A 42824-nucleotide genomic window follows, 5' to 3' on the forward strand; every position below is an offset into this window, starting at 1 on the left:
GTTATTAAATTATAACCCTTTTCAAGATAAGATCTAACTCATGCTGAAATCATAGCAGGAGAATTAATATCATATTCTGAAGCAAGATCACTAATATTTTCGTGTTTAAGCAAAACTTTATTAATTACTTCTAGTTTGATTTCATTAGAATATTTTTTATTTTTTATTTTTTATTTTTTCAAAAGCTTTTAAACCGTTTTTATTTCCAAGTCTTATTGAGTTATAAATGACTTGTCTATCAACATTGTATTTTTTAGACAAATTTAATACTGATTGGTTTTTAGATTCATTATAAATTTTAATTTTTTGTTCTTTTGTTAGTTTTTACATAAAAAATGCGCTCCTTAATTGTTTTGTCCAACTTTTGGGGCGCATAGCAGCTAAGTGAATTTTGTTATATAAAATATTTCTTAAAGTTTCAATTCTAAATTAGGTTTTGGTTTTTTATCAAATCGTTTATTAGCAATTTGATTAATAAAAATTGTCTTATTATTAAATTGAATATGATCCTCATGCGAAGTATAAATGATGATGTTGTTTTTAAATTCATTTTTAATGATTTGAACAATTTTGTTTTTTTCTTCAAAATCAATTCCTACAAAAGCTTCATCTAAAATTAAAACTGAGGGTTTAGCAAATAACAAACGAGCAATTTCAATTCTTCGTAATTCTCCGCCTGATAAATTAGTTTGGTTTAAATTAATTTCATCATCTAGTCGTTTAGTTAAATATAAAAGTCCAACTTTGTTTAATAAATTTTCGACTTCAGTTTCAGTTGCTGTTTCACCTAATAAAATATTTTCGCGAATTGAAAGTGGAAAAATTGATGGTTGTTGCTTTATTAAACCGGCTTGAAAGGCAATTTCATGATTATTTTTATAAGTATTATTAAAAATAATTGAACCACTATAATTGCTATTTTCATTAAATAATAATGATAAAAAAGTTGTTTTTCCACTTCCTGAAGGTCCTTCAACTTTGACAAAATCACCTTTTTGAATTACTTGATTAATATTTTTAAATAAAAATAAATTTGGGTCGTCAAATCGTTTTAAGGAAACATTTTTAAATTCAATTTTTTCCAGTTCGATAAATTGACGTTGTGTTACCTTTAATTTTCAATCCTTGGTTTTAAGTTGCAAAGTTTTTAATGCGCTAGTCGCTGTAGTTAATTGAGTTAAAAAATCAGCAATTGCAAAAATTGGCCCCACTAACATTCCTGAAATAAAAATAATAGAAATAAAATCAGCTTGATTAATTGCTCCACTTTGACCTTGCATTTGTTCTTGACTTAAATAAAAAGCTAAAATAATCATTCCTAATTGAATTATCCCGATCATTAAACGAGCAAAAACGATCCAAGAAGCACGAATTAAAGCAAAACTATTTTTTGTAGTAATAAAATCAGCTTTAACATCATTAATTTTGTTTTTTAAAAATGTTTCTCGTTGCAATAATCTTGAAACGGAAATATTTTTAAATAAGCGTGAAAAGCTAATTGAATAACGTTCTTCTAAAACTTTTAATTCACGATTTTTTCTTTTTACTTTTGGAGTAAAAATATTAGTCGAAATTGCTCATAATAAAAATGCTAAAATTACAAAAGTAAATAAAATCCAAGATTGAATAGCAATAAAAATAAATGTATAACCCAATGATGTGATGATAATAGTGAAACTAATTACTGCATTCATTAAATTATCAACATAATTTTTAATATTCACTTCAGTTGAAAAAGCTAATGATTCAGAATTAGTTTTTTCAAAAATACTATAATTTTGCTTTAGAAAATTATTTACTAATCGAGTTTTTAAATCAGCTTTAATTCGCGCCTTAATTTTTTCAATAAAAAAAGTGTTTAAAAAAGCAAAAACACTTCGTGAAATAATAATTCCTATAAAAAATGACAAAATATATAGAAAAATTTGTACATCTTTTTGCGCAATAATTTGTTGCAAAATTAATGATGGTAAATAAGTAAGTAAAGATAAAATACAACTGATAATTCCTACTCCAATAATCATTCATTTATGACGTAGTGATAATCTAAAAATTTGACTCATAATGTCGCTTCCGATTCTTTATATGTTTTGAGATTTTAAAATTAATTATATCAATATTATAAAAATTAAAATTTTAGAAAAAAAATTTAGCTTACACTAAATTGCATTAATCATTTTAAATTTAAAACTGAAAATTATTTGTAATTCAAATAATTCCAATAAAAAATAACGTCACCCCTAAAATTGGAGGACCATATAATTGAACAACTTTTGAAAAAGGTAAAACTAGTCTTGCTCCTTTATAGCTAATATCTGACTTGATGTTATTTTCTTTTTTGTATTGTTCTAACTGACGTTTACGATAATTTTGCACTTTTTTATTGCTAAAAAACATAATAAGTAATAACAAAATTCCTAAGATGATGAAAATTGAACCAAAAAAATAACGAACCCAATCTGGGGTTTGACTAAAATCAAGGCTTGGTTTTGCACCTATAGTTGGAGCCTGTGCAACTAATTGAGTTAATGAAAACATAGTAAAAATTATAAACAAATTTACAATTTTAATGTTTATTTTTCTAATTTTTTCACTTCTTCAAGCCAAAAAATAAAAAAATAAATTTTTTTTTACAAAATTAATACTTTTAAGCTATATATAAATGAAGAAAAAACATGCTATTTTTATTTTTCATATTGTTTAAACAATTTATTTATAATTCGGAAAGATTCTATGTCTAAAAATAACAAAGTTAATGACTTAGAAAAACTTTCTAAAGTTCAAGCTAAAAAATATAATTGATCATTCTGAGACTGTTAAATTTACAGATTTTTAAAAAGAAATTGTTGATGGTAAAGAAAATGTTAAATTCTATGTTGAGTGTAAGGGGTATGATGATATAAAAACACCAACACCACCAGTTGATAATGATCAAATTTCTAAAATTTTAGAAATGCTTTATGAATTAAAATCTCAAAATAAAATTCGTGATCAAAAAATTGAACAGATTTTAATGGATCAACAACAAATTAAAGCTAGTCAGCAAGAAATTAAATCTAATCAAATAAAAAAAGTGAACGGCTAGATTTTCTTGAAAAAAGGAGACATTGATCATGACCAAAAGATTGATTTAATTTTTCAAAATCAACAAGAAATTAAAGCAAAATTAAAAGATTATGCTCAACGTCTAGATTCTGTTGAGCAAAAAATCGGTGTTTTAGAAATTTATCATCAAAATTACCAAGATAAATAAATATCTTTTTTAGCAAGCAACACAAATTATTGATTTTCCAAACATTTAAAATAATTAATTAATAAAATTTCATGTTTAGAGCTAGAAATTAACTTTTAAAATTTAAATAAAAAACAAACAATACTTCAAGATATAGTCGCCCAACTAATAAAATTGTTGGGATTTTTTTATTTTGAAAAAATGTTTTTAAAATAATTTCATATTTTTAAAATAAAAAAAGAAATTATTTCAGAAATTGCAATGGCTCCAAAATTGCTAATTATAATAGAAGTTCATTATTAATAATTTAAATTATAAGATTGGAGCAAAATGGATATTTTTCACAAAAATCAAATTTTTTTAAAACTTGATTTAAAACAAAAAGATTCCGTTTTTGAATTTGTTGCTCAGCAAGCAAAGGCTTTAGGTGTTACTAACGATCCTGAAGCATTAGTGCAAGCTTTGCATAAACGTGAAAACGAAGTCTCAACTGCGTTTGAAAATGAATTTGCAATTCCTCATGCTCAAAGCGTTGCAATCGAAAAACCAATGGTGTTTTTTATGAGTTTTAAGCACGGAATTGAATGACAATCATTAGATAACCAACTTACTAAATATGCTTTCTGCATTTTAGTACCACAAACTAATGCAAGCAATGATCATATGGAGGCGTTGAGTAAAATTGCTACTTTGTTATTAGATAGTAATAAAATGAGCGCTTTAAAAAATGCTACAACCTCTAGCCAAGTAGCTAATTTACTAAATAGTTATTTAGATGCTTCACAAGATGTTAAACTCAATCCAACAAACAGTCAAAAACCTTTAGTTGTTGGTGTTACAGCTTGCGCTGTTGGCGTGGCTCACACTTATTTAGCAGCTCAAAAGCTTGAAAAAGCATTAGCCGCTAGTGGGTATGATTATAAAATTGAAACTCGTGGTTCAGCAGGAACTAAAAATGAAATTAGTGATGCTGAAATTGCTAGAGCTGATTTTGTGATTGTTGCTTCGGATATTGAATTAGATTTAACTAAATTTGCTGGTAAAAAAGTTTACGAAACTTCAACTAAGCAAGCAATTCACAAAACTGAAACAACTATTACTCAAGCTGCCAAAGCTGCTAAAACTTTAGCAAAAGACAATAACTCACACAACACAAGTAATAAAACTACCAAAACCGGAATTATTAAACACATTTTATCAGGTGTGTCACACATGATTCCCTTTGTAATCGTGGGTGGGTTATTAATTGCCCTATCACTAGGTTTGGGGAAAGCATTATATGGTTCTGGAGTTGGACCAGATGATTATAAAAATGACTTTTTATACTATTTATTTAAAATAGGTGAAATTTCTTTTGGAGCCATGATCGGGATTTTGGGAGCTTATATTGCTTATTCCATTGGTGGTCGAGCTGCATTGATGCCAGCTTTTGTGGTCTCTATGATCGGAAACAGTGATGGATTATTTTACAAAATTGGTGGGATCGATGTCAAAACACCATTAGGATTTATTGGTGCTATATTGTTAGGAATTTTAGTGGGTTACACTGTTAAATGAATTAACACATGAAAAGTGCCGCAAAGTTTATCAGCTGTAATTCCAATTTTCTTCATTCCTTTAGGAGTGACATTATTTTATGGTTTAATTGTAATTTTCTTAATCGGAGCTCCAATTGGTTATACAATGGATCAAGTAATTGGCGGAATTAAGTGAATTTTTAGAAACGAAGATACTGGAGCATCAAATTACAAAACTATTATTTTCATTGCCATGGGTGCTTTAATCGGGGCAATGGCTGGATTTGATATGGGTGGACCAGTTAATAAAGTAGCTTTTTTAACTTCTACCGCTTTAATTACTGAACAAATTTTCCAACCAATGGGGATGATGGCAGCTGCAATTCCAGTTGCACCACTTGGAATGGGGCTAGCAACCCTGTTATTTAGAAAAAAATTCACAGGTGAAGAAAAAACAATGGGAGTTTCAGCTTTAATTATGGGAATGATAGGAATTTCTGAAGGAGCAATTCCTTTTGCTGTGGCAGACCCTAAAAAAGTAATTATCTCAAATGTTTTAGGTTCAGCTGTAGCTGGGGCAATTGCTGGAGGATTATCAGTAACTAATGCTGTAGCTCATGGTGGACCAATTGTTGCAATATTAGGAGCAGTGTCATCAGGATATGGTTTTGGTTTAGGAATTTTATACTTCTTTATTGCTATTATTGCTGGTGTGATTGTAACTGCCTTAACTTATGGATTTTGAAAAAAAGCCGATGCAAATGAAGGTGTAGTTTTAAATACTAATTTCTTAAAATCAATTTGAAAAAATAAATTTGCTAAACGAGGAGCTAAATAATGGAATTTAAAACTTTTGTCAAAATTCATAAGAATAAATTGATTTTCTTTAGTTTTATTATTTTTGTTTTATTGACTTTAATTTTAGGAAGCCTCTTTTTAGCTTTAGGCGAATCACAATATCAACTTTACAAACTTTGGGCTGTAGCCGATGTTAAAACTCGAGCTGTAGAAGCGCCATTATTTGCGATGTTTATTTACGGAATCTTTTTAATTACTTTAACAGTAATTAGCTTAATTTCATTATTATTGTGAGGTAATTCCAAATTTAAAACATTATTTAAATATGGTAAATAAAAAGTTTGTAATGCTCAACCCCTTTTTTAAAAAAGTTTTATGAGCTAATGATAATTTAAAAAGAATTTTTAATTTAGAACAAGATTTTTATGGTGAAGCGTGATTAATTTCTGCAATTACTAACATGGAATCTACTGTTATAATCGATGAAACTACAAAACAAAATTTAAGTGTTTTTTTTGCTAATAACCAAACCTTTTTTAACAATCCCCATTTTGTTAGTTATCCTAACTTAACAAAATTTATTGATGCCAAAGATGCTTTGAGCATTCAAGTTCATCCTGATGATGAATATGCCAAGCGTTATGATTCGCTTGGCAAAGATGAGTGTTGGTATGTATTAAAAAATTCTGGCGAAAAATTTATTATTGGTAGCAATACTACCGATAAAAATGTAATTGATTCTGCAATTGATAAAAATCAAACATCAACAATTTTAAATCATATGACTTTAATTCCTGATGATTTTATTTATATTCAAGCTGGTCTAATTCATGGTATTCCTAAAAATACGCTTGTTTATGAATTACAACAAGCTAGCGACATTACTTTTCGATTGTATGATTATAATCGAATTGATTTAAATGGTGAATTGCGACAAGTTCACAAACAAGAATCAAAAGATGTAATTAAACCAAATTTAGAACCACGAGTTGTTAAGAATAAACAAAATTTGGTTCACAATCATTATTTTAATTTACAGAAATTTGTCATTAACGATGGCCAAAATCAACAATTAAAATTTGATTTTAATTTTTATTGAGCTGAAATTGTCGTTATTAAAGGACAAGGGACACTTGAAAATCAGCAAGATTTAAAACTAGGTGATGCATTGTTATGAAGTGGGCATTTTTCTGAAATCAATATCAAAGGCAATTTAACAATTTTAATTAACTTTGTGCAGTAAAACAACCATTAATAAAGCCTTATTTCGATAAGGTTTTATTTTTCAAAAAATTCACTATGTTTTGCAAAAAATAATATTCTTTAATAAAAAACATTAATATAATGTTATTTTTTGCACTTTTATTTTTAAAAGTAAACTAAAACTGCATTAATTACCTTGATTTTTATAAAATTTTAAAATGAAAATTAAGAAAAAATTAAAACCGTTGGTTATCCTTTCAACCGGACTAACATCGAGTTTTTTTATAATTTCATGTATAGATAAAAATGAAAATATAAATATTAAACCAAATCAACCTCCAGTTTCGGACTCACCAACTAACCCAATTACCCCCACTCAAGGATCTATGCCAAGTGATAATCCAGGAGAAGCTAAAGATCCAAATGCGACACCAAAAGTAGAAACTCCAAAAAATCCAGTTTCACCGGTTAGCATTCCAATAAATCCAAAACCGGGAATTGATAATAAAAAACCTGAAATTACACCAAAACAAGAAGAACCAAAGACACAAGTTCCACCCAAAAATAAACCAGTACCAGAACCGAAATATCCAGATACTGCAAAAGATCCGGTTGTAAATAATGAACAGCCAAAAGAAACAAAACCTGAAGAAAAAAATCCGAATCCTTCAGAACCAAAAGTAGACAGTCCAGTTGAAGATGCGCCAACTCCACCAACAAATGATGAGACAATTACTCCAAAAGATACTCCCGTTGTTTTAACTCCAGCTCCAGAAAAACCAATAGAGGAACCTGATGATGATGATGATGACATCAAATCAACAGGCGAAACTGAAACAAATCCTATTGTGCCAATTTCAAAACAGCCAGTTGACAACACACCAACTAATTCATCTCCTGATGTTGCTCAGCCAAATCAACCAGTAGCGCCAAAAAACCCGGTAGTTGATGTGCCATCAAAACCAATTGATGAAGAAGAAAATGCCTCCTCTGTAGATTCAAAACCCACTACACCGCCTCCTACAAGCCCAACTGTAGATGCACCAATTGATAATACACCAACTACTGCAGCACCAACACAACCTAGTGTACCAAAAGATGAGTCTCCAGTTAATACCCCAACCAGACCTACTTCACAACCAACACCAATAGAGCCTGTAGAAGAAAGGTTTGATGCAAGAGATATCATAAAAGAAATTAGACAATTTCTTGCTGATTATCATGTTTTTACAAAAACCGGGTTATATGGTTTTGCCGATGAAACAAAAAGAAAAGCTTTTGATAATGCTTATGAAGAATTAGAAAAAGAATTACCAAAAATTAATAATGGGACTTGAACTAAAAAAGAAATAACAGAATCAGTTCCTAAACGTGATAATTTTTGAAATGCAAGAGTTTCTTTAAATGGCAATTTAAATTTAAAAAAAGCAGCAGAAAAAGTCAATGAAATCAAACATTTTTCAAACAATAAAAAAAATAAATATAAAGAAATTATTAAAGGTATGAAAAATCATGCCGAGGTAGAAGAATTATTAAAAAAAGCTAATGAAATTAACGAAGCTTTTGAAAATTTTTTGCCAGTTTTTCAAAGTTATTTAAATGCCATAAAAACTACAAAATATCAATATGATAAAAATGTACATTTAAAAGATTATGTTTTTAAAGGATTGATTAATTCAATTTATGATGAACCAGTTTGATACTGAATTCCTGATCCTGATGAAGTTGATGGTGAAGAATATAAAGATTTAGAAGGTGATTATTATAGTGATTTTAGTCATCCTAAAAAAATTGGCGTTAATGTTGATGCTAATACAATTTTAGAAGTAACTGCTAAAATAAAAGCCTTAGTCAATTCATTCGATGGTCAAGTCACTGAAGGAGCAAAATCTAATCTAGAAAAAAGAAGGGAATTTGAATTCCATTCAGAAGTTTCTGATGATACATACAAAATTTACCCAAATAGCCATTATATTCAGCGTGGTATGACGCTTTTAGATCGAAGAAATAAATCTTTTTTAACAAATAAATTAGAAATAGTTAATTCCCCAGTTCCAGATGATGATTTAGTCACAAAATACTGAAGAGTGAACCAAACTGCTAGTAAAGAAGTTTGATCATATAATTCAAAAACAAAGCAATATACATGAAGTATAGATCGTGAATTAATTGATGATGTGTTCAAAACTGATCGCAATACTCAAAATGAATTTATAAATATCTTTTTAGGCATTTATAAAAAGCAATCAAAACAAATGCCTGGTAATGACTTTGATCTAGGTTGATATACTGAAAATAGTATTAAAGGACTTAAAAATACACTTATAAACCAAACTCTTAGATTAGATGTTCCAATTGGTGTTGGAATTAAAATTAGCTACAACAAATTAAAATCTGTTAAAACAATGTCAATTAATTTAACTGATGAAAATGTTAAATTAATAATTAGCTTAAATGAAGAAAATAATAAAATTGATTTTGTTATCGAAAATATCGACAAAGATGAAAACTTATTATTTACTAGTTACCAAGATTTTGAAAATCCTAAAAATCAATATTTATTTGACACATTAGGAAGTTTTATTAATCTTGAATTTCAATCAAGAATTCACAGTAACAATTCATTAAATGGTTTTGCTTGAGGTGAAAAATATAAAAATTTTAATAGTTCACAGTTCCCAGAATTTGATCCAACTAAAAAGGCGAATGATCCCAAAACAGATTTAGTTTCACTTTTTGAAAATGTTGACCCAACTAATAAATTACCAGAAAATCATTATATAAATGCTTTTGATGCAAATTTAGCAAATCGTAGTAATTTTGATGAATATGAAAAAAATAAAACTGGTGTATTTAAATACCAAAATGGTTTTGTAGAACCAACTGAGCGGCTATATAAATATAATCGCAATCAAAAAGCACAACAACTAAATAGTCGAACATTTTTATATTGTGGAACTTGAACAATGTTGTCTCAAGTTAATCCAAACAAAGATGATGGGTTGTATTATGTAATAACTAGCAAAGAAGTCTTTAATAAAAAAGATGCAGAAAATCAAAAGTTTTGAATTAATGGTGAAAACGATAACACAATTGAAATTAGTGCACATTTTAAATTACCGCAAAAAGCTAAAGGGCAAACTGGTGAATTTTACTGAAGCAGCAATGATTCCAATCATGGTGTAGTAATTGCAATTTTAGATACCAAAGCAATGTTAAAAGCTTTGAAAGCTAATACAACAGAACATACACAATTAAATAATTATTTTGCTAGCTGAAAAACTTTAGATTCATTGAAATTTAATTCTGTGTTAAACAACTTAGTTTATGCAAATGAAAACTCAAATCTTGTTGATTTATACATTAGTAGTTTTAATGATGATAAAAATGTTACTTATCATATTAATAAAATTATTGATACAAAATATGCCAAAGCTCCAAATCAACCAGCAATGTTAAAATTAGGAATTTATAGCAATACCAAAGATGACATAATGATACGTTATAATAACTGACATCTAAATAATGATCAAGCTCAAGGTTCGCTATTAATTGATGGTGAAAACAACATTGTTGGAATTTACACTGGAGTCGAAAATAGTCAAACAATTAGTTGATTTAACAGTATTATTTCATGAATTAATAACAGTTTAGAACCAACTAATAAAGCAAATCCAACACAAGATAATAGTTTTTATAATTGAATAAAAACATTGAATACTCAAAACTCTACTACTGTTGGTTTAAGCAACATCTACAAAAAATAACAAAATTAAAACTTGCATTTGCAAGTTTTTTTGTGCCCTTTTTCATAAGGGGATAATTTAGTGAGTGTGCTTTGTTAAGTTAGTAATTAATAGCTTTGCTACTTTTTTAGGTGAAGCGGGATTTTGTCCAGTAATAATGCGTCCATCTTGAATTGCATAAGCTAAAAAAGGTAATGTTTTTTTAAATATAGCTTGACGTTTTTTGAATTCATCCTCAGTAAAAAACGGAACTTTATTATGTTTATTAATTAAATATTCTTCGATATTACTAAACCCGGTAATTGACTTATTTGCAACTAAATAATTACCTGCTTGATCTTGAAGATTTAACAAGCCAACAACTCCATGACAAACAGCTGTAATATAGCCACCATTTGCATAGATTTGCAAAGCGATGTTTTGCAAATCTTTATTATCAGGAAAATCTCACATTACTCCATGACCACCAGTGTAATAAATGGCGGCATAATCATCGGGATTGATTTCATTTGGAGCTTTGGTATTTTTTAAAGCTAAATTAATAAATGATTGATCTTGTAAGTATTTATTATATTTACCTTTCAATTTTAAACTGATGGGATCCAGTGGTATCTCACCACCAAGCGGACTTAAGAAGTCAACTTGATAGCCATGTTTGACAACAACATTATAAAAATGTGTTAATTCACCTAATCATAAACCGGTATTGACATTGTGTTTATCATATTTTGGAGTATTAGTTAAAACAATCAAAATTTTTTTATTATTTACATTCATATTTATATTTTAATTTATTTAATAATTAAGTTGTAAATAAAAGCAAAATTAGGGCTTTTAATTTTCATTATTGAACCTCAATTTTAAAAATAAATATGCTAATTAGCCAATAATTTTTAAATTATTTCTTTAAAAATTTCTTTTAGTACTATTTTGCAAAAAAAATATTTTAATTTTCATTAAAATAATTAAATTTTTACATAAATATTGTTTAAATTTTACCTTAAAAAGTTCAATAATGAAAAATATTAAACTAAGAATATTTGAAACTTTTGCAGGAATTGGAGCTCAAGAAAAAGCCTTGCATAATGTTTGTAAAAATAACAAAAATTACCAATATGAAATTGCATATATTTCTGAATGAGATGTTTATTCTTTAATTTCTAAAGATGCGATTCATAATAAAAATTTGAGTTATGAAGAAACTTTAAAATATTTATCTGCAAATAATATTGGTGATATTTGAAAATATTTAAGTAAAAAAACTTATTCAACAGATGGAAAAGAACCGAATCTAAAGTTGAAATCTAAAAATGAAGCATTTCTAAAAAGATTGGTAGTAGCTGACCACCGAACTAAAAATTTAGGAAGTATTTTAGATATTAAAGCTAATGATATTGAAAAAGAATTTGATTTATTAACTTATTCTTTTCCTTGTCAAGATTTATCCGTTGCTAGCATGGGTAGAGGTAAGGGAATGAAGGAAGAGGATAATACAAGATCTGGGCTTTTATGAGAAATTAAGAGAATTTTAACTGAACTAAAGCATAAACCTAATTATCAAATGCCAAAATATCTACTTTTAGAAAATGTTGAGAATATGTTGAGCTCAAATCATATTGAACAGTATAAATTATGAATTAATTATTTAGACCAAAAATTAGATTACACAACTTTTACAGTTAAATTAAATGCAAGAAAATTTAAAAATCCCCAAAATCGTACACGCATTTTTGCAATAAGCATTAATAAAAAATATAAAAAGACAATTGAATATATTAATAAGCTAATTAATAATTTTGAAGGTGTAGATCAAAATCAAAAATTGCAAAATTATATTATTAAAACATATGGTCAAAATAGAGACAAATGAGATTTTGAAAAGTGAGATCAAGAAATTAAAAAAAATTTTTTAAGAGCCAATAACGAAGAAAATACACTTCTATATATCGAAGAATGAGATGCTTTACTTAAAAATACACCTTCAAGAGTAAAAATGATTCAAGAGTGTAAATTATTAAATGAAACAATAATTGATAAGGTTCCAACGGTAACCACCAAACAAGATCGCATCCCGAATTCTGGATTGATAAAATTTTTTAACAAAAAAGAAGGTTATTTAGATTACCGATTATTAACACCTCGAGAAACCTTATTGTTAATGGGATTTGAAGAAAATGATTATTTACGAATTAAAAATAGTTGACTAGTTACGAATGAAAAAATATATAAACAAGCAGGAAATTCAATTGTAGTTACAGTTTTAGAAGCTATTTTTAAATTTATGTATAAGTTAGAAGAGGAAGCTAATTATGAATAAAAAATATTGAGCTATTGGAACCGATATAAAGACATACATAAAACGCTTTGAAAAAATTATTGACAAAAATAATTTAAAAGAAAAAAAATTAGATGATTTAATTTTCTATTTTTCATCTAATTATGAAATGGAAAAAAAATTATGTAAAAAAGATAGTCATTATTATGTGATCGTAAACGAATTAGAAAATATAAATCAAAGTATAATAGAAACAAAAAATGGTTGTACAAGTTCTGCAACATTAGGACAAATGATCAAAACATGAATTTCACTAGGTTTTATTTATTTTGAAAATCAAAATTATAAAAATTTAACTGTTGATGAAATCTTAAAAGCTAATTACAAAATTAACAATAATGTAAAAAAATATTCAACTATTGGTGAATTTATTGTTAATCATTTTGAAGAAAAAAGCGCAATAATTCTAGATGATTATTTTAATCACGAAAATAATAGCAATAATGAAGAAGAGAAAGAATTATTTTCTTGAAGATACAATGAAGAAGATAAATTTTTTTATAGTTTTTTAAAGGCTTTTTATGATAAAAGACATTTTCCCCATAATTACAATAAAAATTATTGAGATCTAGATTTACCTAACAGTGATAAAATTTCGAGATATGCCTTAAAATTTTGTTATGGGAATTCTAAAAAATCTTTTTTAGAAAATTGAAGTTCCAAAGATGATCAAAAAGGTTTGCAATTTTTAACTAATTTTAAAATACAAAAAGAAGTAATGAAAAATAACTTCCCTAAATTAGGGGTAGTTGTTTACAATTTTTCTAATTTCATATATGAATATATCAATGGAGCTAATTTTCTAAAAATACCTATTTATCAAAGAAATTATGTATGAAATGAAGAAATTTTTTTAAATTTATTAAAAGATATTAATAGTTTTAATGATGAAGAAAAATATCACTTCATAGGTAATATTACCTCTATTTTCAAAGAAGATGCAAATTCTTCTTCTGGTGGAGGAGAAACTATATTAATAGACGGACAACAAAGACTAGTTACTATAATGTTAATTCTTAAAGCTGCTCAGATATATTCATTAGCAAGTGACATTAAATTAAATGATTATTTAGGTTATATTTTTTACTATGGAGAAAATAAAAATTCCGAAAAAATAGCAAATTCTATTAAATATAATAAAGGAAATGAAGATTATAGCATTTTTAAAAATATATTACTAGGAAAAATTAATGAAATAAAAAAAGATAATACCAAAAATGATTCTCAAATATTCAAAAATTTTTGTTTAGCTTTTGATTATTTTATAGAAAATAATTTTACACAATTAGAGATGAATAAATTCATAAATAGATTATTAACTAAATTTACTTTTATTTTAAATAAACATAGTGATGAAACAAAAGAATTTGTTTTATTTCAAAATTTAAATACTAATAAACAAGAATTAAGTAATTTAGATTTAATAAAAAATTATATTTTTATGAAAATAGATTATTCAAACGATGATGTAAAAGAAAAAAATATAATTGAATATTTTAATAAAAAAATTAAATTTGAAAACAAGAAAAAAATTGATGATTTTTTTAAAATTTATATTAAATTATTTTATTTAAAAAATGATTCAAAAATAGAAAAATTTAAAAAAGGAATTAATAGTAATTTAAATATTTTTAATAATTTAAAAAATGTTATAGAAATAAAAATTAAAAAAAATTTTTTAAAAAATAGTAATGAAAAATTAAATTATGAAGAATACAAAAAAATTATTAATGACATAGGGAAATATTTAAATTTATATAATAATATTTCTAAATTAATTACTTTAAAAGATAATAGCGAAGCACCTATATTGTCAAAAATAGCTGATATAATATTAATAACAAAAAGGGATGTTTATTTTTTACCTATAATTTATTTAATAGATAAATATTTAGTTTATGATTTTAATGAAAATAAATGAAAAATTGATTCAAATAAAATAAATGAATTAAGAGAATGTCTTTTTGCTTTTGAAAGATTTGAAATAATACTTAAAATAACACAAAATAAAGGACAATCATTAACTGAATTTTTAGATGAAATAACAATAAAAATAAATAACCGTTATTTAAATAATGAATCAATTTCATATGCTGAAATTACTAAAATATTGGAAAATCCATCTGCAGAAAATAAATTTAACAAAGACTATTTTGAAGAATTTATTTCTAACATTGAAACTAAATCTATTGAAGAAAATGATATTGTAACTAGATTATGTTCTAGAATTGAATTTTATCTTGAAAATGGAAAAACATTAGAATGAAATAATAAGGACACTTCAAAAGATGCAATAATAAAAAAACCAAGTAGAGAGCATATTTTACCTTCTAAGTACCAAGAATATTGAAAAGAGAATTTAAAAAGTTGAAATAAAAATGGTGAAAAAGAAATGTCTGATTCAGATCTTGAAAAAAAAGTTGGGTTATATTTAAATAGAATTGGTAATTCAATCGTTATTAATCAAGCATCTAATTCAGGAATTCAAAATTTTTCTTTTTATGATAAAAAAATTGCATACCAAAAACGTAATGAAATACAAAAACTAAAACAGTACCAAGGTATTGAAATTGAAAAAAAATTAACTGAAATTAAAAATAGCATTAATTATAATTTAGAATTGTTATCTATTCATAAACAAGAAAAATGAACCTTTAAAACCATTGAAAAAAGAAGTAAACAAATAGCACTGATATTAAAACAAATTTACAAAGAATTTAATTAAATTAAAATAAAGTTACTAAGCATAAATATTAGCTTAGTAACTTTTTAAATGCACTTTTTTACTTTTTGATAGCTTTTAAATAATTTCTTTTGTTATATGTTTCTGATAAATTTAAATATCTAAAAGTGGTTTCGATTTTGCTATGACCCATTTGTAGCATTAAGCTTTTAGGATTTACACCATTGTTTAACATATGTGTTGCAAATGATCTTCTCAATGTATGCGGAGTAATCTTTTTGCCTAAAATTTTTTTAACATAAACTCTTAATGTCTTAGAAGTTTCTTGATGATTTAAATCGGGTAAAAAATTTTTTAATTCATTGAGTGTTTCTTCAACAAAAAAGATTTGGCGTTTTTTATTTCCTTTGCCTAAAACAAATAATTTATTATTAACAAAAGTTAAGTTATTTAGTTCAATTGCTCTAATGCCTGTTTCGAATAAAAACTTAATGATTATTTTTCATTTTTGAATTAAATGTTTGTCATTAAGCTTTAATTCTGTTTTTTTATAAATTAAATTTTTAGAAATTACTTGATAATATTTGATTTCATGTTGTGGCAACTTGATCAATTCTAATTTTTGAATCCAAGCTTTTTTCTTTTTAAATTTTAAATAACTCATTAAAACATTTTTGTGTAAATGAATTGTATTGGCCGAAAAATTGGGGTTAAATAAATTTTTAATAATTAACTTTCAATTATCTTTATTGATTTCTAAAATCTTTAACGAGCTTTGATAAGTTTTAATTGTGTTTTCAGATAGTTTTTTATTTTGGATATATTTTATAAAATTTTCCATATGTAGTTCTCCTTAGAATGGTAGCTATTTTATAGCTCTAAACTAAATATAAGCTACCAAATTAAAAATTTATCAAATAAAATAAAAAAAATATTTCATTGATTGCTCAATAAAATATTTAAATTATGTTTTATAGCAAATTATTCATATTTACTATACATATGTTTAATTATTTCGACAAGTTGATTAGTTCTTTCTTGAATTGATTCAAAATCTCATTTATTAAATTTTTCAATTGATTTTAACTTTGGATATCCTTCTTCATCATTATCATATTCATATAACTTTATGCTAATCATTTCTTTATAAGATTGTTTTTTATCTTGAAAACTTTTTGCATTTAATGATGAATTTTTTTCATTATTAACTAGTAAAAAATTACCTATTAAATTAATAAATTTTTTAGCTTCATGAATTACATCTTTTTCATTTTGATGTTCTTCTTTTTTTAATTCATTAATTCACTTAATATTTTTTTTAACATTAGAATCTTCTCTTGCAATTGATTGTGGTAATATGTGTTCTAAACTTGCTTTATCAATTAATTGTGGTTCGTGAATTTGACGTTTTTTATTTAGTTTTCAAGTGAATTTTGAATTTAAGTAAAATTCTATTCTTGTACATAAATTTTTAGCAATAGGATCTTTTAAATTTATCTTTTTTAAATTATCAATTGCATCAAAAAATTCATTTTCTTTTCAACTATTATCATTATCTCCAACATGCAATAGCTCTAATAAATCACTAGATGTAATTTCATAAAAATTATTTGGGTTATCATTAATTTTTTTAACAAATTTATTAGTAAAAGAATCTAAAAATGTTGTTAATGATTGGTATCTATTACTTGTTAACTTAATAAACATTGCATATTTTTCTAGTGCAAACATGAATTCTCTTAATTTAGGCTTTTCAGGGTTGTTGTATTTAGAACAAAAATCTACAATTGTCATTATAGGTACATAATAAACATCTCGAGCTAAAATTTTGATAATATCTCTAATTTCATTTTTTTGATCTTCAAAAATTGGGTAATATCGTTTTAATTTATCATAATTTTCATTAGTTATTTTATAAGGATCTTCTAATAAATTAAATAACAATAATTTTTTTTCAATTTCCCTAATCAGTTCTTTATATTGTTCAAAATTTAGCGACTGGTTATTATATTTTTTAAAAAACATATTCTTAAAATTTAAAAATACATTAGTATCTGAATTAAGTTCTATATAAGTTTTATTATAATTTTCCAAATAAAATAATTTAACAAAAACCTTATAAAAAAATTTCATTTTGTCATACATTTTGTCATTTTTTGTAAAATAAGATTCTATTCCATTATAAAAAATGTCAATAATTTCTTTTTCATGTTCTTTAGTGATGTTGTTTTCAATATTCATAAAAATAAAGTTTTTAATTAAATCATAATCACTAAGTGGTACATTGTTGGAATTTAAATTTTGAAATAGTGAAAATTCATCCGTTTTAATAAAACTTGTTTGTGTAAATTCTATTTTATCTAGTAATGCAGTAATAAATCTTTTTGTTTTTTCGGCTGTAAAATTATTTTCTTTAAAATAATTTAAGGCTATGAAATGGTTTTTATAAATTGAAGTACTTGTGTAATATTTAGCATTTTCACTATCTAAAATACTTTTGTAGTCACCTAACATAATTTTTTTAAAAATTGCAAAGTATTGATTTTGCCCACTATATTCAACAAGTTGTTCAGCTTTGTTAAAATAAGTGCTGTTAATATAATTTAATTTAAAAAAATCATAAGTAAAACTATCTACTTCAAAATTATTTAAACTAGCATAAGTAAAAATTGCTCTTCAAATTAATAATAAACTAATTACCCTTTGTTGGCCATCAATTAATTTAGTAACATCTTTAAGAATTTCTTGCTCTTTTTCAATAAAACTATGATTCAATATGTCGCGTTCCAATACTACAATTTTTTTATTGTAGCTAAAATTATAGCTAATTAAACCTCCGATATAATGATAATTCTCATTGCTTTCATTATTCAATAACAAATTATTTATATCTTTTAAAAGATATTCAAAAGTAAGATTATTTCAAACATATTGTCGTTGATAAATCGGTATTTGAATATATCTAATTTTAGGACTAAAAAAAGCTTTTATAAAATTTCTAAAATTATAAACTTGACATTCAATTAAATTATTTTTTTGAGATGTTTCAATACTTTGATCTTGAATGTTTATATTTATTAATGTATTATTAAATTCTTGAAAATTAATATTTTTTAAAAAAATAACTAATTCATCACCATATAAAAATTTTAAAGCCAAATCCATTAAAATTTGGTTATAAGGCATATCTTTAATTTTTCAATATTTTTCAATATAAGCTTTTTCTTTATCTGGTTTTGGCAAAGAAGCGATGAAATTTTTAAAATCACTTTCTTTTTCATGTTGCTTAATGTAACCAATAAAAAAAGAATAGTAGAATACATCTTCTGTAGGATATAGTCATTCTTCAAAGATTAATTCATTGGAACTATCTCGTTTCTCATCTTTTCTTTTTTTAAAAATTGGATCTTTTTTTTGTAATTGATTTTGATATTCTCATTTTATATATTTATCAATAATAGGTTTTATTTTTTCAGAAATGTATTTAATAATATGATTATTAAATTCAACAAAACTAGCATTTGGATTTATTTCCATTTGATAAACAATTCCACTATTTAATAAATCTAAATATGAATTAATTTTAATGGGCAAAAATTTAAAACTGATCAAACCTAATGATAATCAATTAGATATAAATCTAGCAAAAAAATCTTTTAGATAACCGCCTTCACAACCACCATTTTTTACTTTGGCACCTTGTCTAATATTTTCATTAGTAAAAATTGTAAATTCACCATTATTTATTGGAGCCGTACATTCTTTGTATTTTTGAATTGCACGATCTAAGCTTTCTTTATTTTTGTAAACTGCTCTATCATAATTCATATTATCCCTCTTATAAAAAAACAAAAATATTTTAATTTAATGTAAAAATTATAACAGGTAAAAAACTTAATAAGGTTTTTTTGAATTTATTAGAAAAAATAGAGAGATGTTTATTTTTTATATTTTTTTATGTAAAAAAATCTAAAATTAAACATGATTTTTGTAATAGTTTGTTTAAAAATTATTTACTTTATCAATTGATATTTAAATAATTTATTTTTAATTTTTTTATCATAATATTCATTAAGATTTTTTTTAAGTTCTGAAATTAAAATATCTAAATCATTATATTTATGTTTATAGATTGGTTTATTGTCTTTGGTAAAATTACCGGTTGGGATAATTAAATTAATCTCTTTATCAATTTGCATCAAACCATAAATTAAATTTGGATTATATTCCGGTTTTTTCTTCGCTTGGCTAAGTATTTCTTTTCAGAGTTCAATTATTTTTCTGTCATCATTATCAATTAATGAATTTTTACTTAATAATAATTTTTTATAAATTTTATCAGCTTTTGATTCTTGATTCAGCCCGAAAGGATTCACTAAATTTTTTTCTAAATCACTAATACATTGATTTTTATGTGTTAGTGAACTTCAAATAAAACAAGATTTTAAAAATTCTTTATCTTTCATATATTCATCATACCCATCAGATGATTTTATAATAATTTCTTTTTCTGTATAATCTTTTGCTTTGTAATTATTAACAACTCATAAAGGTAAATAATTATAAGCTTCTTCTATTTTATATTTTCTAAATGTTACATGTTTATTAATTTTATAATTAATTAAATTACCGTTTTTAAAATCAGGTGTTCCTTGGCTAGAAATAATTATTAAATCATAATTATCATCTTTAACTTCTTTTGATTTATCAAAAATTTTATTTATATTTCTATATATTTTTCTAACCTTAATTAGTTTATTTTCTAGTGTTCTAAAATTAATTGAATCATTAGAATCATTTATATTTTGTCAATGAATTAATGATACACCAGAAGAGCTAGTAGTATTAAAAAATTTTCGATTACATAAAAAAGCATCTAAAACTATCTTGTCAACAATATGTTGTGTTTTTCAATATTTAATTGGAGAAAATAATATATAACTATCATTTGCTTTTTTTAAATAGTACTTAAATGCACTTCAAATAAATAAATTTGCAATGTCATTAGAATATGCTTGTGATCCATACTTTATGTTGTTATTATTTTTATCTTCTTTCATCATTTTTTTGACAAAAATATCATTTATTTTAAAACTTGTTTTGGATCTTGTTGTTTCACCTGTAGGTTCTGAAAATGGTGGATTTTCTAACATTATTATAGTCATTTTAGGATTGTTAATTAAATCATTAAGTGGTTTATAATTAATAAATGATTCACTTAATGCATCTCCATTAGTCAATAAACCTTCTTCATTTCTATATTCATTAGTTGGAGGTATAAGCATCCTAACTCTTTCGCCATAAATCCCTTTAAGAGTGGCTCATTCAGTATAATCATAAGTATTTAAAACACAATGGCTTAATTCTTCTTGAGTTAAAAATTTTTGAAGATTACCAGTTCCTGCACATCTATCTAAAATAATATAATCATTCCCTTTTGGTACATGAGTAATTGCTTTTCTAAGCATTTTAGTAGCTTCTTCAACATAAATATCAGGTGTAAAAAATGCTCCTAATTTCTTTTTTAATAATGAATTACCCAATAGATTCATATTAAAAGTTAATCAATTATTTTTATTTCTATCTTTTTTTTCTAATTCAATTTGTTTTTCTCAGTTAAATGGTTTAATCTTTAGATATTGTGGATTAATAAATTCTTTTTTAACATCTTCTTTGGTTGCTTTTTTAAATTTTTCACAAAATTTATTATTTCAAGATACAATGCTATATTCGTCAATCCAACCTTCTAGTTCATCTTTATGAATTAAAAATTCCTCTGGAGTAGACCAACTCATTTCATTACTATGAGTTTGGTTTATATTATCAATTTTGTATCATATTCTTTCATTTAAAGAAATAAGATATGAATATCTAGGAGGATTTATCCCAGATGAGTTATATGCTTGCACATATCTTCTAATTTGTTCTTTATGTTTTGATAAATCTGTTATATTAAGTTTAAACTCAAATAATACACCTTCGATCCTTCCATCTGTATTACATGAATAGTCAACTCGCAGCTCTCTCTCTCTCTCTCTCTCTCTTTACTTTTGATATTGTTTCCTTGTTTGTTTAAATAAGGAATTAATATATCGTAAAATTCTCTCATTCCGTTTTGCTCTGTTAAATATTGTTTTTTCATTTTTCTCCTATTTTAAAAATAAATATAATAATTCTCAAATTATAAAGCTAGTGTGTAAAATGATAAAACATAATAAATCTGTAAGTAATAAATTTAATTAATAATTTTTATAAATCCAAAAAATAATTACTTTTTATTTAATTTGTTTTTTCTTATTTCTAATTAATTCTTATGAATTTTAAATATTATAACTTTTAAAATGAGGTGCTCCAAAAATTTGAAAAAACTAGGGGCGCATTTTTATGTCAAAATTAACAAAAGAACAAAAATTAGAAATTTATCTAAAAAATACAATGTTAACAAATCTATAATTTATAACTTAATAAGAATTGCTAATAAACACGAAATTTAAGTTTTTGAAAAATAAAAAATAAAATTATTCTGATGAAACAAAAATAAAAGCAATTGATAAAATTTTACAGATGTTGCTTTGTTGAAATACTACTTATTTTCCCTGTTTTACTTTGTAATTTAGTTAAATATTATATAGAAAATGGTTGCAATTTAATTACTAAAAAAAAAGTAAGTAAAAAAATGCAAAAAAACAAACTAAAAAACAAAGCTCTTAGTATGGGTATACAAAATCAAAAAACAGATCAAAACAAAAGCAATAATTGTCATTTATTTACAATAAAATTATCAATTTAGGTTATTGTTCAAGGCTGCGAAACTTTCTAAATATATTTATTATTATTATTATTAAATAAAAAGAATTGATTACAATAAAGATCAATTACTTAAAAAATAAATTACTAAAATTTTTATAAAACGCAAAAAGATGCAGTTACCAAAGTATTCATGCCAAATTAAGCAAAAAAATGGTAATAAATGAAAAAAAGCGCAAAGATTAATGTCTTTATTTGCTTCAAAAACAAAATCTAAATATGTCGGTATAGAGGGAACAACAGCGAAATTTTCTTTAATCACTTGTTTGCTACACAAGCAAGTCATGATAAAATCCAAAACCAAAAAAAGACTTTTTAACTACAAAAATTAATCAAAAATGTGCAGCCAATGTTAACAATCCACCTTTAAAAATCAAAAAATATTTTTTCCCAATTATGGATTTATATATTCTCAAAATTATTGCCTATGATATTTTTAAATGTCCAAACTTTGAGCAAATTAAAAAAATATTAAAAAAGCTTTTAGTAAGCTTAAAAATTTAAAAGGATTGATTTTTTACTCTGATCAAGGTTGGCAATATCAAATACATCAATACATTGAAGCTTTAAAAATTAAAGGTATTACTCAATCAATGTCAAGAAAAGATAATTAATTAAACAACTCAATTATCAAAACTTTTTTGGGATTTTAAAAATAGGGATGTTTTATGAGTATAAAAAAAATTAAAGACGTTAAAAATTTATATGCAGCAATCAAAAAATAAATTAAATATTATAATCATAAAAAAATATTAATTAGATTAAATAAAATGACCTTTCTTGAATTCGTGGATCATTCAAATATGCAAAATATAAAGTTTAATTTTTTGGGGTAAGTAAAAAATATTTTTATAAATGATTTGGTTCTTTAAATATTATGTTTTAAAAATTTGTTTATGAATTGAATAATAAAAAAATATTTAAACTAATCATTATCAATTGATTCTTTGATAAATGGTTTTATTATTTCAAAATCATCTAATGTTTTAAGAATTATTTTAACTTCACCACTTCCTCAATGACCTTTACCTGATAAATTTTCAATTTTTTTTATATCTTTCATTTTATTAGTGTCATATTTAATATTCACTCAAACTGAAATTGTTTTTTGTCTTATTTCGTAAGAAATAATTATTCTTTTGTTTTTATTGCAAATATTAGTTCAATGAATTCAATGATTTTCTACATAATTAGGAACAAAGCTACTAATATAGTTTAGCATTTTTTCAAGTATCAATTTTCTATCACCATTAATCTCCGGATAAAATTTATTATAGTTATTTAGTCTTTTAGTTTCTATTGCATAACTAACTTCATTTTTGTTATTAGTTTTTTTATTGATAATGTTTTTTTCGCTATTATTTAAAAGTTTTTTTCCTGCTACAATATCAAAACTAATTAATGATGTTTCTCTATATTTTGTATATGTTACTAATGTGACATACTCTTTAATATTTACATCACTTTTTACGGCCTTAATGTATTTATTATCATATCTATTTGCTATGCAAACTATTTTTACGGTAATATTATTCTTACTTGTGAATTTTTTAAATAATTTAGGATATTCTTTTAGTACTAAATTAACTAAAATATGATAATTTTTTTGAACTAATTCTTTGTAATTTAAAGTTTGCACAATTATATCTGTACCTGATTTTAATTTATACTCAAATATTACAATATTGCCATCATTATCAATTGCTATAGTATCAGTTCTGCCTTTACCATAAAAATCATTAAAAGTTAGTTCAGTTTTTAAAATATTAACATTAAATAATTGAAACATGTTTTTTTCAACTATTTTTTGAATTTCTTTTTCATAATCAAAAGAATCTTTTTCGATGATTTTATTATTTTCAAAATCAAATAAAATTTTTTCTGACATATTATTCCCTTATAATTTAAATTAAATAAAAAAATGCATCTTTATTTAAAATGTTTTATAAATTATATAAAAAATAATAATTAAAATTAATAAATTCAAAGTAATATTAAATTTTGATTCAATTGTTTATAATACATTAATATTTTTACAACTTTTTTAAAAAAGCGAATGCAACAACATCAAATTATTTTTATGATTTACATAGTTTAATTTTACATACTTTTATTTTTAGGAATTGCTAGCAATAGCGAAACTACAATAGTTATTATTAGAATAATAATTGATACAAGTGAGGCTTTAAAATCATCGCCATCAGTTAGTCAAATGTTGCTAATTGAACCAATTAAGAAAAATAAAAACGCTCCAAAAGTAAAGATAATTGCAATTACTGCGGCTGGCATAAATCATTTATTATGTTTTACATCAGTAAATTTTTTAAATCGATTAATAAAAGCTCCTAAAACTGAAATTCCAATAAATAAATATGCAATAATTGACACAAATGAAGAGGCTAAATTGATTGTCTGATATAAATTAGCTACTTCACCATATTGTTCTTCTCTTGATTTATTATTTTCTCTTCACAATCCTAATCCTAATGAAGCAATTAATACAAATGCAATGGCTATTAAACCAATAAAGAAAATAAAAATTGCATTTAAATCTTTTTTGATTTTAAAAACTTTTTTGATTTTATCAATTACATATGTAAAAAGTGGTAATTCTTTTTCTTGATAAGAAGCCAAATAGTTTGGTGTAGCACTAATAGTGTAACCATTTAAAGTTGATAACACAGCGATTGATATCAATGCTTGTAATGTCTTTTTAAATCAAGCTGGATAAATATTTACTCCATTAATTGTTCCATTAGTTGAACCTACAATTAATCCAATTGTTGTCATTAAATATAAAATTGATACTAAAATTAATGAAAACATCATTATAGTTGAAACTTTTTTTGGTTCTTTCATATCACTTTTTAAACAAGTAATTGTGTAAAAACCATCAAAAGAAAACATAATTGAAGGAATTGCCATTGTTAATCCTAAAAATGGTGTAACACTCGAAAATCCTGGTGCGCTTTTAATACCACTTAATGCTGTTATTACATTACCTGATTCATCTACAATATCACCCTTAGCTCCTAAAACAATAGCGATAATTGGAATGATAGTTAAAGGAATAATATTTCCAAATATTGTAAAAATTCATTGCAAACTTCCTGAAGCACGAACCGAAATATAAGAAGTTATTGCAAGTCATAAAAAAATTCCAAAAGCCATCAATGTAACTAATCACCCATCAGGTTTTCACCCTGGAATTAAATCTTGAATTGCATTAATGGTATATACACTAATTGAAACTATTGTAATTGGTAAATAAAATAGTAATCAATAATTTGTTGCTGATCTTAATAAAAAAGTTTTAGTAAACTTTTTTACCCACGCCAAGATACCTTTATTATCATTAATTTTACTTGACATTTCAATTAAACAAATCGCAATTGCTAGAATCCCAATTATTGCAATAATTCATGACAATATTGATAAGGCTAAATCACCACCATTGTGTTCTAAAACGGTTCTATTTTTAAAAAATATTCCCGAACCAATTACTGTTCCGACTGACACAGCCATGGCTGTTAAAAAACCTATTTTTTTAGACTTTTTAGTCACTTTTTTACCTCCTTACAGGAATTGAAGTTTTGTATGATTTTAATTTTAAATATTACATTAAAATTTGCTATTTAATTATAAAAAACATTTTTAAAATTTTATTTAAAAATGTTTTTTGAAAAAAATAAATTAGTTTCATAAAAATTTTGCATAGTATAATTTGCACAAAAATATTTGAATTAATTCTAAATATAAGATTTGCAGCAATATTGAAGAGAGAAAAATATGAAAAATATTAAATTAATAAAAGAAATAAATAGACAAGAGAGAGAGAGAGAGAGAGAGAGTCACGCTGAAATGATTTATTAAATTTTTTTAAACACATTCAAGATAATAAAAAAATATTATACAACTCAGCAATGAAGGGTGAGCAATTTGAAGAATCAATAAAATCAGCATTAAAAAAATTTAAATTTACTGAAATATCCAGCAAAAACAAAGAAGAAGAAATATCTATTTTAATTGATAAAGATAAAAAATATGTAACAAATAAACTAAACAATTTAAAAAACAATATTTTGTCAAAAGAACAAAATCTGGAATTTATAACTAATCCTTTTGATGAAATAAATCAAAATTTTATATTTCAATTTAATGGATCACAAAATTTTCCTGATATTTTGATTTTCTGTGATAAATACATTTTTCCATTGGAAATTAAATATACAAAAGATAAAAATGGAAAAAACACAAAAAGTATGCCAAAATGAAATTCAAATTTACCTAAAAACAATAGTATATACATATATGGAAAAAATGGTGAAAACTTAACTTTCTTTCAAGGAGATGATTTCGTTAGTGATGAAGCTAGAGGTATTTTAGTAAATTTTTTTCATGAACTTACAGAAAAAGAAATGGAGTTATTACAAAAAACTAAAAATGATATATTGAATCTAAAAAGAAAAATGGATTCCAATCCTTTCGGATTAAAACCATACATAAGAAAAGACTATAACTACGATCTTAAATTTAGCACAAAAGAAAATAATAATAATTTAAGTATTTTCGAAATAGCTAATGAAAAGCAATGAGAAAAAAATGTTTTAGAAACAATAGAAAATTTAAAAAGAAAAGCAATGGAATAAAATGAATAAAAATTTAGATCAATTTTATACTAATCCAAAAATATGTGATAAGTTAGTTACTAAAATATTCAATTTGTTACCAAGCACTAAAAATTTTAATTTTATAGAACCATCAGCCGGAACGGGAAATTTTATTCATGCACTAAAAAAACAAAATATTAGAAGTAACAAAATTAAGTCATATGATATAGATCCAAAATCAGAAGATATCATTAAATCTGATTACTTAAAAACAAAAATTAATTACAATAAAAAAAATTTTATTATAGGGAACCCACCTTTTGGGAAACGAGCTAAATTAGCGATTGAATTTTTAAACAAAGGATTAAATGAAGCTGATTATGTTGCGATGATTTTACCTAAAACATTTAATCGCTTCTCAGTTCAAAAACAAATTAAAAAAAATGCTAAATTAATATACTCAGAAACTTTGGAAAGAGAAGCTTTTTTAGTTGATAACAAAGCTTATAATGTAAATTGTGTTTTTCAAATTTGAGTTAACGAAAATATTATATTAGCTACAAAAGATAAAAGACTCAAATCAAATCTAACTAATAAAGATAATCAAGATTTTGAATTATTTATTCATAATAACACTGATCAAACCAAAAAATATTTTAATAAAAAAATTTATAAATGAGATTTTGCAGTTGTTAGACAAGGATATTATGATTACAATAAAAAAATCACAAAAGAAAATGAATTAATTCCAAATCGACAATATCTATTTGTTAAATGTAATAATGAAATTGCTAAAAAAATAATTGATTTAGTAGATTTTGAAAAATTAGCCAAAACAACAAGTACAACAGTTTATGGCTTTAGTAATTCTGATTTAATTAAAGAATATAATAAATTTAAATTTTTGATTTATCTTTTAAATGAAAATGACATAGAAAGTCTTAAAAATTTGTGAATTATTGATTAAAAAATAAATAGCTTTATAAAAATAGCTATTTATTTTTTATTTGATTCCAAAATTTTTCTAAGCCTTGCTCATGTTTATTATTAGCGGCTTGATAAAATTTTGTGCCTTGTAATTCTTTTGGTAAATACATTTGTTTCACATAATGATTTTCATAGTCATGGGGGTATAAATAATCTACCCCCACTCCTAATTTAGAAGCACTTGCATAATGACTATCTTGTAAATGTTTGGGAACGGTATAAATTTTGCCAGTTGCTACAGCTTGACGAGCTTTAGCAAAAGCTAAATAAGTGCTATTGCTTTTAGGACTTAAGGCTAATTCACAAATTATTTGTCCAATTGGTAAATAACCCTCGGGTTCGCCTAATCTTTCAAATATTTGAATTGCAGCTTGAACTTTAATTCCCATATTGGGATTAGCTAGCCCAACATCTTCGTATGCCACTGCCATGATTCTTCTTCATAAACCATCAATGTCACCACTTTTAATAATTAAGGCTCCATAATACAAAGCTGCATCAACATCACTACCACGTAATGATTTATGAAAAGCACTTAAATTATTATAGTGAGCATCCCCATTTTTATCACTATAAAAATTAATATTTGGCAATACTTTTTGGACATCAGTAATTGTGATTGTTTTATTTTGATAAATTAAATTTAAAATGCTTAAATTATTAATTAAATTGCGAAAATCACCGCTTGAATAATCTACTAATGCTTCAATCACTTTTTGATTTGCACTGAATTTTAAAATTGTTTTTTCTTTTAATCATTTTTTAACAGCAATCACCATTGACTCCGGTGCTATTTTTTGTAATTCCAAAATTTGCATGCGGCTGCGAATTGCTGGATTAACTTTAAAATACGGATTTTCTGTAGTGGTTGCATAAACTATTAATGTTTGTTTTTCTAATGCTGCTAATAACAAATCTTGCTTATCACGATTTAAACGATGAATCTCATCAATAATTAAAACTTTAGCTTGTTGCATTTTTTCTATTAATGCTGCTTTATTTTCAATTGCAGCATTAAAAAAAGCAAAATCTTGAGTCTGATTTTGTGCTAATATTAATGCTAATGAAGTTTTGCCAACCCCACTTTGACCATAAAAAATCACTGACATGGGATTAGCATGAGTTATTAAAGCTTGTAAGAGTGGTTTAAGATGTTCTTGGCCTAAAATATCATTTAATGTTTTAGGACGAAGAATTTCATTTAAATTTTGCATTTGTAATTAATAATATTTTTCTAATCATCTTTCTAAAAATTGCCCAACACCATTTTCATCATTAGTTTCAGTTGCATAATTAGCATTAGCCTGTACATGATTTGATGCTTGACCCATTGCTACAGCCGTTTTAACAACTTTAAACATGGGAATATCATTATCTTGATCACCAAAAGCGATTGTTTTTTCAAGATCTAATAAACGAGATTTTTGTAAAAACTTTAAACCCTCACCTTTATCAGAACCTTGGGGCATAATATCTCAAATTCCCGGTTGGGAATTAATAAAATACACATTTTTATCTGCAAAATCTGCTTTTAAAGCTTCGATATTTTTAATTGGTGTTTCGTTATCTAAAATTAAAAATTTAACAATATCAAAAGCCTTGATATCGAATTTATCATCAATTGCTTTTAAATTAAAACGCGCTTCCGGGCGTGAATTAGCAATTTCTGATTCTAATCAACTAATCCGTTGACTAGGAGTTTGTGAGATTCAATAGTACATTTCTTGATCAGTATAAACTAAAAAATTTAGTTTTAATCTTTTTAGTTTTTTATAAATCATTTCTGATAATGTTTTTTCAATTGGATTAACAAATAATGTTTTTTGATTTACTACATCATAAACTAAGGCGCCATTGCAAGAAATAATTGGCGTTGTACAACCAACTGTATATCAAGTCTGACTAATAAAATATCATGGGCGTCCTGAAGCCAAGAATACTTCAAAACCTTTAGCACGAACCTTATTAATCATTTCTAAATTGAATTCACTAACTTGATGTTGTGAATTTAGTAGTGTTCCATCTAAATCAAACACAACACTTGGATGTAAAGCTTTTTTTAACATCTCAACTCCTTTTGAGCAAGTTTTATTATTAATATTAAATATATTTGCTCTAGCATTAATTTTTGAATATTGAAATTACTTAATATCAAAAATTACTCAACATTATTAATTTTAACACTATTTAAAGCAGAAACTTATCTAAATTTATAAAGTGGTTAATATTTTTGACAATTCATAAAAAATTAGCAAAAAAAATATGCATTATAGAAACTTGCAAAATTTTTATAATGCATATTTTTTAAGTTTATTGTTACTAGTAAATATTATTTGTGATTAATTCACTTTAGATAAATCGCTTCTTGTTCGGGAGTGATTTCGATTCCTGCTGCTTTATTTTCATCCCAAACATATTGCACAACCGTTTTAAAAGCAGCTTCAAAATTTTGAAATGCCAATTCACGAACTTTTTGGATTCCCGGAAATTTTCGCCCTCGTGCTAATTTATCAGCCATAAACACAATTTTATCTAAATCGGATTTTAATTCCAATGCTAATGAAGTGTGGATGGAAATGGCATGGATAATTTCCGGTTTTGGTAAAAAGTATTCTTTTTCCAATCACACCGCAGCTGTAGTTTGGTGTAATTGATAATTTCGATATTGACCCTGATCATAACCATGCTTAGCCAAAAAATCACGCTGAACATCATATGGCATGTTTTTAGTTAAATCATGCATCATTCCAGCGAAAAAAGCATCACGAGCATCATATTTTAAATGTTTAGCATATTCAGCAGCTAAATCCCCTGTTGCCAAACAATGTTTATGACGTTTGGCATCAACTGCATTTTTTAACATCTCACCAGCATATAAAAAATGTTGACCGATGTAATGTCGCACTGCTAAATCGGCAACTTCTAATTTGCCATGTACAAATTCCGTTGATGAAAAGTCATAAATTTTATTATTTAACAATTCACACTTAAATTTTTTTAAATTAATTTTATTAATTGTTTTACTACGGCGAAATACTACAATCTTAGCGATTTGGGAAATTTGTTCAATTTTTTTTCATTTATTTAACTTTGGTAAATTATCTGAACCAATAATTAAATATAACTCAGCTTTAGGAAATTTTTGCTTAAAATACTCTACTGTGTCAATAGTATAGCTAACATTTTTGCGATTAGTTTCAAATTCTGAAATTACTGTTTTGGGAGGTTGAACCAATTTTAACATAGCAATACGGTGTTGTGAAGACACATATTGCAAGCCTTTTTTAAAAGGATTTTGATAATTTGGAACAAAATAAAGTTTATCAAGGCCTAAATATTCAATTGCATCATTAGCAACTGCAACATGGCCTTTGTGAACCGGATTAAATGATCCACCATAAATTGCTATTTTCATTTTTTAAATGATACAAGAAAATTTAATTTTTTTTCAGAATAAAATCTTCTTCTAGCAATCGCGATTGCACCTGTTTCTTGCGAAAATTTTTAGCATAGTTTTGCAATGAATCTACTTGCTTAGTAGTAAATTTTTGATTAATATCATTAATAATTTTTGCCACTTTTAAAGTAGTTTTAGTTTCGGATTGTTCAAAAATTGTCATTTGAATTGTTTGGTGAAAATTATCAATAATATTAGCAGCTGAAAAACCAATACCACGCAACGGTTTTTCATCCCAATATTTATCAAAAAGTTTTAAGGCAATGGTGTATAAATCATCGAAATTATGCAGCGGTTTTTCAACTGTAATGCGTTTGGTGAAATTTTTATGATTTTGTAATTTAAATTCAAATGTAAAAACAGTTGCATAACTATTACGATTAATTAATCGTGTTGCTACTTTCAAACAAATTTGTTTCACTACATCTAAAATTAGTGCCCGCGAATCTAAATAGGCTTGGGCAAATGTAACACTATTACCAATTTGTTTTAAATCATTACGTTCAGTAATGATTTTATCATCGCCCTTGCCTAATGCATTGGCTCTCAAACTCAAAGCCCGCTTTCCTAAAATAGCTTGAATTGTTTCATTTTCAAAGTTAGCACGAGCAAAATCACCAATTGTTTTAATTCCACTTTGTTGCAATTTATCAGCACTAGATTTTCCGATTCCATAAAATTGATGAATTTTTAAAGGGTACAAAATTTGCTGAAAATTAGTTTCGGTTAATTCGCAAATTCCAAATGGTTTGGCAAAATTTGTCGCCATTTTTGCTAAAAATTTATTTCAAGCAATACCAATTGATACCGGCAAATCTAATTGCTTATTAATTGTTTGTTGCATCATTTTTGCTAAATTGTAATTCCCATATTTTTGGGCTAAATCGGTTACATCTAAGTAACATTCATCAATTGAAATAATTTCAATTTTAGTAGTTCATTTTTTGGAAATAAGTTCAAAAAACATCGTTGATAAATAAGTATAAAGTTCATAATTAGGATTTACAATAATTAAATGTGGAAAATTCCGTTTTAATTTAAAAACGGGGTCAGTTACATCAATTCCTAGTTTTCGTGCTTCATACGATACCGCTGTCGCAATGGCGCGAGGACGATTCCAAGCTATCACTACTGGTTTGTTTTTAAGTGAGTGGTTGATTGAACGCTGAGCTGAAACAAAAAAAGAATCAATATCGATATGAAAAATAACTTTTTTATGACTCATAAGTAATTAAATTATAATCAAAGCATAAAAAAAATGCTAAAAAGCACTTTAATATTTAAAATGGTGTATTACTACATATGGTGGCTCATATCGGACTCGAACCGATACGCCGTGAAGCAGAAGATTTTGAGTCTACCGTGTCTACCAATTTCACCAATGAGCCAATTTAACTTACTATTAAATTTTATCCTATTTTGTATTTTTTAATAAATAAATAATGTAAAATTAAAAGTAATTTTAATTTTAAACTTAATTATTTGGTGTTTTAAAAAGGGAGTGGTTTTGTTTAGTAATAAAAAACCTTGAAGTAGGATATGATTATCGTTGTTTGGCTTACTTGTAATTATCGTCTCCGCTGGTGGGGCGGGTTATTATTTTATTAATGAAGCTAGAAAGAGTCAATTTCTCAATCCTATCAACATTCCCAATTACAATATTTCTGGCGAGGATATTGTCAAAGCCGAAATTAGTCAAGCTTATAGTAATGTTAAAGCTTCGCAATTTAATAAAATAGTTAATAATATCAAAATTAATGATTTAAAATTAACATTACGTCCTAATGTAAGTGAAAACCAAATTAAAAGCCGTTACAATTTTAGTTTTGCGGTTGTGAAAAATTCAGCAAATGATGATACTGGAACCTTATTACTAGAATTGCAATTAAGTGATAAAAATACTACTAGTCCTAAAAATGAAACTAAAAATATTGTTTTAAGTGGATTTGTTGCAAAACAAAATTTTGTAAATACTGAAGAATTGTGATTTAGTAATCGATTAAACGAAATTAAAAATTTAAAATTAAAAAACCCTAACCAAAAACTTACAACTGAAAATTTTTGAGAAGTAATTGATACTTCACAATCTTTTTTGCAGTTAGCTAAAAATAATTATAGTTTAAAAGCAATTACAAATCCCAATGATTATTCTTTAATTCCTAGTGTTGAAGTCATAGATGAAGTTAAAAAACAATATGCCGTGTTGTTAAAATTGCAAGCAAATTTTGATACTACTAAAAATTTGAGTAAAGTTTTTTTAATTAATACTGAATTCAATCAGGCTAACTGGAAGTTAAATTTAGATAGTGAATTAGAAAAATTATTGTTACCAGCTAACTTAGCAAGCTTAAGTTCTAACCAACTTGGACAACTTTTTTTAAAAGATTTAACCAAATCTCAAGGTAGTGTAATTAGCATCATTAATCAAGCTAACAATAATGCAAATGGTGACATTTATTTAGTTGAAAAAACTATTGATAATAAATTAAATTATGCTCATTATAAATTAAATAATTACAACAAATTATTTAATCAAATTATTAGTGATAACAAAGATTTTTTAAAAAACCAATTGCTTGAACAATTTAGTTTGTCCAATCCAAAAGATTACCATGATATGCTACAAATTTTCAATGACTCTAGTCGTTATAATTATCGCTTTGCCAAAGTAATTTCAGAGCTAAAAGAAATTTATAAACACCGGAGTCAAAAACTTTTTGAAAAATATAATATTTTTGATGTGACTGAAATTTTTGATTTAAAAAATCCACTTATTTCTAAAATTAATGATAAAAATTATATGATTTGGGAATTTGTAGATTTAACTAATACAGTACATAGTGTTTATTATGAATTTGCTAAAACTAACTCCAAAGAAACTGATTTTAATAGCCAAAATTTAGCTATTAAAAGTAGTACAGCATTAGCCGAAGAAATTCAAAAGCGGAGCATTTCTTTATCATTTTTAGCACAAAACAATAACGATAATTCGGTTTATATTTATAGTGGTACTGGATGGGTGATTGATAAAAGTTTAGAAGAAAAAAATACTTATTTTATTGCTACTAATATTCATGTTGTCGAAAACGCTGAAGCTAAATGAAATAATATCTCTGGCTTTGCATATTCTTTATATAATGATCGTGATGAAATTTATAATATAAGCGGTGATAAAACTAATCTTGTTCCGATTAATCCTTTCATTACAAACCGCAATAGTTATGATTTTCGTAGATACACTAAACAATATCAAAATCAAAAAAGTTCAGAATTAAGACAAATCAACAATGATGCTCATTTTTGGGAAAGTTTTAAAATTTATAATGTTGGCGCCCATGTTTCAAATCAATATGGTATGGATTTGGCGGTTATTAAAATTAAATTTGATGCTGATGTAATTGATCAAAATGGCCAAATTATTGAAAAAAATATTCCCGATGCTGTACATTATTATGAAAAGCAACAGCAAAATCCTTTAACTAAATTACGTTTTATTACACAAACTAATAATTCATTCAAATGACCTCAACGTGAATATAATTATAATTTTAATTTTATTAACCAAAATGACACTGAACTAGAAATTCATATTGGCGGTTATTTGGGTGGAACACAATGAGTTTATAATAGTTCTTCCGCTTGACTTTCTAATACCGGTGATCTTGATAATCAAATTGTATATTATAATAATTATGATAGCAACAACCCTGAACGCCATGCCTTAATACGAAATAATTATCAAGTTTCCTCACTATATACTCGCGTTGGTAAGGGTATGTCTGGATCTATGGCCTTAGATCAATATGGGAGGGTGATTGGAATTTTTTGAGGTAGCGCACAATTTCGTGATAGAGACAATAATACTCTTAATGATGAAAATGCTAAAATTTTAAATAACGGCGCAGCTAAAGTTGAGCTTATTGGAATCAAAGTACCCGGAGCACAAAAAAGTTTGTTAGAAGCTTGATTAGAACTTACTCAAGACCAAATAACTGAATTAGACAACTATGATTTAAGCTAAAAAACAATTAAAACCTTCTCAAAGTATGAGAAGGTTTTATATTTTGACTTTGGTATTATTAATTAGTTGCTGCTGTTTTGAACTCTTGCTCTGCAAATGGTGTTTCAGCGTCTGCAAATTGAGCAACTAATTTATATTTAGTATTAGCAGTTAATTCATTAAAATCAACTGTTAAGCTTGTTTTAATATCTGCTGCTTTAAATAAATAAGTATTAATTTTGGCAGTAGTATCATTTAATTTTTGGATTGTTACTTTTAAGTCTTGCTTTTTATTAACATGACTTAATAAATTATTTAGCGTTACCTTAGCGGTTGTTTCTGTTGTGGTAACCGCTACTACAGGATGGTAACTAGCCGCTTCGGAAACAACAGCAATTACTCCACCTAAAATTGGCAAAGCAATTAAAGCTGAAATCGCTGAAATTTTTAGTCATTTATTTTTCATCATTACCTTCTTTATGAATTGCAGTAATTGCAATATGATTAAAATATTTTTGTGTTAATTCTGCAGTTGTTAATCACATTTGTGCTACAGTGCCCATTGCCGCTGCAGAAGCAATTTGAAGCGCTTCTGCAGCAGTTTTTTGTTTTGTTCAATAATAGGCTCCAAACGTTGAAATAAGTGTATCGCCAGCTCCGGTAGCTGAAACAACTTTAGCTAATGGTTTAGTAATTAAAGCCTTATAAATTTCACCGGCTGCTGTCAATAAATAAGATCCATGAGAATCAAAAGAAATAATAACATTTTGAGCTCCATGTCTTTGCAACATTTGCAATGCCATAATTACATCCGCTTCTGAATTAATGGTCATGTTAAAATTTTTTTCTAATTCATCCTTGTTAGGTTTAATCAAAAATGGTTGGTAAGCCAAAAAATTTCGAAAATCAGAGCTATCAACATCTAAGATAAAAGCAGTTTGACGTTGCTTTAAGATTTCCAAAATTTTGATAAGCACTGGCGTTTCACTCAAACCCATAATAATTAATAAATCATCATTAGTTAATTGTTGCAACTTCGCTTCCAACATTTGCCATTGTTGCTCTGTTAATGGCATTTTAGGCCCGTTTAATTCAAATTCAGTATTAGTACCATAAAATTTGACATTAATTCGTGTTCGAGCTTGGCTTGCAATATTGATGAAGTCTAAATTTTCTTGAGCAATTAAGTGCTGAATCGAATTAAGTGTAGCTTGATCAAAAAAACTAATTGCTTTATTTTTAAATCCTAAGCGGGTTAAAACAACTGAAGCATTAACCCCTTTACCTCCTGGTAAAAGTTGAAAATGATTAAATCGATTAACTTTATGCAGCGTAAATTCTTGTCCTTCAATTACATAATCAATCGAAGGAGCAAATGTTAATGTATAAATCATATATGACTACTTAGTTACTGAAGTGTGATTTTGTTGAATTTCAGCTACAGGTTGGTTAGCTTTAACTTGATTTTTTTTAACAAATTCACGTTTTAGTAAAAAGTGTAACACTAAAGCTTGAACAAACATACCAACAATTAAAGCAACTAGCATAAATACAATTCCTAATCCAATTGATAGTTCTAGTGAACTTGCTAAACCAGTTCTAAATAATGGTGCAATAAAGATTCCACCATGCGGTGCTAGTGCTCCAACTTGTAGTGCTCCAACTAATAATCCAGCAACTCCCCCGCCAACAAGGTTAGAAATTAGCATCACTTTTGGCCGTGCTGCGGTGAAAGGAATTGCTCCTTCTGTAATGAAAGAAAATCCTAAAATTCAATTGCTTTTAGCTGCCTTAATTTCCTCATCTTTTCAATATTTTTTCGAAATTGTAGTTGATAATGCAATCCCTAAAGGCGGCACCATTCCAGCGATAATAGCCGCTGCCATCGCTACTGAACCATTAGCTGCAACTTCAGGGTCTTTTAATGTTTCTGTTAAAGCAACAGTTCCGAAAACATATGCTGCCTTGTTAATTGGTCCACCTAAGTCAGTTGCCATCATTAAACCTATTACTAATGCTAATAATATAAATAATGATGGATTAGAACCTAATAAGCCTAAGAATTTAGTAAAGCCTAAATTTAAATATTGTAATGGAATATTTACAAATCAGAAAATCCCTAAAATTAAAGCTGTTCCAAATAATGGCACCACTAAAATTGAAACAATTCCTTTTCATTGTTGTGAAACTTTGTTAAATAAGTATTTATGTAACACAATTAAAATGGCTGCTGCTAAAAAAGCTCCTCCAATTGCACCAAAAAATCCGGAGTTAACGTCACCACCTAAAATATTTAATCCTAAAGCATCAGAAATTTGAGTTCAAGTGGCATTGTAATTTTTAGTAGCAATAAAACCTACTAAAAATCCTGGTAATAATCCCATTTTACCAACCATAGCATAAGTAATGTAGGCCGATAAAATTGGCACCATAATCCCAAATGCTAAACCACCTAATGACATAAATCATTGCGATGTTTTAGCAATACTTCCAAAGTTAGATCCCACCGCTTCGATAGCCCCAATTTGAGCCACAAAAATCATGTCAAATAAAAATGCTAATGCAATGAAAATTCCTCCGAAAATAACAAATGGTAACATGTATGACACACCAGTTAAAATTGAGCGATAAGCATTTTTACCAAAGTTATTAAAACTTAATTCTCCAACTTGCTGTGAATCACCTGCTGCTTTAGTAACATTTTTTAATTTATTACCAGCATCCTCTTTAACTTGCTTAAATAATTTTTCAGGCTCATGAATCGCTTTGCGAGTTGAAGTTTCAATAACATTTAAATGTTCTGCAAAGCGTTCGGTATCAATCGCTCTATCAAGTGCCAAGATCACGCCTTTAGCATATTTAATATCTTCCGGAGTTAACACATTTTTAGCTCCTTCAGTACCCTGAGTTTCTACTTTGATTCGCAAATTATGCGCTTTAGCAGTTTGTTCTAATTTTTCTGCCGCCATAAAAGTATGTGCAATTCCTGTTGGACAAGCAGTTACAGCCACAATGTCATAAGCTTCTGATTTTGTAGGTGCTACTGAAGAGGTAATTTTTTCTTCTGCCGTTGCCACTTCTTTAACTATTGCTTGTTCATATTTATCAAATAATTTAATTAATTTTGTAGGTGCTTTAATAGTTTTTAAATCAGCTACAAAATCTGGATTCATTAATAATTTTGATAAATTGGCAATAACTTCAAGGTGAGAACTATCACCACCTTCTTTAGTCATTGCAATTCCGAAAATGTAGTTAATATCTTGACCATCAGCTGCATCTCAATCTAATGGTTTCACTTGAGCAAAAAAGATTTTGCTTTGCTTCATGACATCATCACGAATGTGTGGAAGAGCAATCCCTTCGCCCACGCCGGTTGAAATTTGATTTTCTCGTTCTCAAAATAAGTCTAAGACTTTTTTACCGCTTCTTGCAAACCCTTTTTGTTTTAAAGTTTTGCTAATAAATTCCAAAACAGCAGCTTTAGAGCTAAATTTTTGATTAAAAAAAATCAAATTTTTATCTAGTAAATTTGAAATTTTCATAAAATCTATTCCTTGTAATTTAAGTTTGATAAAAATTTTTTTCTTTTTTTACAAATTTAATCCTTTGTTGTTACTCTTTATTTTTAATTAAAAATAAATTTGGAAATTCTTTTTTAGTATTGTAGTTAGTAACTACTAAGATGTTTTTGTTTTTTGGGGTAAAGTTATAAAATGCTTTTTGACCAAATTTATGCTTTTCAGCTAGAACTACAACTAAATCTGAATGGGTTGCAATAAAGTTTTTCATAATTCCTTCATTAATATCAGGAGTTGATAAATTACCTTCATCATCAATTCCATTAGTTCCTAGAAAAGCAATTTGGAATCGCAAGTTTTCCAAGTGTCTTAAATCAGGATTGATTGAAGACAAGGTCCTATTTTTAACTTTCCCACCAATAATATAAACATCTGTAAAACCAATTTCTAATGCATGCATTGCATTAAAAATTGAGTTAGTATAAATATGGGTTGAACGATTTAATTTATCAATTAGGTAGTAACATGATGAACCACCATCTATATAAACATGAGTATAATCTTTAGCTAAAATAGCTGCAGTAGAAGCGATTGAAAGTTTTACATTTTTATTAACATTAATTTCTTCAAAAGCAATTTTTTCACTATGAATTTTTACTTCATTGTAAATAATTTCTCCAAAATTACGAATAATAAAACCTTCATGCTCTAATTTAATTAAATATCTTCTAGTAGTACTTTTTGTTAAATTAAAATGTTCTTCAATATCGACTGGTTTGACGATTTTTTCGCGTTTTAAATATTCTTTAATCTTATTTTCAACTAAGATTTTCATAATCACTTCCTTATTCTTTCGTTATTTATATTTAATTATTATACCTTCTTTGTGAATAATGATGAATTTTTTAATTCAATTTCTGGTAAAAGTTCAATTAAGTTAATTTTTTTTCCAAAAAAATAACTATTAAAAATTTAAATTTGTTAAAAAGGATTAAAAAAATTTGCTGCTTTGAATAATTTTTATTGTTATAATTAGAGCATTCAATTAACAAAATGAAAGGAATTATGAAAGTTATTACAAACAACAAGCAAGCACGCTTTAATTATGAACTGGTTGAAAAATTTGAAGCTGGATTAAGTTTGCTAGGTTGGGAAGTAAAATCAATTCGGGCTGGAAATGTAAATTTAAAAAATGCTTTTGTAGCTTTTAAAAATAATGAATTATTTTTAATTAATGCTCACATCTCTTTATACATGGCAGTCAAAGGTGAAGAAAATGGCTCGCGGAAATTGTTATTAAATAAGCGGGAAATTAAACGTTTAAAAGAGAAACAAGAACAAAATGGATTTACAATTGTGCCAACAAAACTTTATTGAAATAATCGTAATTTTGTTAAAATTGAAATAGCTTTAGCACGCGGAAAAAACAAAAGTGATAAACGCCAAACAATCAAAGAACGTGATACACTGCGTGAAATGGCGAGAGAAATTTCTAAAATGGGGGTGTAATGGCTTCGACATGCATTATAAACTCCTTGATGCAGTAGTGTGGTAGACTATAAATACTTCTAGGCTTTTTCAAAACGGAAAAGAAAAATCAAACGAAGATTATTCAGCATTAGCTTTTAATTCTTCATTCAACTCAAATCTAGCTTACGCTTAATTGTAACTAGTCAGTCAATGAAACTCCCGGTTCATTGCACTGTGTGATGGGATATGCAGAAGGACTCAGTTAAATTTTGCAGAATTACAACTGGATAAGTTTTCAAAATTTTGAATTTTTTACTAGAATAACTTATTAATATTAAAAAATTCTAAACTGTAGACTCAATGAGTGCAATAATGTGTGGACTCGGGTTCAATTCCCGACATCTCCACCATTTTTTTTATTTATTTTTTTAATGTTTTTTCTTTATTTTCTAACATCAATGATGTTAGAAAATTATATTTACTTGCAGCAGCTATGAAAATTAGTTAAATTGCAATTGCAGCAACTGGGATAATACTTAAAAATTTATTATTTTGTTCATATTTCATGTTTTTCCTTTAATTTTTCAAAATAAAAATACACTAATGCAATTTAAATTGCTATTAATGTATTTTTAGTATCATTAAAAATAAATTATTTTAATTCAGCTTTAGGTCAAAAAAGAAATTTATTTTTACCATCATTTAAAAATTGCTTTCAAGAATCTTCGATTTCTTGTTTAGTTCAATTTTCTTTTAATTTAATGGGGTTAATTTTAGGATAAAAGTATTTTGGAATTAAAGAAATAGTATTATTAGGTAATTGTTTTAATAAAGAATTTTCAAGTGACAAAATACCCAAATTAACAAAAGATAAAATTTTAGATTTTAATGGGAAAAATACTTCATTTTCATCTTTAATAACCTCCTTATAAATATCACGATCATTAATATCATTCCCTAAATCTAAATCTTGTAAAAAAACCTTTTCGCTATCTATCGAAAGATTGAATTCTGGGTTTAAAACGTATTCTGAGGATATATTTAAATCAGTTAAAAGAGATAAAAATTTAGTTTGATTATTTTTAAATGATTTTTCAATATCATTTTCATCAATTAAAGTCAGAAAAGCAATTTGCAAATCTAATCAGTCGTCTAAATATTTAATTATTATATATCTTTGTCCAGAAAGTAATGCTATTGGAACACTTAAATTAAAAGCTGATAAATCAACTGTTTCATCAAATTTTTTAGCTTTTACATTTAATTCATTACTAAATAATCTTTTAGGTTCATACATATATTTAATAAGTTCTAAGTGACTTTCATCTTTAGTTAATTTATCTTGATAAATAATAAGTCTTTTTGCTAATGAATCATTATTTAAATCTTTTACAGATTCTCAGTTTTTTCTTAAATATTCTACATCTCCTAATAATGTTTTTGCTTCATAATGTTTAGCCAACAACGCAGCCTTAAAAGCTTCAGGATTGTTTCTTAATCCAGGAGATTCTAAATCAATTACCTTATCTAAATTACGAACTCAGTTTCATACTTTTTCATATCCTTGATCTTCTCGTTCAGGTCAAGGGAAACTTGCTGAAACCTGATTTGAATCAGAAGTTACATTACCAAGATTTTTAGGGGTGCTAGGAGTTTTGATTTTATTTCTGGCCTCATCTTGTCAATTGTAACCTTCACCAGGATTTTGAACACTTGAAGTTTTTACTCCACAAGCAATTAAAACATTAGGAAAAATTATTGATAAACCCATTAAACTAAATCATTTTTTCTTACCCATATTTAAAACCTTTTTATATAAAATAAAATATTTTTGTTATATTAATTTTTATATTTTTATTATATTTTATTTATATAAATATTAATGTAGTTAATTATATTTGTCAATATAATTAATAGTAATATAAAAACGGACAAAAAAAAGTAAACTTTAAATGATTTTAAAATCGATACAATATTCGGTCGTTCGAGACTTGGAAGTTTATTTTTTATTATGGCGCACCATTAGAATGATTAGAAGCTTTTGACATGTATGAAAAAAGTTATGGTAGTTGCACATATTTTAAAAATGATATTGTAATGAATTTAATAGAAAAAACAATAGGCAAACAAAGCATAATTTTAAGAAAAAGTATTTAGGTTTGAAATATCTAATGATATAGAAATATTAGAATCAAAAACAGGAAAATTTTTTAAGAAAAATAAATGTGTAGACAAAAACCTAAGCTACTTTCAGATGCAGAATTATGAGAAATTTATAATAAATTGGCAAACTAGAAAAGTTTATTTTTTAAAAGTTATAATGAAGTAATTGAAAAAAAGAGACTAAAAAAGATAAAAATGAAGTGGCTCAATCTTTAGGCGCTAAACAAATGTGAAATTAAATTTTTCAAATATCTAAATCAGGAATGCGGAAACTTCATCAAAAAAAAAAAAAAAA

32 protein-coding genes, 1 tRNA gene and 1 other RNA gene are annotated in these 42824 nt (G+C 25.8%); 15 read left to right on the top strand and 19 right to left on the bottom strand.

The genetic code is table 4. The features are described 5' to 3' along the window. Positions 1–410: 410 nt before the first annotated feature. Together ACW95P_RS04295 and ACW95P_RS04300 are read right to left on the bottom strand one after the other, a co-directional pair. On the bottom strand, positions 411–2063 hold the full coding sequence (locus ACW95P_RS04295; protein WP_457962018.1) for an ATP-binding cassette domain-containing protein: 1653 nt from the start codon (positions 2061–2063) through the stop codon (positions 411–413). Positions 2064–2184: 121 nt separating this feature from the next. Beyond that, complete coding sequence (locus tag ACW95P_RS04300) at positions 2185–2538, bottom strand: hypothetical protein (protein ID WP_457962019.1); 354 nt, start codon at positions 2536–2538, stop codon at positions 2185–2187. Between the two features lie 415 nt (positions 2539–2953). On the opposite strand from ACW95P_RS04300, the gene ACW95P_RS04305 reads away from it, so the two are divergent. The 6 genes from ACW95P_RS04305 (at position 2954) to ACW95P_RS04330 (ending at position 10517) form a co-directional block, all read left to right on the top strand. After that, entirely contained in the window at positions 2954–3085 is a 132-nt protein-coding gene (locus ACW95P_RS04305) for a hypothetical protein (protein WP_457962020.1), read from the top strand. A 6-nt stretch (positions 3086–3091) separates the two neighbouring features. Beyond that, entirely contained in the window at positions 3092–3253 is a 162-nt protein-coding gene (locus ACW95P_RS04310; protein ID WP_457962021.1) for a hypothetical protein, read from the top strand. Between the two features lie 309 nt (positions 3254–3562). Beyond that, positions 3563–5587 carry a PTS fructose transporter subunit IIABC gene (locus ACW95P_RS04315; protein ID WP_457962022.1) on the top strand — a complete coding sequence of 675 codons (2025 nt, stop codon included), beginning with the start codon at positions 3563–3565 and terminating at the stop codon, positions 5585–5587. Beyond that, a complete protein-coding gene (locus ACW95P_RS04320; protein WP_457962023.1) occupies positions 5587–5883 on the top strand; it encodes a hypothetical protein in 297 nt (98 codons plus the stop codon). Before ACW95P_RS04315 ends, ACW95P_RS04320 begins: the two co-directional genes overlap by 1 nt. Continuing rightward, entirely contained in the window at positions 5873–6790 is a 918-nt protein-coding gene (locus ACW95P_RS04325) for a type I phosphomannose isomerase catalytic subunit (RefSeq protein ID WP_457962024.1), read from the top strand. The genes ACW95P_RS04320 and ACW95P_RS04325 overlap by 11 nt, the downstream gene beginning before the upstream one ends. Positions 6791–6968: 178 nt before the next feature. Further along, complete coding sequence (locus ACW95P_RS04330) at positions 6969–10517, top strand: hypothetical protein (RefSeq protein ID WP_457962025.1); 3549 nt, start codon at positions 6969–6971, stop codon at positions 10515–10517. A gap of 57 nt (positions 10518–10574) precedes the next feature. Here the strand turns inward: ACW95P_RS04330 and ACW95P_RS04335 are convergent, their stop codons facing one another. Further along, positions 10575–11273, bottom strand: a complete 699-nt coding sequence (locus ACW95P_RS04335) for a type 1 glutamine amidotransferase domain-containing protein (RefSeq protein ID WP_457962026.1) — start codon at positions 11271–11273, stop codon at positions 10575–10577. Between the two features lie 238 nt (positions 11274–11511). Between ACW95P_RS04335 and dcm the strand changes: the two genes are divergently transcribed. After that, the gene (gene dcm / locus ACW95P_RS04340; protein WP_457962028.1) at positions 11512–12813 is read left to right on the top strand and encodes a DNA (cytosine-5-)-methyltransferase; all 1302 of its coding nucleotides are present in this window, start codon (positions 11512–11514) and stop codon (positions 12811–12813) included. Next, complete coding sequence (locus ACW95P_RS04345) at positions 12806–15556, top strand: GmrSD restriction endonuclease domain-containing protein (protein ID WP_457962029.1); 2751 nt, start codon at positions 12806–12808, stop codon at positions 15554–15556. The genes dcm and ACW95P_RS04345 overlap by 8 nt, the downstream gene beginning before the upstream one ends. Before the next feature lie 58 nt (positions 15557–15614). On the opposite strand, the gene ACW95P_RS04350 is transcribed toward ACW95P_RS04345, so the two are convergent. From ACW95P_RS04350 to ACW95P_RS04365, 4 genes are all read right to left on the bottom strand, one after another. Further along, positions 15615–16355 carry a tyrosine-type recombinase/integrase gene (locus tag ACW95P_RS04350; RefSeq protein ID WP_457962030.1) on the bottom strand — a complete coding sequence of 247 codons (741 nt, stop codon included), beginning with the start codon at positions 16353–16355 and terminating at the stop codon, positions 15615–15617. 140 nt (positions 16356–16495) lie between these two features. Continuing rightward, positions 16496–19342 carry a DUF262 domain-containing protein gene (locus ACW95P_RS04355; RefSeq protein ID WP_457962031.1) on the bottom strand — a complete coding sequence of 949 codons (2847 nt, stop codon included), beginning with the start codon at positions 19340–19342 and terminating at the stop codon, positions 16496–16498. Between the two features lie 185 nt (positions 19343–19527). Then, a complete protein-coding gene (locus ACW95P_RS04360; protein ID WP_457962032.1) occupies positions 19528–21423 on the bottom strand; it encodes a hypothetical protein in 1896 nt (631 codons plus the stop codon). 38 nt (positions 21424–21461) lie between these two features. After that, positions 21462–21656, bottom strand: a complete 195-nt coding sequence (locus ACW95P_RS04365) for a hypothetical protein (protein WP_457962033.1) — start codon at positions 21654–21656, stop codon at positions 21462–21464. 217 nt (positions 21657–21873) lie between these two features. On the opposite strand from ACW95P_RS04365, the gene ACW95P_RS04370 reads away from it, so the two are divergent. Together ACW95P_RS04370 and ACW95P_RS04375 are read left to right on the top strand one after the other, a co-directional pair. Continuing rightward, positions 21874–22008, top strand: coding sequence for a hypothetical protein (locus tag ACW95P_RS04370; protein WP_457962034.1), 135 nt, complete (start codon positions 21874–21876; stop codon positions 22006–22008). A 426-nt stretch (positions 22009–22434) separates the two neighbouring features. Then, complete coding sequence (locus tag ACW95P_RS04375) at positions 22435–22653, top strand: hypothetical protein (protein ID WP_457962035.1); 219 nt, start codon at positions 22435–22437, stop codon at positions 22651–22653. A 593-nt stretch (positions 22654–23246) separates the two neighbouring features. On the opposite strand, the gene ACW95P_RS04380 is transcribed toward ACW95P_RS04375, so the two are convergent. Further along, positions 23247–24209 (bottom strand): hypothetical protein, encoded by a 963-nt coding sequence (locus ACW95P_RS04380; protein WP_457962036.1) that lies wholly within the window; start codon positions 24207–24209, stop codon positions 23247–23249. Between the two features lie 212 nt (positions 24210–24421). Next, positions 24422–25885: an amino acid permease gene (locus ACW95P_RS04385; protein WP_457962037.1), complete on the bottom strand. Its 1464-nt coding sequence runs from the start codon at positions 25883–25885 to the stop codon at positions 24422–24424. Between the two features lie 359 nt (positions 25886–26244). Here ACW95P_RS04385 and ACW95P_RS04390 point away from each other — a divergent pair, with 359 nt between their 5' ends. Together ACW95P_RS04390 and ACW95P_RS04395 are read left to right on the top strand one after the other, a co-directional pair. Continuing rightward, on the top strand, positions 26245–26970 hold the full coding sequence (locus tag ACW95P_RS04390) for a hypothetical protein (RefSeq protein WP_457962038.1): 726 nt from the start codon (positions 26245–26247) through the stop codon (positions 26968–26970). Between the two features lies 1 nt (position 26971). Beyond that, entirely contained in the window at positions 26972–27898 is a 927-nt protein-coding gene (locus ACW95P_RS04395; RefSeq protein WP_457962039.1) for a DNA methyltransferase family protein, read from the top strand. A 25-nt stretch (positions 27899–27923) separates the two neighbouring features. Here the strand turns inward: ACW95P_RS04395 and ACW95P_RS04400 are convergent, their stop codons facing one another. From ACW95P_RS04400 to ACW95P_RS04420, 5 genes are all read right to left on the bottom strand, one after another. Continuing rightward, complete coding sequence (locus ACW95P_RS04400; protein ID WP_457962040.1) at positions 27924–29132, bottom strand: replication-associated recombination protein A; 1209 nt, start codon at positions 29130–29132, stop codon at positions 27924–27926. Positions 29133–29138: 6 nt separating this feature from the next. Beyond that, positions 29139–29984, bottom strand: a complete 846-nt coding sequence (locus ACW95P_RS04405; protein WP_457962041.1) for an HAD family hydrolase — start codon at positions 29982–29984, stop codon at positions 29139–29141. A gap of 263 nt (positions 29985–30247) precedes the next feature. Next, positions 30248–31333 carry a nicotinate-nucleotide adenylyltransferase gene (locus ACW95P_RS04410; RefSeq protein WP_457962042.1) on the bottom strand — a complete coding sequence of 362 codons (1086 nt, stop codon included), beginning with the start codon at positions 31331–31333 and terminating at the stop codon, positions 30248–30250. 22 nt (positions 31334–31355) lie between these two features. Further along, a complete protein-coding gene (locus ACW95P_RS04415; protein WP_457962043.1) occupies positions 31356–32600 on the bottom strand; it encodes a Y-family DNA polymerase in 1245 nt (414 codons plus the stop codon). A 78-nt stretch (positions 32601–32678) separates the two neighbouring features. Next, positions 32679–32763, bottom strand: a tRNA-Leu gene (locus ACW95P_RS04420). 119 nt (positions 32764–32882) lie between these two features. On the opposite strand from ACW95P_RS04420, the gene ACW95P_RS04425 reads away from it, so the two are divergent. Further along, positions 32883–35396, top strand: coding sequence for a DUF31 family putative serine protease (locus tag ACW95P_RS04425; RefSeq protein ID WP_457962044.1), 2514 nt, complete (start codon positions 32883–32885; stop codon positions 35394–35396). A 58-nt stretch (positions 35397–35454) separates the two neighbouring features. Here the strand turns inward: ACW95P_RS04425 and ACW95P_RS04430 are convergent, their stop codons facing one another. From ACW95P_RS04430 to ACW95P_RS04445, 4 genes are all read right to left on the bottom strand, one after another. Next, positions 35455–35841, bottom strand: coding sequence for a hypothetical protein (locus ACW95P_RS04430; RefSeq protein WP_457962046.1), 387 nt, complete (start codon positions 35839–35841; stop codon positions 35455–35457). Further along, positions 35831–36769 (bottom strand): 1-phosphofructokinase, encoded by a 939-nt coding sequence (locus ACW95P_RS04435; protein WP_457962047.1) that lies wholly within the window; start codon positions 36767–36769, stop codon positions 35831–35833. Before ACW95P_RS04435 ends, ACW95P_RS04430 begins: the two co-directional genes overlap by 11 nt. Before the next feature lie 6 nt (positions 36770–36775). After that, positions 36776–38920, bottom strand: a complete 2145-nt coding sequence (locus tag ACW95P_RS04440; RefSeq protein WP_457962048.1) for a PTS fructose transporter subunit IIABC — start codon at positions 38918–38920, stop codon at positions 36776–36778. Positions 38921–38990: 70 nt separating this feature from the next. Next, positions 38991–39731: a DeoR/GlpR family DNA-binding transcription regulator gene (locus ACW95P_RS04445; RefSeq protein ID WP_457962049.1), complete on the bottom strand. Its 741-nt coding sequence runs from the start codon at positions 39729–39731 to the stop codon at positions 38991–38993. Positions 39732–39949: 218 nt separating this feature from the next. On the opposite strand from ACW95P_RS04445, the gene smpB reads away from it, so the two are divergent. Together smpB and ssrA are read left to right on the top strand one after the other, a co-directional pair. After that, the gene (smpB, locus tag ACW95P_RS04450; RefSeq protein ID WP_457962050.1) at positions 39950–40405 is read left to right on the top strand and encodes an SsrA-binding protein SmpB; all 456 of its coding nucleotides are present in this window, start codon (positions 39950–39952) and stop codon (positions 40403–40405) included. Then, positions 40396–40776: a transfer-messenger RNA gene (ssrA, locus tag ACW95P_RS04455) on the top strand. Before smpB ends, ssrA begins: the two co-directional genes overlap by 10 nt. 242 nt (positions 40777–41018) lie before the next feature. Here the strand turns inward: ssrA and ACW95P_RS04460 are convergent. Next, the gene (locus tag ACW95P_RS04460; RefSeq protein WP_457962051.1) at positions 41019–42164 is read right to left on the bottom strand and encodes a hypothetical protein; all 1146 of its coding nucleotides are present in this window, start codon (positions 42162–42164) and stop codon (positions 41019–41021) included. Positions 42165–42824: the final 660 nt, after the last annotated feature.

The organism is Mycoplasma pogonae (genome assembly GCF_054170725.1).